The following is a 56,894-nucleotide window of genomic DNA, read 5'->3' on the forward strand; positions in this document are numbered from 1 at the left end:
CTTCTGTCATCTCTAGTATGACAGGAAAAAGCCTGCAGGTCGATCACTTTATTTTCATTCTGTTTGGTGAGGGCGTTAGCCCTCATGGGTGTTTGTCCCACTCTCTTTCTTTTAGCTAGTTAATTTTTTCAATTGGAAGATAAACTGTAAAGGTAGAGCCTAAGCCAAGATGGCTATCTAATGTGATATGTCCGCCTAAAAGTTCTGTGTAATTTTGGACAATAGAAAGACCTAAACCAGTACCACCTGAATGACGACTTCGAGCTTTATCTACTCGATAGAAACGCTCAAAAATTCGTTCTTGATCCTTTTGTGAAATTCCTAAACCATTATCTTGAACACTGAAAGTAAATTCTTTTTCAAGGGCAAAATGAATGGTTATTTCTCCACCATTTGGAGCATATTGAATCGCATTTTCAATTAAATTTTTAATAATAGGATAAAACAATTCGTATTTCGTTAAATAGGTAATTTGCTCATTCCCAGTAACGGCAAGAGATAACTGCTTTTCTTTGATAATTTTACTGTAAGAATGAAGCAACTCTTGTACAAACGGATAGACCTTAATTTGCTGGAAATCATAGGAAATATTTTTTCCATCATGGGATAGTTGTAATATTTCTTGGATTAATTGTTGCAATCGAATCGCATCTTTTTGCATGATTTCAAGAAATTGTTTTAAAGTATCGGGATCATCTTTGGCACCATCTAATAAGGTTTCCGTAAAACCTAGCAGAGAGGTGACAGGTGTTTTTAACTCATGAGAGACATTACTGACGAAATCTTTTTGCATCGCTTCTAATTGTCTGACTCTGGTTAAATCATAGGCGATTCCTAGCACTTGATAGTGATTGCCATCGTCTTCAATAAAACGTAGGCTAGTATCTAAAACAGTCTCATTTGGAAGACTAGAGATTCTTATTTCTTTATGAATAACATTTTTCTCAGCCATTACTTGGTGAATCAAATGAATTAACTGCGGTTCTTTAATCATTTCTAAATAATTTCTTGACTCGCTTGTAGCTCTGTCTGGGATGCCTAAGATAGTTAACATTTTTGGGTTAATTAGTTCAACATTTCCATTCACATCTATAATAAATACACCAATCATTAGTTCATCTAGAAGCGCATGGAATTGTTCCTCCGTTGAGGTGTAGGCTAGATAAGTTTGGCTCACTTGTTGACTTAATAAGTTAACGGTTTGATATAGTTCATTCCACTCAGGAGAGTTTTGAATAATAGATTTATTTTCATCTGGATGCTGTAGTATTTTTTTTAGGACAGGCAAAACAGTAATTAAAGGTTCGTTCTTTTGTCGTAATAGTAAAAAGACAAAAATAGTAATAATTAAAAAGAGTAGGCCAAAAGTGAAAATAATATAACGTCGAAACGACTGAATACTTTGTGAAAATTGTGACGCTTCTTCAGCAATTCTAAGAATCCCTATTAATTGTTTATCTTTTTTTACTGGGATAGCTAAATACAAGAGCTCTCTATTTAATGTGCTACTTTTGCGGATTGCTGAGCCGAAACCAGCTCCAGATAGAATGGCTTTGACTTCTGGACGATTTTGACGAGATTCTGAGATTAATTGACCACTAGAACTATCATAAAAAATAGTTCCATTGGCATCCATCAAGGTTAAACGCTCATTTTCATCTTTAACATAATACTGAACAAATTCTTGTTCTTTTGCGTTAAGTGATTTATCTAAAAACGCTTGGTCAGAGATTTGTTCAGTCACCAGTGTACTTTTCTTCTGTAAGTAATTTTCTTGCTGCTGCATGAGTTCCTTTTTAAAGAAATAATTAGTTAAAAAAATACTACCTAAAAATAAGGCAATCATAATCAAGAAAGCTAGAAAATATTCAAAGCGTTGCCGTTGTTTCATTTTGTTGGCTCCTGAAATTTATAGCCGAAACCTCTTACAGTCACAAGATATTTAGGTCTTTTAGGATCAAGTTCAATTTTATCTCTTAAATGACTCACATGGACGTCAACAATGCGACTCTGTCCAGCAAAATCAAATTTCCAAATTCGATCAAGTAGAGTATCCCTATCGATTACTCGATCTTTTCTTTTCATAAAATAAACGAGAAGTTCAAATTCTTTCGGTGTTAAGTCAATTTTTCTTCTACGTACAGAAACCTCATAATTTTGTTCATCTACAACAATATCTCCTAAAATCAGAGGTTCTTTCGTAGGTTCTATTGCTTCGGATTTAGTGGAATGAGTAGCGGAACGCCGAAAAATAGCCTTCATACGAGCAATCACTTCTCTAGGACTGAAAGGTTTGGTCAAATAGTCATCTGCACCAATCTCCAAGCCAATAATTTTGTCTACTTGGTCATCTTTAGCGGTTAAAATTAATATAGGCGTGTCAATTTTTTCTCTACGTAAGGACTTAGTGATCTCCAAGCCATCCATTTTAGGCAACATAAGATCCAAAATAATGAAATCAAATTGATTGCTTAAAGCCAATTCATATCCAATTTCTCCATCTTCAGCAGTTGTCACTTGATAGCCATCTTTTTCTAAGTTAAAGGTTAGTAAGGTTAAAATAGAAGGTTCGTCGTCAACGACTAAAACTTTTTTCATTTTTATGCTCCTCTGCAGGTAAAAGTGATTATTTTTTAACGAGAAATATATGTCACTTAATGGTTCCAATAGGTCCAATTTAAAATGGACTCACCACTATGTAAGATTATTTTAGCATAATTTGAGACTCTTATCGAAAGTTTTATAGAATATTTCTTAGCTATTTTCATAAAGCAAGACATGGTATAATAAAGAACGTGGAAATGTGTGATTGAAGGAACTGGAATTAGTACTTGTTTAGCTGATATTTGGTTTTGTTGTGATGGGAATTTACAAGATATTTTGGCTTAAAAAGACACATAAAAAAGCGAGCGATTGCGATTTGTCCAGAAGTGTTAGGTCAACGGATAATTCCTCGAGAACCTCTTGAAATAGTGCCTACTAAAGCTGGAGAAAATGTGACACAGCCATTAAATAGGGTACTATTGTAGCTTATGAAAAATTGAACGAAAATAATATTTAATAAGTAGTTATGAGAGCAAACAGTCCATATTGGGGAAAATACGATTCTTTTCAGGAACTAGAAAAAAGGACTAGGCGTTGCAACAGCTTATTTTGAAATGAAAGGAATAACTGTCATGTCAGAAAAAGAGATGATTACTATTTTTAATTCTGAGTATGAATTAATAGGAACTGCGTCAAGAGAAGAAGCCCACAAGAAAGGGCTTTGGCATGAAACATTTCATTGTTGGATGTATGATATAAATGATGACGAGGTATTTCTCTATTTTCAACAAAGGTCAGCGAAGAAAAAAGATTTTCCTAACCAACTAGATATTACTGCTGCAGGACATTTACTTGCTGGTGAGACTGTATTTGATGGGTTTCGAGAAGTAACTGAGGAACTTGGTCTTGAAATTTCACCTAATTCAGCGGATTGCTTAGGTGTGTTTCCTGTACAAATTCATTTAGAAGATTTTTATGACAATGAGTTTACCAATGTCTTCATTGTGAAGAAAAAATTAGAATTAGGTACTTTTGTGCTACAAGAGGAAGAAGTTTCAGCTGTTTATGCTATTCCTTTGAAAAAGTTAAAAGAGTTATTTTCAGACACAAGGAAAGAATTAGCTATATAGGGAATTTTTCAGGAAAATGAAAAGCAAATTAAAAAGCATCGAACGATTGTTTTGCAGGATATTTGCGCACATTCCCATTCTTATTATACTAATTTATTTGACTCTCTGGAAAAAATACTTGAAAATCGGGTCAGAAGTATTGACTAATGCTATTGAAATCGGTAACCTAAAAGGGATTGAAGATAGGAGTAAGACACGATGGAATTAGAGAAAACGAATCGAATGAATGCCTTGTTCGAGTTTTATTCTACTTTGTTGACTGAAAAGCAAATGAATTATATGGAATTGTATTATGCAGATGACTATTCATTAGGAGAAATTGCAGAAGAATATTCTATTAGTCGACAAGCGGTTTATGATAATATCAAACGAACAGAAAAAATACTTGAAGAGTATGAAAAAAAATTACATTTGTTCTCTGACTACATTGTTCGTGGAGAACTATTAGAAAAATTGCGAACTTATACGGAAGAAACCTATCCGAAAGACAACACTATCACAACGTATATTGAAAAAATTCAAGAAATAGAGGAATGATAAAATGGCATTTGAAAGTTTAACAGATCGCTTACAACAGGCAATGAGTAAATTACGTCGCAAAGGTAAAGTATCTGAAGCTGATGTAAAAGAGATGATGAGAGAAATACGCTTAGCGCTACTAGAAGCCGATGTAAACTTACAAGTAGTGAAAGATTTTACTAAGCGAGTACGAGAAAGAGCGGTTGGTGTCGAAGTCTTAGAAAGCCTTTCGCCAGCACAACAAATTGTAAAAATTGTAGATGAAGAACTGACGGCTACTTTAGGTTCTGAAACAGTGGAGTTGAATAAATCCGAAAAAATTCCGACTGTTATCATGATGGCCGGACTACAAGGGGCCGGTAAAACGACCTTTGCAGGAAAACTAGCAAAACACTTAATTAAAAATGAAAAAGCTCGTCCTTTAATGATTGCAGGAGACGTTTACCGTCCAGCTGCGATTGACCAATTGAAAGTACTAGGACAGCAATTAGATGTGCCTGTGTTTGATATGGGGACAGATACTAATCCAGTAGAGATTGTTCGCCAAGGGATGGCATTAGCAAAAGAGCAAAGAAATGACTATGTTTTAATTGATACGGCTGGTCGTTTACATGTTGATGAAGCATTGATGGCAGAATTATCTCAAATTAAAGAATTGGCTCAGCCAGATGAAATTTTGCTAGTTGTGGATGCTATGACTGGACAAGATGCAGTCAATGTTGCCGAAAGTTTCAACCAACAATTAGGGATTACTGGGGTTGTGATTACTAAATTGGATGGCGATACTCGTGGTGGAGCCGCGCTGTCAATTCGTGCTGTAACAGGGGCACCAATCAAATTTATCGGTTCAGGTGAAAAGCTAACTGATTTAGAAATATTCCATCCGGATCGTATGTCTAGCCGTATTTTAGGTATGGGTGACATGTTAACATTAATTGAAAAAGCGCAACAAGATTACGATGAGAAGAAAGCGGAAGAACTAGCTCAAAAAATGAAAGAAAATAGCTTTGATTTCAATGATTTTATTGAACAGCTAGATCAAGTAATGGGAATGGGTCCAATTGAAGACCTTTTGAAAATGATTCCTGGAATGAGCAATATGCCTGGAATTGAGAATGTAAAAGTAGATCCGAAAGAAGTCGAAAGAAAACGCGCAATGATTTTCTCTATGACACCTGCTGAAAGAGAAAATCCAGATTTGTTAAATCCAAGTCGTCGTCGTCGAATTGCCGCAGGGTCTGGTAATAGTGTCGTAGAAGTTAACCGAATGATTAAACAGTTCAAGGAATCTAAAAAAATGATGCAACAAATGTCTAAAGGAAATATGGATATTCCAGGAATGGATCAAATGCTAGGTGGCGGAATCAAAGGGAAATTAGGGAAGATGGCCATGAATCGTATGGTTAAGAAAAACAAGAAGAAGAAAAAGAAGAAAAAATAATCGTTAAACAACTGTAAACATAATAAAAAGCACTTCTTGAGAGAACGAGTTTATCCCAGAAGTGCTTTTTTATTGATATAGAGTTGAAAAACGTGTTGAAATCAAAAATTTCCAGAAATTTTTTTGGAAATCTAGGGAAAAAACGAAACTAGCGTATGCTATGAGCAAGATTTATCGCAACATCTTACATAAGATTCTTGAAAATACTTGTTGTTGCAATTTTTAGATACACCCTAATATAATTTTTTGTTTTTTAAAATAAATTTCTTATAGAGAAAAGAATTTATCTGATTTCTGAAGATAATATAACTACCTATACAAGTAGAAATAATTCCATAAATAAGCAAAGTAGGTATAGCAGAAACTGATTTTTCTGATTCTAAAACATAACTAAACAGTCCGCCAGAGAAAGTAAAGGTAACAGTAGTATAGAATATAAATAACAGTAAGACAGGAATACGTAGGGCATCAAACAATAAATAGTTTCCATTTTTTTCTAAAGATAGCTTCGGATATAAAAATGCACTTACAAAAATAAGCAATAAGGTTACTCCGGACGTCATTGCGACATTTGACCAATTGACTTTATTTTGTCCCAGCTCGTAGAAGAAATCACTTTGATAAAATAGTGCAGCATCAGAATGATTTCCGATAAAATAGTTCCAGCCATTGACAAAACCAGCAATGAACCAGTTCATTGTGACTGTGAAGCCAAGAACAGTAAGAGGAGCCAAGACCAAATTTCCTGTGACTAATCCAATAAAGGAACCAGCAGAGTAGAAGAAGACTAAAGTAATCCAACTTCCAATAATTGAGCTGAGTAGCTCACCACTAGAAATATTGATAAAACGTTCTGGAATATTGGCTAGAATTATACCCGTCAATATAAATTTCCCTACTAAAATACTAAGTAAAAAAGGGACTGAAACTAGTAAATGTTTATACCAGTAAATTTTCTTTTTTGAAGTTCCTAAAGAGAATAAAAATGTATTGAAAGATGTTTTTAAATCAGCAAAAAATAATAAGAAACTTGTAGCGCTGACAAAAATCAACAGAGGAAAAAAGGCTTCTTTATAATAAAAACTGTTGTAAAGTTTTTTATTTGTATATCCGTCAGAAAAATTATTATAAAGAAAAAGATCTAAACTTTCCTTTTGATAAAGAACTAACTTTTCATCAAAAGATAAACCTTGATATTTATCCTCATAAAAAAAATTGTCTTGATCTTTCTTTAGCATATTTACTTGATCCGGAGAATAAATACTTTCATTTGTTGCTTTCCAAGAACTAGCACCATTTATCCCGCTTAGGGTGTAGGTTCCTAGAATAACTACAATGGCCAAAACTAAAAATAAACCATATCTCTTTTTTAAAATAGTCATCAGTTGTTTATCCATCTTTGATCTCCTTGTATAAAATAGTCTGTGGTTTCCTTTGAGAGGTTTACTTCAAATAAGTCTTCTAGTGTCAAAGGTAACTCTTCAAATAAAATTGGCTGCAGTTGCTTGATTGATTCTTCTAAATCAGGCGTATAAGATTCAAAAATGGCTGTGACAACACGCCCTTGGAAGTGTAAAAGTTTGCTATTTTCTTTGACAAGAGTAGGAACTTTTTTTGTTGGGAAGACCATTTGAATTTTTCTAGCTTGTTCTCTCAAGTCCTCAAGATGATAGTCATATTGAATACGATGCTCTTTCAATATTAGTGCACGATCAATAATACTTTCTAATTCATTTAAGTTGTGAGAGGAAATTACATAAGAACGGTTTTTTTCGGCAACATCATCCAGCAGAAGACCGATGACTTTTTTCTTAATGATAATATCTAGACCGTCAAATGGCTCATCTAGTAAGACAAAATCAGCATTTGAACAAACTGCTAAAATCATTTTAAATAGACCTTGCATTCCTTTTGACATCGAACGATATTTATAACGAAGGTCTAGCCCATGTTCCGTTAATAAGGAAATAAACTTATTTTTATCAAATCCCAGATAAGCATTTTCATAAAATAATTGAATCGCCTTTAAAGAATAGCTTGAAAAAAAGTTGTATTGTTCATCAATATAAAAAATATTTTGTTTCAAAAGAAGATGTTTTTGAATATCTAAGTCCTCAACAAAAATTTGGCCAGTATCCAATTCATAGTGGCTGGCAATTGTTCGAAATAGTGTTGTTTTACCAGACCCATTACGCCCAATTAAGCCAGTAATTTCATGTTTATTAAAGGTAATTGATATACTTTCTAGAATAGAATGTTGTTCAATTTTTTTGCTAACATTTTCTAATCGCATCGTGATTCCCCCTTTAAATGATTGTAGATTTCTTCTAACCAAGCGTTCATTTCGGCTTTAGAGATAGTTAAGTAATTTGCCTCAATCACTAAATCATTCAGTTGTTTTTTTAATTTAAGAATTTGGCTCTCATTTCTAAGTTCTTGATCGATTGTTTTTATATATGTTCCTTTTCCTTTGACGGTAATAATGACATCTTGGGACTCCAATAGTTTGTATGCTTTACTGACAGTATTAGGATTCATCATTAATTGACGAGCCATTTCACGGACAGAAGGAAGTTGGTCGCCAGGTTTTAACAAGCCGCTGATTATTTCTTCTTTAATCCCTAGCATTAGCTGTTCGTAATATGGTTTGCTGCTTGTTTTATTAATAAAGACCATAAAAAGAACTCCTTTCTTTTAAGTTTGTTTATGTGTACTAGTTTACATAGTACAGTTAAAACTGTCAATATTTTTTTGAGGGATTTATGTTAAACTAATGAAAAGAAGATATAGGGAGTGAGAAAGGTGAAGGAGCGATGTAACTGGGCAAAAAGCAATAATACAATGATGCATTACCATGATGAGGTATGGGGGGTACCACTTTACGAAGATCAAAAGCTATTTAGAAAAATGATCTTGGATATCAACCAAGCTGGTTTAAGTTGGCAGACTATATTGAATAAAGAAGCTGGGTTTGACCAAGCCTATGATTTTTTTGAGATAGAAAAAGTTGCAACTTTTGATGAGAAGAAAGTTGAAGAGTTAATGAACAATTCAGCAATAATTAGGAATCGCCGGAAAATTGAAGCAGCTATTCATAATGCTAAAAAAGTCATTGAAATTCAAAATGAGTATGGCTCTTTTTCAAAGTATTTATGGTCATTCAATCAATGCCAAGTAATGAACAATGAATATAACGATGAAAGAGAGATTCCTACAACCAATGACTTGTCCGATGCAATTGCAAAAGATCTGAAAAAGAAAGGGTTTAAATTTGTAGGCAGTACGATTATTTATGCTTTTTTGCAAGCGACAGGAATGATAAACGACCACGTAACTAGTTGCTTTAGGCATCAAGAGGTAATGAACTTAACAAAGAAAAAGAGAACGGATTGCAAATGAAAAGAAAAAGAGTAAGAAAGAAAGCCAAAAACTGATTTTCTTTTTACTCTAAAAAGGATTTATTCACTTCTATTATTTTCTAAAAAAGTAATATAAGCAGCGATAATTGTTTTTAAGTACGCAACAGTTGTCGAGAGGAGCTCACCATCTTCATCAATTAATTTCGTTACATTACCAATATAAGCTTCTGGTTGCTGTAAAGTTGGAACATTTAAAAAGACTAAAGATTGCCGTAAATGATGATTTGCACCAAAGCCACTGATTGCACCAGGAGAAACACTGAATACTAATCCAGGCTTGCCATCCCAAACACTTTTTCCATAAGGTCTAGACCCTACATCCAAAGCATTTTTTAAGACAGCAGGTACTGAACGATTGTATTCTGGTGTGACAAAAACGATACCGTAGAAAGGGGCGACAAACTCTCTAAAGATTTTCCATGCTACAGGAGGCCGTTCCTCATCATCAAAATCTTGATTGTAGAGCTCTAATTGACCGATGTCGACAAAAACAGGTTCATATTCCTTAGGGAAAAGAGTAGCAAGTCTTTGAGCTACTTTCTTACTATAGGAATTTTTTCGCAAACTTCCTACAAAAAAACCGATTTTCTTTTTCACGAATAAATCCTCCATTCTTGAAATAATCTTGATGTCTCTTAAGTTCAATGATAGAAGTAGTTATGATAAAATGCAAGCGTTTGAAATGTTGTTCGTTTTATTTAAAATTGCATTGATTTTCTAGGACATCTACCCTATACTTAAAGAAATTTTTAAAGGAGAAAGGAGGTCCAATTTGAGAAAATATTTATCTGTACAAACTAAATTGACAAAAGAAGAGATTACTTCCATTCAACAATTAAAAGAAAAAATGGAGAATAAAGGACTTCGGTACAAAATTGATTTGGCGGTTTTCAACAATATAAGTGGTCAAGTGAAACATTTGTTGTATACAGATGGAGAGAGGCTAAAAGGCTACGCCGTAATGAGTTGTTTTGATCCAACTGAGTTAGAGGTTGCCATTATTATGGAGCAGAAAGCCGAAGTTTTTGAAGCAATTGATGCTACTTTGAGAAATTATGTAAAAGAACATCAAATGAAAACAATGATGATTATTTCCGACAAACAGGATCAGTACATGAAGCAATGTCTTGAAAAAAAGAAGTACACTTATTATTTTTCGGAGTATCGAATGAGCTTAGACTTCAAAAGATTTGTACCATCAAACAAAGAAAAACTTATGATTGAATCTGCGAATTTTGGCGATGCAAAAACTATTTTACAATTAGAAAACTCATTGGCTCAAAGCGAAGACGATCAAACTGTGAGCTTGGAGGATATCCAAAAGACAATCGTTACCAAAGAAAATAACCAAATAGTGGCTTCTATGAGGATTGAAGAAGAGCTGAATTGTTATGCAATTTATGGTTTTGTGGTAAAAGAACAGTTAAGAGGTCAAGGCATCGGCAGACAATTTTTGTCACAAGTCATTCAAGAATTATTAAAAAAAGAGCCTCAAAAAGTATATTTAGAAGTATCAACTGAGAATGAGCCAGCCCTTCATCTCTATCAATCTGTTGGATTTCGAATAGATACTCACTTTAATTACTACTTGGCCCGTCTTTAATTAAGAGAGGACTGGGAAACTTATTTGGCTTCACTGTTTTTTTACAATGCCTTATGATTCATTGGATAAATTGGAAAATGGATGAATAAAAAGGGGAAGAGTATCTTTGAAATAAAGATAACCTTCCCAATTTATCGTATTGCCCCTGCCAAGGATGTTTATTATAGCATAAAACCTGCTCTCTTTTTAATCTTAAATCGCAATTTGAAAGGAATTTAAGGGTGTCAAGAAAAAACTCTTTACAGCTTGTTGTAAATCTGGTAAACTAGCATTTGTGATTAAGTATATGGAGGTGGAATAATAAAATGGCAGTAAAAATCCGTTTGAAACGTATGGGTTCTAAAAAGAGTCCTTTTTACCGTATTGTAGTAGCTGATTCTCGTTCTCCACGTGATGGACGTTTTATCGAAACTGTTGGAACTTACAATCCTTTGAAAGATCCTGCAGAAGTAACGTTAAAAGAAGAGTTAGTTTTGGATTGGTTGTCTAAAGGTGCGCAACCTTCTGACACTGTTCGTAACATCCTTTCAAAAGAAGGCGTTATGAAAAAACACCATGAAGCTAAATTCGAAAAGAAATAAGGTGATTGTTTATGACAGATGTGAAAGAGTTAGTGTTAACTATCGTTCGTCCGTTAGTCAGTCAGCCTGAACAGGTTACATTAGAAATCACGGAATCAGAGGCATTCCTTGAGTATAATTTAACTGTATCGCCAGAGGATATTGGTCGTGTTATTGGAAAACAAGGGCGTGTTGCGAAAGCAATACGGACAATTGTTTACAGTGTGCGGATTAACGGCCCTAAAAAAGTTCGTTTAAATATTGTTGATGGCAAATAGCTTTATTAAAAACACTCAAATTTTTGATTTGAGTGTTTTTTTGTATTGAGAAATACTTTGACCTTTTATTGAAAAGTCTGTCATAATGAAGGAAAACGGATGAGAAGCGGTGTAAAGTTGTATGAATAATAAAATTTATCTAGTTGAGGACGATCAACAAATTGTTAATCTATTAACATCACAATTAGAAAAGTATCAATTTCAAGTAAGAGCAGCGACAGATTTTCAGAATATTGTAAATGACATTGCTGATTTTGAGCCAGATTTAGTATTGCTAGATATTTCTTTGCCTTTCTATAATGGCTATTATTGGTGTGGTGAAATACGCAGAGAATCAAAGTTACCTATTATTTTTATCTCATCTGCAAGTGATAATATGAATATCGTGATGGCAATAAATATGGGCGCTGATGACTTTATTGCAAAACCTTTTGATCTACCTGTCTTTATCGCAAAAATACAAGCGTTACTTAGAAGAACATACGACTTTTCAGACGCTCCTTTTTTGCAGTTCAAAGAATATTGCCTCGACTTGACAGATAACTTATTATTTTTTGAAAAAGAGTCAATATTATTAACAAATATTGAAGTAAAAATTCTTTCCTTACTTTTTCAAGAACCTAATCAACTGATTATGAAGGAAAAAATCATGGAACGATTACGGGAGAATGAAACTTTTGTTGATAGTACCACACTATCTGTTAATATGAATCGATTAAAAAAAAGTCCTGGATTTAGGGTTAGACAGATATATTCAAACAGTCAAGGGGAAAGGGTATTTCTTAGGTGAATCAAATGAGTAAATTATTGAAAATAAGTATTTTCTTTCTGAGCTATATTTATGATAAAAAAGTTTATTATTTAAGCTATCTAGGAATAATAGGCCTTTTTGGAGCAACTTATTTTCTCTATGATATTCCAATTGTTGCTTATTGGGATGCACTTTTATTTTCTTCCGTCTTGTTGTTCTTCATAACCGTCAGAGCTGTTTTCAAAATCTATAAAAAGCACCAGCTGTTAGCAGGCTTTAAACAAAATTGGCCGAATGATTTAAGCTTATTTCCAGAAACTAGTGATTTAGTTCAAAAGGATTACTTTGAACTAATTAAAATCCAGCAAACACATTATTTAGATTTACTAAATCAGCAAGAGCAATTGAACAATCAATTATTAGACTATTATGGAAACTGGAGCCACCAAATAAAAACACCGATGTCAGTTTTAGAGTTAATGTCGCTTGATGAAGATATTCCTAGAGAAATAATGAAACAAGAACTATTTAAAATCAATCAATATTTAGAAATGATGTTGCAGTATATCCGTCTAAATCACAGTGGAACAGATTTTGTATTCGAAGAAATTGCGATAAAAAAATTGGTTTCTGCTGTAGTAAAAAAATATTCTACATTTTTTATTTATCAAAATTTATCGTTGGAATTAGGTGATTTAGATAGCAAAATAATTACAGATGAGAGGTGCTTAGGGTTTATTATTGAACAGGTCTTGTCAAATTCTTTGAAATATACCAAAAAAGGAAAAATTAAGCTCTATTTGAACCCGTCGAATCAGCATCAGTTAGTAATCGAAGACACAGGGATTGGTATTTTACCAGAAGACATTCCTCGCGTTTTTGAAAAAGGTTTCACAGGATTTAATGGTCGGATTTATACAAAAGCTACAGGGTTAGGCTTGTATATGAGTAAAATTATGGCTGAAAAATTAGGCTATAAAATGCGATTGGTTTCTAAAGTTGGTGAAGGAACCAAAGTTACCATTGATTGTAGCCAAAATGTGTATGAATTGGATTGATTTTATTAGCAAAAATAGAAAAAGTGTGTAACGGAAAACTCCTTGAAGTTGTCCTACACACTTTTTTAGCTTAATTAGCTTTTTATTACTATTTTTTTCGGAATACTTTCACATCAAAGGTTGGAGCGTCAAAACTAATTTCGGCTTCATCTATCATCAATCCTAATAAATGATAGTCTTCTTCTTCATGATGGGTAGCACCTAATAATTCATCATAATAGCTTTCAATACTTAAATCTCTAGGAGTGTTAAGTAAGTCTAATAAGTGAAGAACATTTTTAGGTTCTTCTTCGATTTTTCCCTGTATTTCAATATAAAATCCTTCAGGCGTAAAGTCTAACCCAATACGAATATCTTCAATTTCATTAGAAAAGAAATAGGTTAACAACTCATCGATAATCCTTTTTGCTTTATCTCTTTCTTGCACTACGCTTCACCTTTCTGACATGTAAAATATTATCAAGTAATGGTACCATGAAGGCTGCTATAAAACCAGTAGAAAATCCATTATTATAAAGATTTAGACCACCGTGAAGAGAGCCAACATTTGTGACTAATGACATGTGTAAAAAACCAGCTAAAACGCCATAAATGATTCCATAAAAACCAGCAATGGGGGCTAAACTAGTACTGAAAATAGCGGCTAAAATGACTGTTGTTTGGCTAATCGTAAATACTGGGGATAATTGAGAAGCAATAAACACGCCTAGAAGAAGTGGGGTGCTATTCAAAATATGATTCCCAAATGCGCTAAAACCAACAGCAGATAAAATCGCCCCAATAATGGGTCCGTTTAACGTCGTGTGAGTGAGCTGAGTATAGCCAGTTAATAATAAGCCCATTAAAGCCATATTCATCATCGTAGCACCAACACCTGCAATGGAAATGAAATCGGTAATTAATTTACCAGATGTGTGACTAATTTCTTTTAGACCTTTTAAAGTGAAATTATTTATATAAAATCCAATAGAGAACATTAAAATAAATAAAAATAAAAGAAAATAAATAAATTGATGATGGTAAGCAGTGGATATAATCTCATGTCCTTCAATTGTCCAACCGAACATTCGAAATACTCCGGCAAATACCATAGCAATAATACCTGAAGTGAACCCTACATTATATAGAGAAAAACCTTGATGAAAGGTCAATATATGAGAAGCTAACGGTGGCAAAATTAAACCAATAAATATTCCAACGAAATAACTGAGTGGAATAGAAATAGCTAGAGGAAGGGATAAGCCAAAAGTCATATAACTAATAATTGGTGACAAGGCACTACCGAAAAGACTAACCACAATAAATTGAGAAAAAGGTTTTTTAACAATTTTTGCATAACAATAGCCCCCAAGGATTATCGGAATCGAATTATACAAATTTTTACCGAAAAAAGAGCAACCAGAAACAGTAAATAAAGCAGCAATTAAAGGACCATTAATAGGTATATTTTTCTTTTTTGCTAATAAGACACTTATTAAAGTCAATAAACCACTATTAACAAAAGCACTACCAAAACTACCTAGTTTTGTGTAATCAGTCAGCAAGTTGCTAGGGGAAGTTATAATTCTGCTCATCCCCTCATACAAAAGGGTGAGAGGTTCACTAAACAAGCCGATAACAATCAGCAACAGACAATAACCTATCAGAAAAGCATAACTTTGTTGCTTCATTTTCAGTTCTTGGTTTCGTTTCTGTGTATGTAATAGGATTATGGGTTTGGTTTCATCGGGCATTTATCATTCCTCCATATGTAAATATCATACTTTACTATAGCTTGAAAAACTAAGATTGGTCAATAAAATTTGTTCAATAAATAAGAAAAAATACAATAATTATCATTTTTTTTTATCATTTTTAGAATTATTGATAGAAGTAGCGCAAAAAAAGGGGTAAACTAATAAGTGACATAGTTTATGTAGTTTTGTAAACAGATAACTTTCTATAAATATTTAAATAGAAAGTTTTGGAAAAATAGACATATAGAAAAGGGGGAAGAATGGTAAGGAAAAAAGTTTACAAAAGGGAGCATATTTTGAAATCTGCTTTTGAAGTTCTACAAAAAAATGGTTTTTCTGGTTTGACTGCAAGGAATGTTGCTGATCACATGGGAATATCTACTCAGCCAATCTATCTGGAATTTGAAAATATGGAAGATTTAAAAATGACACTTCTAAATTCAATCTATGATGATTTAGCAAGTGGAGTATTTGCATGTAAGACAACTTCAGACGCCGCTTTAAATTTTGGATTCAATTTTATTGATTTTGCCAAAAAAAATACCAATATTTTTATTGCTTTGTACACAGAGCAACATGGATATGGAGATGAAATAAAAGCGCACACTTTTAAGCATTTCTTGAAACATATTAAAAATGATGAACAATATACTGCTCTTTCTGAAAAAGATTGTGAGAAAATTCATAACAGCTTGTTAGTCGTTGCTTCAGGGATTGCTTCTATGAGTTTATCAGGAATTATTGCACCTAGCCAGAAACAGATCAGTGAATTATTAGAAAAAACAATTCAGGCTGTGGGCTGGAGAAACAATTAAGAAGAATAAAAAAGTTGAAGGAACAATTTTAAACTCGTTCACTTCAACTTTTTTATTTATTTAGGTTCTTGAAGAATGTTAATTTTTTCTATTTTGATATCTGTTTTTGGCTTGTCTTTAGATCCGGGCTCAATTGTTTCAACACTAGCGATTTTATCAACAACATCCATACCCTTGATCACTTGACCGAAAACAGTGTGTTTACCATCTAAATGGGGTGTACCGCCTTTTTTATAAGCGTCGATGATTGCGTCAGGATATTCGCTTTTTAATAGCCCATCAGAAATATCGTCTGAATTTTGAACGATAAAGAATTGGCTGCCGTTTGTGCCTGGTCCAGAGTTAGCCATAGACAAAGCACCACGCAAATTATACAATTCATTTGAAATTTCATCTTCAAACGGTTTATCCCAAATGCTTTCACCGCCAGTACCATCACCTTTTGGATCGCCACCTTGGATCATAAAGTTTTTAATAACTCTATGGAAAGTTAAACCATCATAGTAACCATCTTTTGCATGAGTCACAAAATTTTCAACAGTTTTTGGTGCTTGTTTAGGGAAGAGTTTAATTTCAATTGGTCCTTCCGTTGTAGCCATTTCTACTAAATATTCATCTGCACTAACTTCATTAGATAACTGAGGTAAGTCCAATGCATTTAAGTCTACCGATTCAACTGTTTTTTCTTCAGCAGCGGATGAACTAGCTACTGTTTTACTTTCTTTGTTTGAACTACAAGCAGTGAATAGTGCTAAAGAAGTCACTAATGCCGTTGCAGCAAAAAAATGTTTCATTCTCATAAAATAAGAGCCTCCTGTTTAAAATTAATACCTATTAATGATAACAAAACATGTATAAAACTGCTAGTTAAAAATACAAATTAGCAAGGAATGTTTTTTTTCTTATATTTCATCCACAGAAATGCGAAAATTTTGCGTATATTAGGTTTTATCTAAAAATTTGAAAGTGCAATCTATTGAAAGGTGTAGACCATTATTTTTGCTTCTGCTATAATGTAAATGGATACATTATGATAATTAAAAACTCTAGGAGGCACTATTGATGGGAAAATTAGGTATTTCTATTTATCCAGAACGTTCAACATTTGAAAAGGATAAAGCGTATTTAGATTTAGCACATAAATATGGATTTAAAAGAGTTTTTACGAGTTTATTACAAATTACTGAAGATAAAGATAAGGTTTTGGCTGACTTTAAAAAAGTTGTAGACTATGCAAATAGTCTTGATATGGAAGTAATGGTTGACATCAATCCAGCTTTATTTGAACAATTAGGTATTTCTTACGATGATTTGTCGTTCTTCCATGAGATGGGCGCTCATGGTGTCCGTTTAGATATTGGGTTTACTGGACAAGAAGAAGCCAAAATGACTCGTAATCCTTACGGTATCAAAATTGAAATCAATATGAGTACTGGTACAAGTTATGTCGATAACATTATGAGTTATTCTCCTAATACAGATAATCTATTAGGATCACATAACTTTTATCCTCATCGATACTCTGGCTTAAGTTACGATCATTTTGTTTTTTGTTCTGAAAAATTCCGTAAATATAATATTAATACAATGGCGTTTGTCAACTCTCATGACGCAACGTTTGGGCCTTGGCCAACACAAGACGGATTATGTTCGCTAGAAGACCATAGAGAATTAGAAATTGCAACACAAGTGAAACATTTAATGTTAACTGGATTAATTGATGATGTCTCAGTTGCGAATGCCTATGCTTCAGAAGCAGAATTAAAAGCTATGGCAGAAGCCTTCAATGCAGAGTATCCATCGATTAAAGTTGATGTAGCGGAGGATATTACTGAGGATGAAAGAGTCGTTCTTTTTGATAATCTTCATAGCTATCGTGGAGACCGTTCAGAATATATTTTACGTTCAACAATGACTAGAATTTACTACAAGGATCGTCCCTTCCCAGCTCATAACACACGAGACATGTCAAAAGGAGATGTGTTAATAGATAATGTTGGCTACGGTCAATATAAAGGGGAAACGCAAATTGCTCTAAAAGACATGAAGAACGATGGACGTGTAAATGTGGTTGGCCGGATTTCAGCGGATGAACTATTCCTACTAGATTTCTTAAAACCTTGGTCAAGCTTTAAATTGGTAGAGAATAAAAAATAAATATTCATTAACAAATAGATAAACGGAAGAGGATGGAACAAAACTAAAAATCAGTTTTGTTTCATCCTCTAAATCTGAATAAACGGTGGTCAAAAGTCTGGGTGTTCGGAAATTTCCCGCAAAGCACTCAATACATAAAGTGTATTGTGCGCTTTGCGCGCTGATTTCTCGCCCCCAAAACCTCTTCTATTCACATAGGGCACAATAAAATAATTACATAGTGAAAACATCAATTTCTTTAGATAAAAGAAAATCTTGACGATTGCGAAATTCTTTGGAAAACATTATACTATTTTATAGTAAAAAAAGTGAGGTAAATTGATGAAAAGAGTGATTCAAATCTTGATAGGTATACTGATATTATTAATTATAATACTTATAGGTGCAGGCATGTATTTCTATAATTATGCTGTCGTTCCTTCTGAAAAAGATTTTTTAGATGACGATACACCAGGGACTAAGGTAGAAGCAACACCAGAGGAAAAATGGTTTAAGGCTGATGAAAATAGATCATATTGGGAGATCAATTCTAATGATAACTTAAAGCTACAAGCCATCTATTTACCAGCAAGTATCAAAACTGAAAAAACAGCTATCCTAGCACATGGTTATATGGGAAATGCTGAAACAATGTCTAGCTTTGCAAAAATGTACCATGAATGGGGCTATAATGTATTAGTTCCTGATGCTCGCGGTCATGGTAAGAGTGAAGGAAAATATATTGGGTTTGGTTGGCCAGAAAGAAAAGATTATTTACAGTGGATTGATAAAGTGATTGAAGTAAATGGAAAAGAGGCTCCGATTACGCTATATGGCCTTAGTATGGGAGCCGCAACAGTAATGATGACTAGTGGAGAGAAACTTCCAAAAAATGTAAAAGCAATTGTTGAAGACTGTGGTTATTCTTCAGCAGATGCAGAGTTAGCCTATCAGTTGAAGGATATGTTTGGACTTCCGAAATTTCCCCTTGTACAAGTGACAAGCTTGATTACGAAAATTCGTGCAGGGTATTTCTTTGGAGAAGCAAACGCAGTTGCTCAATTGAAAAAAAATAAGACACCCATGCTATTTATTCATGGGGATGCAGATAAATTTGTTCCTTTTTCAATGCTGACAGCAGTTTATGAAGCAACAGATGCTCCAAAGGAAAAATATGTTGTTCCTGGTGCTGGTCATGCAAAAGCTTACTCAAAAGATAAAGAAAAATACAAAGAAAAAGTTGCTAGTTTTTTAGAGAAATACATGGATTAAAATCATTGAAATTGTCACTAGTGAAAAAATAAGCTAGTGATAATTTTTTGACTGTTCCTAGAGACAAGGATGTGCAAAGAAAAGAATTATTTGATATCATATACAAAGGGAATGGGGTAAAACATATGGAAGAACAAGTAATTGACTACCTACATTACTTACAAATTGAACGCGGACTGTCTACTAATACTAGAAAAAGCTATGAACGAGATTTATATAAATATCTTATTTTTTTAAAAGAGCAAAATGTTTCCTCATGGCAAAATGTGGATCGTTTTGTGATCATAGATTTTTTACAAAAGTTACATAGTGAAAACAACTCATCTGCAACCATCATTCGTATGATTTCAAGTTTGAGAGGGTTTCATCAGTTTTTACGACAAGAACGAGTAGTGGATCATGATCCTATGCAACATATTGATTCCCCTAAAAAAGCTCAGAAATTACCTAGTACTTTATCAGTTGAAGAAGTGACCAAACTGATTGAAACACCAGACACCACCAAAGCACTAGGAATTCGCAATCGGACGATTTTAGAAGTTATGTATGCAACTGGACTTCGAGTGACGGAGTTAGTAGAATTAAAAATTGGTGACTTGCATTTGTCTATTGGTTTGTTACAGACGCTAGGGAAAGGTGACAAGGAACGGATTATTCCGTTAGGCGATTACGCGATTCAATGGATTGAGAAATATATGGAAGAAGCTCGACCTGAGTTACTAAAAAAAAATACAAATGAAACGCATCTGTTTGTGAATCATCATGGGCGACCCTTATCTCGTCAGGGAGTTTGGAAGAACCTGAAACAAATTGTAAGAGATGCTGGAATTGATAAGAATATTACACCACATACCTTGCGCCACAGTTTTGCCACACATTTGCTTGAAAATGGGGCAGATCTGCGAATTGTCCAAGAGTTATTAGGACATGCAGATATTTCAACGACACAGATTTATACTCATATCACAAAGCAAAGAATGGCAGATGTTTATAAACAACACTTTCCTAGAGCTTAGTTTAAAAATTGAAACCGAAAAGAAGGTGATGCATATGTTAACGAATTACAGAAAAGAGCAAAGAAAAATCGCTATGGGGTTATTAAGCTTTCATCAAAAATTATCTGTGCATCAGTCATTACTGAAAGAAATCGATACGTATGAGCAAGAGGAAAATTTGAAATTACTTTTTTGGGTACCTGAAGGCGATCGTAATATTCAAGGAATTCTTGGAATAGAAAAGGAGACGCCAGAGGCAATTGTATTGCACGATATTTCTCTAAACCCTTCTTTTCGTGGGGAAGGACTTGGTTTTCAATTGCTTGATGATCTGGTAGAGTTATATCCAGATGCAAAAATTTATGGTACATTAGCTACATCAACCTATTTATCGAAATGGAAAGAATACAAATAAGATTTTTTAGGGTAAACTAGAGAGTCGAAAAAGAAAGTTGGATCGTTTTGCAGGAAATTAATGTGAAATTAGATGTATTTGAAGGTCCATTAGACCTCTTGTTACACTTAATCAAAAAATTAGAAATAGATATCTATGACATTCCGATTGCAGCTGTTACTGAACAATATATGAGTTACATTCACACCATGAAGACTTTAGAATTGGAAGTAGCAGGAGAATATCTTGTGATGGCAGCGACATTAATGGCGATTAAAAGCAAGATGCTTTTACCTAAACAAGAATTGGACATTGTAGAAGAGGATGAAAATCTTGAAGGAGAAGATCCGAGGGATGCTTTAGTTGCTCAATTATTAGAATATCGAAAATTCAAATATGCAGCGAATTTGCTTCATGAAAAAGAATCAGAAAGAAGCTTATATTATACGAAAGAACCAATGGATATCGATGCTTATAAAGAAGATAATCCGTTACTAAGGCCAAATCAGATTAACACGATTGATTTGTTTTTGGCATTCCATTCAATGTTAGAAAAAAGAAAAAGTCTTCAGCCGATAGAAACTACCGTTTCAGGAGACGATGTATCGATTGAAGAAAAGATTGCGGCCATTTCTTTAGAAGTTGGACGTTTAGATCGGAAATCATCTGTAAGATTCGAATCATTCTTTACTTCTTATTCAAAACAAGAAGTAGTGACTACTTTTATGGCTCTTTTAGAGTTGATGAAAAAAGGAATTGTTCATGTTGAGCAAGAAGAAAATTACGGGAGTATTCTTTTATATAATACATTTGAAGAGATTGAGTCAGATATGGAGGAAAAATAGTGACCTTAGTAAGTCAAGTAGAGGCGATTCTTTTTGTTGTTGGGGAAGAAGGAATTGGCTTGGAGGAAATTTCTTATTTACTAGAAGTTTCTCCTCCGCAAACGTATGAAACATTAACTGAATTAAAAATCAAATACGAAGAAGATGCCGGTTCTGCTTTACATATTTTAGAAGTTGGCAACCACTTTGTACTATCTACAAAGAAAAAATTTGCTCCGATTTTAAAAAAATATGCTCAGTCACCGATATCTAATTCTCTTTCTCAGGCTGCGTTAGAAACACTATCGATTATTGCTTATAAGCAGCCACTTTCCAGAATGGAAGTAGATGAAATAAGAGGCGTTCAGTCAGCAGGTTCTATTCAAAAATTGGTTACACGTCAATTGATAGAGGAGAAAGGCCGAGTGGATGGTCCCGGACGAGCGATACTCTATGGGACAACACCATATTTCATGGATTATTTTGGCTTGAAAACATTAGAGGAGTTACCAGATATTCATCAAATGGAAGAAGAGATAGCTGAAGAATTACCGATGGATCTGTTTTTCGATCGCTATAAAGAGTTAAAAGAGGAACCATTAGAAGAAAATGTTTCAGAGGAACACCAGCTAGGAAATGATGAATCGGAGGAAGAAAATTAGATGGAAAGACTTCAGAAAGTGATTGCTCATGCAGGGATTACATCACGTAGAAAAGCAGAAGAATATATTATTAATGGTCGTGTGAAAGTCAACGGCAAAATTGTCCGTGAATTAGGGACACAAGTTGGCAAGCAAGATAAAGTAGAAGTAGATGATGTTCCCATTTATCAAGAAGAATATGGCTATTACCTGTTTTATAAACCAAAAGGAGTTATTTCAGCTGTATCTGATGATAAAGGACGAAAGGTAGTAACGGATTACTTTACGCATGTGAAAGAACGTATCTATCCTGTAGGGCGTTTGGATTACGATACATCAGGATTGTTACTATTGACAAATGATGGTGACTTTTCTCAAAAATTAACCCATCCAAGTCATGAAGTGGATAAAATATATGTTGCCAAAGTTAAAGGATTAGCCAAAAAACATGATTTGGCGCCATTGACTCGTGGGGTAAAAATTGATGGTTACAAGACAGCTCCAGCAGATGTTCAAATAATTTCAGTAGATTTGAAAACAGAAACAAGTATCATTCAATTAACAATCCACGAAGGACGCAATCATCAAGTGAAAAAGATGTTGCAATCTGTTGGGTATCTTGTACAAAAGTTAAAACGTGAAAAATATGGCGATTTAACGTTACAAGGGTTGAGACCAGGAGAGTACCGTAGTTTAAATAAAAAAGAAATTAGCAGTCTGCTAAATCAAGCAAAATAGTTAAATTAAGAAAGAAGTAAGGTAGTTCTTGTCTTTTTACCGAAATTAAGTAATCTTTTTGATAAAGATTGCTTTTTTTCTGTTTCGTTGTATAATAAAAGAGTAACTAAATTTAATAAAGGTTCGTCTTCAGGGGCAGGGTGAAATTCCCGACCGGTGGTATAGTCCACGACCTATTTTGATATGATGTTAAAATAGCTGAATTGGTGAGATTCCAATACCGACAGTAAAGTCTGGATAAAGAAGATAGGGCTTATTTGAAGCAGACTTTTTTCAGATAAGATAACTCTATACTCTATTTTCCCTGTGGAAAATAGAGTATTTTTGTAGTGTAGAGGACTGTTTCTACTAATTTTGTTTGTTATTGAATAAAACAATTACAAGAAAATTTTTTAGAAAATACAGTACCGATAAGAGAGTTCATGTGTATTATCTCACAAAAAAGTTTGTTCAAAAAAGTTCGTTTGAAGATGGGTCCTTAACAGGAGGATTTCATATGCGAAGCAACAAGGTTCAAAAGATGGTTATTGTGGCGATGTTAGCAGCAATAGCAACGGTATTACAGTTTTTTGATATTCCGATTATCCCAGCATTTCCCTTTCTAAAAATCGATTTTAGTGACATTCCAATTATGATAAGTATGTTCATTTTTGGCCCAGCAGCAGGGATTGCAACAGCATTCATCCGCTCAACACTGCACTTAGTCTTAACGGGGTTATCTCCTCAAAATATGGTTGGAGATATCGCAAGCTTTTTTGCAACCTGTATGTTTACCTTGCCGATGTATTATTTCTTTAATAAAGGTAGTGAAAAGCGCTCAAATAAGGTTTTAGGCGTTACAACAGGCATCTTATCATTAACGGTTTTTATGAGTATTGCTAACTATTTTGTTATCACACCTATTTACTTAAATCTATTTGGGGTAAACGCAGATCAATATCTGGGGATGTCACTGGCAAAATATGTCAGCATCGGAATTGTCCCATTTAATTTAATTAAAGGAATCATTATCAGTGGCGTTTTCTTAGTTCTTCATGCGAAACTAGTTCCTTGGTTAATTAGAAAGCAACATACACTGGGTGATAAAAAACCCATGTTAAAATAAAAAAATAGTAAAGCGAAGTACTTTAGGTGAACTCCAAAAATACTTCGCTTTTTTTGATGAGAACGTGAGTTAGTCAACAGGATTTATATCAGATTCAAATTCTTTTTTTAATTCATAATATTCTATAAAAATCATATTATCTGATAAAATAGAGCTTAATAAAGTAAAGGAGATGGCAAATGAGCAAAACAAAAAAATGGAAACGTATTGCCCTTATTTCATTATTAGGATTAATTAGCATTGTAGTTATTGCATTGATTTATTTGAAATCAGTAACCTATACCCCGACAACAGAAGCGCTAAATGCTGCAAAACAAGCGACTTATAAAGGAAATACATTAGTTTTTAAAGGAAATCCTAAAAAAGTCTCCGTCATTTTTTATCAAGGAGCTTTTGTAGATAATGCTAGTTATAGTATTTGGGCAAATAAAGTTGCTGAAGCGGGATTTACAGTTTACTTAACTAAGCAGCCTTTAAACTTAGCTGTATTAGGAGGAAATAAAGCACAAACAATCATAGATTCAGAAAAGCTTTCTAGTTATGTAATTGGTGGACATTCTTTGGGTGGTGTAATGGCTAGTAGATTTGCTGCTGAAAACCAAGAGAGCTCCGCTTTGAAAGGTGTGTTCTTTTTAGCTAGCTATCCAGATGAAAAAGGAAGTCTTAAAGAATTTGGAGGCAGCGTATTATCAATTGTTGGTTCAAAGGATGGGGTTTTAAATTGGGCTGCGTTTGACAAATCAAAACAATATCTGCCAACACAAACTAATTTTCAAACAATCCAAGGTGGAAATCACGCTGGCTTCGGAAGCTATGGAGACCAAAAAGGAGATCAAAAAGCAAAGATTACTAATCAAGAACAGCAAGATGAAGTTGTCAAAATTTTAATCGAGTGGTTGCAGAAGATATAAAAAGTTAGGTTTCTTTAATAAGCTCTATTGCGCGAACTGGACATTTACGATAAGCTATTAGCACATTATCCGTTTCTTCTGATGGAATAATTTGTTGTTGCTTATCGGAATGTTTTTTTAATAGCACAATTCCTTCATCATCATAATCAAAGATTTCTGGTGCATATATTTGACAAAGACCGCAAGCAATACAGTTTTCAGGTATTATATTACAATACATAATCGAACTCCAATCTAGTATTTGAGAGGTAAAAAGATGAATACTGATTTTATTTTAGCCTTATTTCAACATGGATACAAGGCAAGAATTTCTACTTTGTATCATTTATTAAGAGGGAAGCGATCAAGTTCAGTACTATTATACGGTTTTCTTTATAATAATTTAAGATTTATTGAATTTTTTCCCGATTTAAATGAAAAAGAATACAGTGAAATGATTCAAGCCTTATCGCATCAGGAGCTGCTAAAAATAATTCATGCGAATGAAGCGCAAATCACTGAAAAGGGAATGTCAAAGCTAAGAGAAAAAGGGATACCCCTAGAAAGGTATCCTTGGATTGATAATTATCATTTTGGAAAAAAAGATTTTGAAATGTTTCGTGTGCTTCAATTTTCTGTTCAAGTGGTTTCTAATTTATCCTATGAGAACAAGCAGTATGTTCCAATAGAATCATCACCAATTTATCAATGGGCTTTAAAGAAATGGCTAACAACTTTGCCGAAAAAAGAATTGATTCATCAACTTAAAGAAGAGTGGATGATGGTTCTAGAAAGCCTACCAGATGAAGAAGCGGTGTATTTTGTTCAACAATTTTCTGGTTACCAACAGGTAGGGAAAACAGTCCATCAACTGTTAAAAACAAGCGATTCTTGCCTTGAAAAACAGTTGTTGAATAAGAATTACTTACATCACTTATTAGTGACGATTAAACAAAACCATAGACTTCCTTTACTTCAATCCATGATGAATTGGTCTTTTTTTCAAAATGATAATCAAAGCGTTCAAGAAACAAAACGTTATTTAGACATGACGACGAATTTAGAATTGATTGCTAAAAAAAGAAAACTAAAAGTTAGTACAATTAAGGATCATCTAATAGAGCTATCTTTGGTTGATGACTTTCCTTTTGACCTATTTATAGATGAAAAAATAAAGAAGCTTCTAAACGAAATTAAACAAAGACCATTACAAGAATGGTCATATCCGACTGTCAAAAGTCAGATTCCTACTTTAGATTATTTTGAGTTCCGTTTATACCAAGTTCAAAATATTAGAAAAGAGGGCTTCAAATAGAATGGATTTAGAAAAAAATTTAATGACTCATTTTGGCTATTCTTCTTTTAAAGCTGGGCAAAAAGAAGTGATTACTCACTTACTTTCTGGAAAAAGTACCTTAGCTGTTTTACCTACTGGAACCGGCAAATCTTTATGTTATGAATATGTAGGAATGTTGCTGGAGGGTCTAGTTATTATTGTTTCACCTTTGCTTTCATTAATGGAAGATCAAGTAAGACGACTACAAATGAAAAATATTGGCAAGCCAATTGCGATGAATAGCAGCTTAACTTTTTTTGAAAAAGAATATCTATTAGAGAACCTTAATGATTACAAATTCCTATTTCTTAGTCCAGAAATGTTGTTCCAAGAAAAAGTAAGGCAAACATTGACTTCTTATAAGGTAGGGTTATTTGTTGTAGACGAAGCGCATTGTGTATCTCAATGGGGCGTGGATTTTCGTCCGGAGTATAGTAAGCTGTCATTGATCCAAAATGAATTAGGGAATCCCTTAACACTTGCTTTAACAGCAACTGCCACTCCGGAGGTAAGGGAAGAAATTAAACTAAGACTATTTTCCAGTAACAAATGCTACACGGAAGTCATTCATTCCATTAATCGTGAAAACATTGGTTTAATTGTCAACCAAACAATAGAAAAAGATGAACTGCTATTAGAATATATAGAAAAATTGCAAGCTAAAGGAATTATCTATTGTTCTACCAGAAAAAATACAGAAAAAGTACATGAATTTCTAGCGACTCATACAAGTATTAGGACGGCTTTTTATCATGGTGGTATGACTCCCATGGAGCGACTTTTGATTCAACAACAATTTATTTTAAACCAACTAGATGTTCTTTGTGCTACCAATGCATTTGGTATGGGAATCGACAAACCTGATATTCGCTTTGTCATTCATTATGATTGTCCTGATAGTTTGTCAAATTATGTTCAAGAAATTGGACGTGCAGGACGAGATGGGCAGGCAAGCTTGGCCATTTTACTCTACAGAAAAGGTGACGAAAGAATTCATTATTTTTTTCAAACTGAAAGTCAGATTGACCGAGAACTATTAAAGACGATGGTAGAGTCACCCAAAATCAATTTAGAAGAAGCTTTTCCTTTAGTGAATGAGATTCAGCAAAAATGGTTGCAAGGATACCTTGACGAAGAATATTCTTTGGAGGAACTAGAGTTACGATTAGTAGAAAAAGAAGGCACGAGAAAACGTTCATTATATGAAATGATGGCTTACATTCAAGAAGAAACGTGTCGTCGCAATTTCATCCAAAAAGCATTCTCTGAAACAGAGGTTAAGATGCCACAGGGACTTTGTTGTGACTGCTGTGGGTTATCTTTTGACAATTACCAAGCTGAAATAGTACAATCACCAGAAGATGCAACAAAATCTTTTCATTGGAGACAGAGTTTTCTAAGATTATTTAAAGATGAGGAATAATCTTTTTTTTAATAAGCAACAGCTAAAAAGCTGTGGTATAATATCAACGAGAGAAATTTAGGAGGACATATACGTGAGTAAAAAAGATAAAGTTAGAAAGTCAGATGCCCGTGAACCATGGGAACAATCCATTTATGAACCAGAGAGCGATACAAGACATTCACGTGTAGAAAAGCGTCAAGGAAAAAGAGGAAATACGGTTTTTCTGACCCTCTTAGTTTTCTTGCTAGTGATGATTATTGCATTACCAACAGGCACTTATTTTTTTATTACAAGAGACAAATCAAATAGCAATAAGAATGCCAATACAACGCCTTCATCCTCTGTTGTAAAATCAACATCTAAATCCAGTGCTGAAGCTAAATCTTCTGCTATTGATTCAGAGTCTTTACCAGAGTCCACTAATGCGGAAGGAACACCGACTTCATCAGACAATCAACAGCAAGGCGATGGACAACCAGTTTATGATACTGTTCAAAAGGGAGAAGGATTCCAACAAGTTGCTGAGCGCAATGGGATCTCAATTTCTGAATTAGAGAGTCTTAATGGGATGTCGAGTAGTACAATTATTCAACCAGGACAACAATTAAGAGTGAAATAAAGCGAATAAGTAATTATGGCTAGGGTAGAACATGTTCCTAAGTTCTATTCCAGCCAATTTTTACTGTTTAAATGATAGAATTTAAGGAGATTTTCGGATGAAACAATTAAGTATTGCTATTGACGGGCCAGCTTCTTCTGGGAAAAGTACCGTTGCCAAAATTTTAGCTAAAAAATTAGATTTTGTTTATTGTGACACAGGTTCAATGTATCGAGCACTCACTTACTTAGCGATAAAAGAAGGAATTGATTTTCAAGATGAAGCCGGATTAGTAGCGTTGATTTTGAATAATTCGATTTCTTTTAAACAAGCAGAAGAAGGACAATTGGTATTTGTGAACAATGTTGATGTAACAAATGAAATTAGACAACCTGATGTGACAAATGGTGTCTCTTTTGTAGCAATGCATGCCAAAGTCAGAAGTAAGATGGTTGCTTTACAGCAAGAAATCGGTCGTCTCGGCGGTGTTGTGATGGATGGTAGAGATATTGGAACAGCAGTCTTGCCTAATGCAGAAGTTAAAATCTTTTTAGTTGCAAGTGTTCAAGAAAGAGCGGAGCGCCGTTACAAAGAAAATATTGAAAAAGGGATTACAACAGATTTTGACACCTTAAAACAAGAAATTGAGCAAAGAGACCATGTTGATTCTACAAGAGAAGTATCTCCTTTGGTGCAAGCAAAAGATGCCATAAAAATTGATACAACTGGAATGAACATTGAAGAAGTTGTTTTAGCAATTGAAGCAATTATTCATTCAAAAGCAGAATAAAAAATACTTTAAGTTGATTGGTTTCATGAACCACCAACTTTTTTCTATTCAACAGTGATATTTCACTAAAAAGCATACGTTTTCACCATAAAAAACAGAAAATTATCGATTTTTTGGACAAAAACAGAAAAATTAAGAGAAATCGCTTTATTTTTTGATGAAAATCCCTTACTATAAAGGAAGTAGGTTATTTTTTACGAATTTTTGTTGGTAATAGGAGGATAAGTAGACATGACAGATTTTGAAGACAAACAAGTTGAGAAAAATGAAACAATGGAAGATGCAATGAACAGCGTGCAAGAAGTGAGTGTTGGGGACATCGTTAAAGGAGAAGTCCTTGCAATCGAAGACAAGCAAGTTGTTGTTGGGATTGAAGGGGCTGGAGTAGAAGGGGTTGTTCCAGCGAAAGAATTATCCACTTTACAAGTAGAGGATATTAATGAACTTGTTAAAGTAGGAGATATTCTAGATTTGGTTGTCATTACCTCAATCGGAAAAGATAAAGAGAATGGCAGCTACTTGCTTTCTAAACGTCGCTTAGATGCGAAAAAAGTTTGGGAAGAAATTGAACAAGATTTCCAAGCAGGTAAAATTATTGAAGCGCCTGTTACAAATGTCGTTAAGGGCGGTTTAGTAGTAGATGTAGGTGTACGTGGTTTTGTTCCAGCATCTATGGTAGAGGATCATTTTGTTGCTGATTTTTCTGAGTATAAAGGTCAAACTCTGGCATTTAAAATTATCGAAATTGAACCTTCAGAAAATCGTTTAATTTTATCACATAAAGCAGTGGTAGAAACAGAAAAAGAAGCAAAGAAAAAAGAAATTTTATCTCAATTGACTGATGGAGATATCGTTGACGGAAAAGTTGCCCGTCTAACAGATTTCGGAGCGTTTATTGATTTAGGTGGAATTGATGGCTTAGTCCATGTTTCTGAAATTGGACACCAACATGTGGCAAAACCGAGTGATGTATTAACTGTTGGAGAAGATGTGAAAGTAAAAATTCTTTCAATCAATCCTGAAGAAGACCGCATTTCGTTGTCTATTAAAGAAACATTGCCTGGACCTTGGACTGATATTGAGGACAAAGCAGGAGTTGGCGCTGTCTTAGAAGGAAAAGTGAAACGTCTGACTAGTTTTGGGGCATTTGTAGAAGTATTCCCTGGTGTTGAAGGGTTGGTTCATATTTCTCAAATTTCACATAAACATATTGCAACACCTCATGAGGTTTTACATGAAGGCGACGAAGTGAAAGTGAAAGTTTTAGAAGTGAATCCTGATGAGCACCGTATCGCTTTAAGTATTAAAGCATTAGAAGCTAAACCGGAATCACAAGAAGAGCCTAAAGAAGTCGAATCTTATGAATTGCCAGAAGAAAACACTGGTTTTACTATGGGCGATATCTTAGGTGACGCTTTAAAAGGACAAGAATCTGATTCTGAATAATAAATAATCGGGAATGCCTTTCGTTTGTTTGAAAGGCATTCTTGTTGTTTAATAAGAGAATTTTGGTTATCGTGTTGAAACTAAATTAGGATACTTGGATTTTCGTGTTAAAATGAATCACATTTCAAATTCGAGGGAATGAGAACAGATTTCGATGTTCAAACAAAAGGAATTCTTCAAGGAGAAAACTTTTCTTGCATCTTAGGCGAGCTTTAGGTAAACTAGTAAAGATTGAGAACGCTCAAGGAGGAAATAGTAATGGCAAATCCAACGATTGCAATTGTCGGACGCCCTAATGTAGGCAAATCCACAATTTTTAACCGTATAGCTGGGGAACGTATTTCGATTGTCGAAGATACCCCTGGTGTTACAAGAGATAGAATTTATACAACAGGAGAGTGGCTAGGTCGCGAATTTAGTGTTATTGACACTGGAGGAATCGATTTACGCGATGAACCATTTATGGATCAAATTAAACATCAAGCAGAAATTGCGATTGATGAGGCTGATGTCATTTTGTTTGTAGTAAGCGGACGTGAAGGCGTCACAGATGCAGATGAAATGGTGGCAAAAATTTTATATCGTAGCAAAAAACCAGTTATTTTAGTAGTGAATAAAGTTGATAATCCAGAAATGAGAAATGAAATTTATGAATTTTATTCACTAGGTTTAGGCGAGCCTTTTCCAGTTTCAGGAAGTCATGGTTTAGGGATTGGAGATGTCTTAGACGAGGCTGTCAAGCATTTTTCAACGGAGATTGAAGAAGAGGATGAAAGTATCATCAAATTTAGTTTAATTGGCCGTCCTAATGTAGGGAAATCTTCTTTAATTAATGCTATTTTAGGTGAAGACCGTGTGATTGTGTCTGAAATAGAAGGAACGACAAGAGATGCGATTGATACGTATTTTGAATCAGAAGATGGTCAGAAGTTCTTAATGATCGACACTGCCGGAATGCGTAAACGTGGAAAAGTTTATGAAAATACTGAAAAATATAGTGTTATGCGCGCCATGCGTGCTATTGAGCGATCAGATGTTGTTCTAATGGTTTTAAACGCGGAAGAAGGAATTCGTGAGCAAGATAAGAAAGTCGCTGGATACGCTCATGAGGCTGGTAGAGGAATCGTAATTGTTGTAAACAAATGGGATACACTAAAAAAAGAAACGAACACAATGCGTGATTTTGAAGAAAAAATTCGTGATGAGTTCCAATACTTAGATTATGCGCCGATTATCTTTGTTTCAGCATTAACAAAACAACGATTGAACAAGCTTCCGGAATTAATTCAATTAGTGAGTATGAATCAAAATCTACGGATTCCGTCAGCGTTATTAAATGATGTGATTATGGATGCTGTAGCAATTAACCCAACACCAACAGACAAAGGTCGACGTCTGAAAATATTCTATGCAACGCAGGTCGCTGTTAAGCCGCCAGCTTTTGTTATCTTTGTGAATGAAGAAGAGTTAATGCACTTTTCTTATGAAAGATTTTTAGAAAATCAAATTAGAAAAGCTTTTACTTTTGAGGGGACACCAATAAAAATTATTCCTAGAAGAAGAAAATAGAGCATTTTACCATATTCTTTTTAAATGTTCAAATGATTTCTGTCACTTATAATAAAAAACTGAGAATTTCAAAAAAACTGATTAAAAAGCAGTAAAAACCTTGCTATTACAAGCTTCCTATGATATCGTGGTAACAGAATATTGAACCAAATCAATATTTGCTATCAATTTTTGGACCACTCAAAAATTGATAAGAATGGTGTCTTTTAGATAAAGGCATTTTATCCCTTGTGGAGGAGGTGAAATAATCCATGGCAAACAAAGCAGAATTAATCGAAAACGTTGCATCTTCAACTGGCTTGACTAAAAAAGACGCAACTGCAGCTGTAGACGCTGTATTTTCAACAATCCAAGAAACACTTGCTAAAGGTGAAAAAGTTCAATTAATCGGTTTTGGTAACTTTGAAGTTCGCGAACGCGCGGCTCGTAAAGGACGTAACCCACAAACTGGTAAAGAAATTCAAATCGCAGCAAGTAAAGTACCTGCATTTAAACCAGGTAAAGCGTTGAAAGATGCTGTTAAATAAGACAGTTAAGAAACCCTTGAGAAATCAAGGGTTTTTCTTTATGTTTTGAATTTTTAAAATCAAAAGGGGCAGTAAAATGTGGCAATTCGTTTTCAGCTCTCTTTCTTTTTGCTTGTAATAAGTAGATAGAGCCAAAAAAGTCATTGGTAAAGGACTTACTTAATTTATCTGACCGAAAGATAGCCCTAGTATTTGATCAATAAAGACAATTAAAAAGGGAGCGGATGTAGTAAACTCAGATCCATATTGCTGGATTGTTACATTTTCTAAAAAAATAGCTTGGACTTTTAGCTTTTCATCTGGAATGCCTTTATTTCTTTCGGCATTGAATTCTGCAAAAGCATTCATAAAAATTTCAGCTAACTCATTTTCTGCTACATCTGCAATTGCAGTTCCAGCGATTGTTGCATTTTGAGTATGTATAATGATGTCATTATTAGTTGTCTTAGCAAACGCGGATAAATAGAATGTTAAATCTGCTTTATATCCCATTATTTTTTCCATAATTTTGTTCTCCTGTATTTTCTAATGAATTTCGATCAATTGTTTGTCGATACAATAATTATAGGATGGATAAGATTAAAATGAAAATAAAAGCATGACTCAATAAAATTTAGTTATTAAATAGAGGAATTAATCAGCTGGAATTTTGTTGAAATAAATTGATCTGAGTGATTTTAACTTACAAATAAAATTTTTTTAGAAAAAATGCATACTATATAAATTAAAATCATAGTCAATAAAAAAAGGCTTTAAGTGCAAGCCTAATGAAATTTAACACTTTGTTCATTCAATTGTTTGACTAGTTCAGTAACATAAGCAGCTTGGAAATTTGTTCGAAAAGAGTTTGAAAACTGATCTAAAGTACGTTCGAAAACTTCTTGTGAGAAATTCAATACCTCTTCAGGTGTTTCATACTCTGCAATGATGGATGCACTATCAAAAGACTCTGCAACCTCTACAGCAACGGATTTCATGATAGTAGTTATATCGACACTAGTTTTTAGCATATAAAATCACCTCTTAGAATGATTGTAACATACCCAATCGTAAAAGAGCAGAGCTACCTACCAACGCTCTAAGAATATACTAGTTTCACGAAAAATGGTAAAATAAGAGCGGAGGTGTTGTTCATGGAATTGGCTTATGAGAAAAGCGACCAAAAAACGCTTATTACTTATGGAGAAACATTTGCTGCTCAATTAAGAAAAGAATCACTTAGTTCAAAGCACATTGTGTTATTAACGAATCAGCGCTATTATGATTTATTTTCTGATAAACTAATTCAGTTGTTTGAAGGGATGCTAAGTATTGATTGGTATATTTGTAGGAATGACAGTCACTGTAATAATTTTGAGGAGTTACAGGAAGTCTTGGCATTTTTATCAGAGTTAAATCAGCAGCACTCGTTTATTTTTTTAGGAGTAGGAAATGAAGGCGTTGTTCAACTAGCAAACTTTATTAAAAAAAATTGTTTATTTAAAGCTGTTTGCTGGTTGCTGCCGTTGTCGATTCAGTCATTAAGTCAAAGTTTATTAGTGCAATCTGTGATTGAGCTAAATAATAAAGCTGTTTTAGGTAGCAAAGAGTTGCCAGAACGTATTATTTATGACCATACATTGCTTAATGATCGCGGAGATAGTAAGCTGATTGATTTTTTAGTATTTATAAAATGCGGATTAGTTTGTAGCCATGACTTCCTGAGAATGCTTTACCTTAACTACAACGAAGCAAATCACCTAAAGCACACTTCTTTTAATGGAATGTTAAAAGAGCTGATTCACTACTATGAAATTCAAGGGGAAGAAATCAATCGTTTTGGTCAATTGTTTGAAGAAGCCTTTCTGGAAACAGAAAATGGACACTTACTTTCTAGTCATATGAAACGTTTACTAGGATGTTTACTGCAACTGCTTTGGTCTCAAGAAGTGAGTCAATTTGATTTTCATTACAAAAATTTTTTAGTATGGTTGATTCATTTAGGGTATCCGATTGATTTTCCTAAACAAATTCTTGTGAGTGATTACGTAGAAAGTGTTACAAATCAAATGAATCAGTGGCATAAAGCATTGCTTTTAGATGATATTGGTGTTATAAATGACTATCAGGAGCCAGATGTGAATCAATTGTTAATGGTAGTAGAAAAATATAAAGAAATCATAGAGGAAATAAGAGGGTAAATGATGACAACATATAGTGAAAAGGTATTACAAGCGATTCATGAAGAAAACTTAGCGGAAGCACAATTGATGTTAACTAAGGCATTGCACAATGATGATGAGGATATTCTAGCAGATTTAGGAGACGAATTATTGTCTTTAGGTTTTCTAGAAGAAGCACAACGCGTTTTTCAAGAGCTAGTTTCTCTTTTTCCAGAAGTCGATGGGTTAAATATTCCTTTAGCAGAAATTGCAATCGAAGATAATCGGATTGATGACGCGTTTGAGTATTTAGAAAAAATTAGTAAAGATAGTGATAGTTATGTGCAAGGGTTATTAGTAACTGCAGATTTGTATCAAGTACTGGGAATTCCCGAAGTTAGTGAGAGTAAATTAAAAGAGGCGCAACAATTGATGCCAGATGAAACGTTAATTGTTTTTGCTTTAGGTGAGTTGTATTTTACAAATGGGCAGTTTAAAGAAGCAATTGAAGCTTACCAAGAGCTTTTGAATAAAGAAGTAACAACTATCTCTTCCGTGTCTATTAACGAGCGTTTAGGCAGCAGTTTAAGTATGTTAGGTGAATTTGAAGAGTCTATTCCTTATTATGAACATGCGTTGAGAGAAGGGCAAACAGATGACCGTCTGTTCCAGTTAGCATTTACCTACATTCAATTAGAGGATAACCAAAAAGCGATTATTTTGTTACAACAATTACGAATGTTGAATCCTCACTATCATTCGCTATATCTTTTCTTAGCAGAAGCCTTGCAGGAGGAAGAAATGTTGACTGAAGCGAAAGAAGTTTTAGACGAGGGAATCAAAGAAAATCCTTATCAAGTAGAATTGTATCAATTTGCTTCTGAAAATGCTTATCGACTTCATGACGTTCAAAGAGCAGAATCTTTGTTGATAGAAGCTTTGGCTTTAGAAGAGAAAAAAGATGAAACGTTATTAACCTTAAGTAATTTGTATTTAAATGAAGAGCGTTTTGAAGAGGTTATTGAGAGCCTTAAACAAATGGAAGAAACAAGCCATCCCTATGCAGAATGGAATTTAGCTCATGCTAATAATGCGTTAGAGAACTTTGAGTTAGCTAAAAGCCATTACCAAAAAGCGGCTCAAGAATTATCTCATGAACCAGAATTTTTAAAAGAATATGGATTGTTTTTGAGAGAAGAAGGCGAGATAGATTCTTCAAGAGAGTTATTACAACAGTATCTTCATTATGAACCAACAGACAGCGAAGTAATATCGTTTTTAGAAGATACAGACGAGAGATAGGTGGAAAAATGTTTATTGATGTTGCTGATAAAAAAGAATTTTTAGTTTGGCTAGTTCACAATGTTTCATTTAGTCAAAGAGAGATTCTTTGGATTTTGAATTACTTGATTAATCATGAAGCCATTTTAAAAAATGTGCATTTTGTTGAACTGGCAGATAAAGCTACAAGGGGAATCAAAATTCATTCAGTTGAGATGGAACAAGAACCAATTATGCTCTATTTAGAAGGAAAACAATTTAACGATACCGATCAAATATTTCATGAAATACGGATGAATTGGAAAAAACCATTATATTTGGAATGTATCTTTGAAGATGCTTGGCAAAATAGTCGTTATATTGGTATTCTAGAGGATAATCCTTTCGCTAGTTGGAACGAGCAGATTGACGATGAGCTCTTCGAGAGTATCGATGATTATTTAGCTACACAAGAAAAGGAAGCTAAAATGAAGCTTCTTTATGAGCAGATTGATAGTTCTTTAGAAGACGGAAATATTGATGCATTCATAGGATTAACAGCTGAGTTAAATCGTTTGAAAACTTCTTAATCTGGTCTATCTATTCTTTAAAAAGTTTGAGTTCAAAAATGGACTCAAACTTTTTATTTTCCTAATCTAGTATTTTTTTCTTTTTTAATAAGGAAGTTTGGGGTTTTAAATAAGTAAAACCTTCACCGATTGCTTCATGAACGTTAATCACGGAAATAAATGCTCTAGGGTCTAATTCATGGACGATTCGCTTGACTTCCATAATTTCTCTAGGACTAATAACGGCATATACTATTTTTTTCTCTACTTGTGAATAACCTCCCGTACCATCAAGATAGGTAACACCCCGACTTAACATCAGCATGATAACTTCGCCGATGTCTTCAGAACGATCGGAAACAATAAGAATTCCTTTGGCTGCGTATGCGCCATCTAAAACGGAATCAACCACTCTGCTAAATACAAAAGAAACAATTAGTGTATACATCATTCTCTTTACATCTATATATGTTAAAGAAAGAACTAGAACGAGAACATCAAAAAGAAGGATCGAGCGCCCCATACTGATACCAATCTTTTTTTCTAAAATCCGTGCAATAACATCTGTTCCACCTGTCGTTCCGCCCACACGATAGACAAAACCGCTACCGATGCCTCCCGCTAAACCAGCCAGTAGAGAAGCGATTAATAAGTCATTGTCTAAATTGATTTCTACAGGAAATAATTGCCAAATCCATAGAAAAAAAGACAAGGAGAAAGTCCCTAAAATCGTATAATAAAAAGAGTGTTTTCCTAAAATTTTTCCACCAATGATAATTAAAGGAATGTTAATTAACAAAGTAGAATAAGCAGGATTAATATCAAAGAGCGCTCTTAAGATTAACGTGATACCAGTAACGCCACCCTCAGCTAAATTATTAGCAATGTTAAAAGTTACTAAACCAAAAGCGTATAAACAAGTTCCTAACAAAATAAAAATAACATCTTTTAAATAAAATTTCTTTTCTTCCATGCCCACACATCCTTTTTCAATACCCACTTTATCATTCAAAAGATAAATCGACAAGTGCAACCTTTAAAGATAGACAATATTTTGATAATATAAGAGAATAAGAAAGGGTGGGAAAATTGAAAGAGGAAAAACAAACATTACACTCTATGCAAAATCAAGTAGATCAATATATTCAACAATTTAAAACGGGTTACTTTTCACCTTTAGGCCAAATGGCTCGCTTAACGGAAGAAGTTGGAGAATTAGCTAGAGAGATTAATCATTACTATGGAGAGAAACCTAAAAAAAGTAATGAAGAACTTAAAACAGTAACAGAAGAACTAGGAGATGTTCTATTTGTGACGATTAGTATGGCAAACTCTCTTGGGATTGACTTAACAGAAGCGTTTCAAGCCACAATGGATAAGTTTAATCAACGAGACAAATATCGTTTTGAAAGAAAGGATGGGCAAATAAATGATTAGAATTGTAGTAGCAGGATTTAAAGGAAAGATGGGAAGTACGGCTACAAAAATGGTTATTGAAAATGAAAATTTTGAATTAGTAGGTGTTTTAGATCCTTTTGCAAAAGAAGAGAATTTGAAAGAATTACCAGAATATCATGGAGTAGATGTTCCAGTTTTTAAAGACAAAAATGCTGTTTTGTCTGTTTCTCCAGAAGTTTGGATTGATTTTACCATTCCTAAAGTAACTTACGAAAATACGAAATTTGCGATTGAACACCATATTTCTCCCGTAGTTGGAACGACAGGACTGACTGAAGAACAATTAAAAGAACTAATTGATCGGTCTAAAGAGTTACAAGTGGGTGGACTAATTGCGCCTAATTTTGCAATTGGAGCAGTGTTAATGATGCAATTTGCTAAAAAAGCTGCTGAATATTTTCCAGATGTGGAAATTATTGAATTGCACCATGATAATAAATTAGATGCTCCAAGCGGAACTGGGCTTAAAACAGCAGAAATGATGGCAGAAGTTCGTAAACCTAAAAAACAAGGACATCCTGAAGAAGAAGAGCTAATTGCTGGCGCCCGTGGAGCAGATTTTGAGGGAATGAAAATTCATAGTGTTCGACTGCCAGGATTAATTGCCCATCAACAAGTTCAATTTGGTGGTGTAGGTGAAGGCTTAACAATTCGTCATGATTCCTATGATAGAAGCTCTTTCATGAGTGGCGTGGCTTTAGGTTGTGAAAAAGTAGTGGCAATCAAAGAACTTGTTTATGGGTTGGAAAATTTGTTATGAAGCTAAATAAGTTACCAAAAGAATTTATTCATGCAGCAACAGTAATTCGTGAAATTCAGGCAAATGGATATGAAGCTTACTTCGTAGGAGGCTGTGTTCGAGATATTTTTCTGGATAAGCCAATTCATGATGTGGATATTGCTACCAGTGCTTATCCAGAGGAAGTTAAACAAATTTTTAAACGAACAGTGGATGTAGGGATTGAACATGGAACAGTCCTAGTCTTAGTAGATGATGAACAATATGAAATCACAACTTTCAGAACTGAATCGACTTATCAAGACTATCGTAGACCAGATCAAGTGACGTTTGTACGCTCACTAGAAGAAGATTTAAAGAGAAGAGATTTTACAATAAATGCTTTAGCAATGAACGCAGATGCTGAAATCATTGACTTGTTTGACGGAATGGACGATATTCACAATCGAATTATTCGGGCAGTCGGTAATCCAGAAGAACGGTTTTATGAAGATGCTTTAAGGATGATGAGAGGTTTGCGTTTTGCTAGCCAATTAGATTTTTCCATTGAGAACAAAACGTTGGAAGCAATTGAGAAATTTCATTCACTGCTTGAAAAAATTTCAGTAGAACGAATAACAGTCGAATTTATTAAGTTATTGCTAGGAATGAACCGTAAGTCTGGGTTAATCCCTTTTGTAGAAACTAAATGCTATCAATATTGTCCGGGATTAAAAAAATACGGAGAATCGATTTTAAACTTTTCTGATTTACTGGAAAAACAAATTAATTCCGAAAGTCAGGCTTGGACGTTGTTCATACATTCGTTGAATCTTGAGAATTCTGAAATTCGATCATTTTTAAAAGAATGGAAACTTTCAAATCATAGGATGCAAAAAATTCAGCAGTTACATTATGGTTTGAATCAACGTTTGTTGGACACATGGAATTCTTTAGATCTCTATCAACTTGGATTGGAAAAAGCGTTATTAGTTGAAGAATTGTTGCCTTATTTTGGTCAAATCAATTCTAGTGAAGAGACGAAGACTCAATTTGAAGCACTGCCGATTTATGAAAGAAGTCAGTTAGCTGTAACAGGTAATGATTTGCTTGAGTATTTTGATAAAAAACCTGGCAAATGGGTTGGGGAATTGATTGAATATATTGAACGGTCAGTTCTTTATAGACAAGTTGAAAATAATAAAAAAACACTCTTAGTTTTTGCTGAAGAGACGTTTTTTTAAAGGAGTACTTAAGATGGAAAAATACATTAAAACATTTATTGTAAGAGATTGTGATACCGCAAAAATAATGGGTTCTGGAGATTTAGAAGTTTTAGCTACCCCAGCTATGGTTGCAATGATAGAAAACACAGCAAAAGAAGCGATAAGCAGCGATTTAACTGAAAAAGAAAGCAGTGTCGGTTCATTTATTGAAACCAAGCATTTGAAACCATCAAAAGTTGGTGCTGAAATAACCGTTCAGGTGATCATTGACTCTCGTGAAGAAAAAAAGGTTAATTTTTCTTTCGAAGTTTTCGATGGGAACGACTTAATTGGAAATGGAAACCATCAACGAGTTGTTATTTTAACAGAACTATTTTTAAATAGAATGAACAATTTAACATAACTGAAACTAATTTTGTGACCTATGGATTAAGTTATGTTAAACTAAAGAAGTAGAAATTATTTTATGTAAGGAGAATTTACTATGGCTAGAGAAATGACTGGTTTAAAGTTTTATTTTAGAAATGAGGAAACGTGGACTGTTAACCGACGTTTTATTGGAGACTTATGGATTAAACAAGTAACAACAAGTTTTGGTCGTATCCATGGAAGTGATTTTATGGAGATCCATCCTTGTGAAGCATTCAAAATTGAAATTTTCCACGAAGGAGATCATGTTCAAACTCATGATATTAACTTAGGTGGTCTTGAGCTAGGAATGTTTGCTCGTGCTTTAAAATATGAAGACATTGAACGTATGGAAATTTTATACAAAACAGGTACGCCAGATTTAGTGTACTTCCCATATAAAGATAAAACTGATGAAGGATTAGATAACGCCTACCAATCAACAAAAGTAAGCGAAAAAACAAAAAGCTTATACATTGTGATTGATCCTAAACAAACTGTTGAGGAAGTCTATTCAACTGAATTTTAATTAAAAAACAACTTTGACCCAGATGTTTTGGGTCTCTTTTTTTTAAGTTTAAGAGAAAAAGTGTTGACACCGTTTTTTTTGAGAGGTATACTTAGTTCAATTCTTAAATATCAGTTATGGAGTGATTTATTATGACAACGATGAAACAAAGTCAATCACAACTGAATAATTATTACTTTAGCTATTTTAGATAAGTTTGTGTTCATAACATTATGGATGCAGACCTAAACGTTTGTATCTATGATGGCTAGGGGATTTTGGGACGACTTACAGCCGCGTAGATGAAAAATCTATAGTGGCTTTTATTTTACACATTTTTTCTAGGTGTTCACTGTAGATTTTTTGAAAATTTACGTGAACACCTTTTTTCTATTAAAAAATAATAATGGAGGATTACAAATGGAAAATAAGATTACAGGTCATACACGCCTGGCTGCGCTATTTGCAACGCCTATTCGCCACAGTGTTTCACCAATGATTCACAATACAGCTTTCCAGACATTAGGTATCGATGCTGTTTATCTAGCTTTTGAAGTAGGAAATGGTGGACTAAGAGCAGCTGTTGAGTCTATTAGGAATTTAGAAATGATGGGTGCCAACTTATCAATGCCTAATAAAATACAAGCAGTTGATTACATGGATGAATTAAGTGAGGCGGCACGTTTAATTGGGGCAATCAATACAATTACGAACGAAAATGGTAAATTAACAGGGCATAACACTGATGGAATTGGATTTATGAGAAGTTTAGAAGACATAGAAGTAACGCCTCTTGGAAAAAAAATGACAATTCTTGGTGCTGGCGGTGCCGGAACTGCAATTACTGTTCAAGCAGCTCTTGATGGTGTCGAAGAAATTGCAATCTTTAATCGTAAAGAACAATTTTTTCCAAAGCTTCAAGAAAAAATAGCTCGTATTGCTAAAAGTACTGGCTGCAAAATCAAGCTACATGATTTAGCAGATACCGAGCAGTTAGCTTTAGATGTTGCTGAAAGTGAAGTGTTATTAAACGCAACTGGAGTTGGTATGAAACCTCTAGAAAATCAAGCTCCTATTCAAAATTTTTCTATTATTCGTCCGAATATGGCGGTTTGCGATGTCATCTATACACCGAGAGAGACAAAGTTTTTGAAAGAAGCTCGATTAAGAGGCGCAAAAACCAATAACGGATTAGGCATGTTGCTTTATCAAGGGGCAGCCGCTTTTGAAAAATGGACGGGGCAAGAGATGCCAATAGATAAGATAAAACCAATCATTGAATCAATTTAACTAAAAAAAAACTATAAATGGGAGAGAATTAACATGATCGTAATTATGAAATCAGAAGCAACGAAAGCACAAATTAAGTCAGTAATAGAACGTGTGAAAAAAGAAGGAATGGAAGTTCACTTAAGCGAAGGAAAAGAGCAAACAATTATTGGTTTAGTTGGAGATACAAGGAAATTACAAGATGTCGCCTTTACTAGTTATGAAGGAGTAGAAAATGCGGTAAGAATTTCTTTAACATACAAACTGACAAGCCGAGAATTCCATCCAGAAAATACAGTTGTAGATGTTGATGGGGTGAAAATTGGAGATGGAAGTTTAACAACAATGGCAGGACCTTGTTCAATCGAAGGCTTAGAGCAAATTAGAGAATGTGCTAGAATTGCGAAAGCTGGCGGTGCAAGTATTTTAAGAGGTGGTGCATTCAAGCCAAGAACATCTCCATACGCTTTCCAAGGATTAGAAGAAGAAGGTCTTAAGTACATTCGTCAAGCTGCTGACGAGCTTGATATGAAAGTAATTACTGAGGTGATGGATGAAGCCCATATTGACATGGTAGCTGAATATAGTGATATCCTGCAAATTGGTGCTAGAAACATGCAAAATTTCAAGTTATTGGAAGCTGTGGGTAAAACAGGTAAACCTATTGGCTTAAAACGTGGGATTTCTGGTACAATTGATGAGTGGTTAAATGCAGCTGAATACATTGCTGCTCAAGGAAACTTTAATGTAATCTTTATCGAAAGAGGGATCCGTACTTACGAAACAGCAACTAGAAATACACTTGATTTAAGTGCTGTTCCTCTAATTAAAAAATTGAGTCATTTTCCAATTATTGTAGACCCTAGTCACGGCGTTGGAATCTGGGATTTAGTTCCGCCAATGGCAAGAGCTGGTGTCGCTTCAGGCGCAGATGGCTTGATTGTAGAGATTCACCCAGATCCAATTAATGCTTGGTCAGATGGTCCTCAATCATTAAATGAAAAAACATACTTGAGAATGATGCAAGAAGTTAAAATTGTTGAAAAAGCGATGCAAGAAATTAGCAAATTAGATAAATAAATAGGAGTTGAAAAAAATGAAGCTCACAGTGACTTTACCTAACCATTCCTATGATTTGACAATCGAAAAAGGATTGCTTTCGTCAATTGGTGAATGGGCGGAAACTTTATGGAATCCTCAAAAAATAGTCGTAATTACAGATAAAAATGTTGAAAAACTTTATGGTGAAAAAGTATTGGAGAGTTTAAACGCTTCACATTTTGAAGCGACTCTGATTGCCGTTGAGCCTGGTGAACAAAGCAAAAGTCTAATGGTAGCTGCAACACTTTATGATTATTTAGCAGAGCAAGGTTTAACTAGAAGTGATGGAGTTATTGCATTAGGTGGGGGCGTTGTTGGAGATTTAGCTGGATTTGTTGCTTCGACGTATATGCGTGGACTCCATTTTTTACAAGTTCCGACGACCCTTTTAGCACAAGTAGATAGTAGTATTGGTGGGAAAACAGCGGTCAATACTAGTAAAGCGAAAAACTTAGTTGGAACGTTTGCTCAACCGGATGGCGTTTTGATCGATCCCCTAACGTTAAATACTCTTGAAAAAAGAAGAGTTCGTGAAGGAATCGCAGAAATTATTAAATCGGCAGCTATAGCAGATAAGCAACTTTGGAATAGACTTGAAGAGTTAGCGAATGAAAAAGATTTACTCACTCATTCGGAAGACATTATTGCCGCTTGCTGCAGAATTAAGCGAAAAGTAGTAGAAGAAGATGAATTGGATAACGGTGTCCGGTTATTGCTAAACTTTGGTCATACGATTGGACATGCTTTAGAAAATACTGCTGGCTATGGGGTGTTGACCCATGGTGAAGGTGTGGCACTAGGAATGAGTAAAATCAACCAAGTAGCAGAAGAAAAAGGACAAACTAAATCAGGAACAACAGAAGAATTAAATCAAATGATTCAAAAGTTTAATTTGCCAATTACAACCGATCATTGGAAAGAAGATGAAATTTTTGAAGCATTAACACATGATAAAAAAACTAGAGGTGGAAACATTAACATTATTTTGTTGGAAGAAATAGGAACAGCAAAAATTGTTAAAATTCCTATTGAAGAAATGAAAGAATACATTAATTAGGAGGGGATTTTATGCGTTTTATCACCGCAGGAGAGTCACATGGACCAGAATTAACAGCGATTATTGAAGGATTACCAGCAGGAATGCCTTTATCAGCAGACGATATTAACTTAGAACTTGCCCGGAGACAAGGGGGATACGGTCGTGGCGGTAGAATGTTGATCGAAAAAGATCAAGTGAGAATTACTTCTGGGGTTCGTCATGGAAAAACATTAGGATCTCCCGTTACTTTGGTAGTAGAAAATAAGGATTGGAAAAACTGGACTTCTGTAATGTCCGTTGAAGAAGTGAGTGAAAAAGAAAAGAAAATCCGTCGTTTAAATAAACCACGTCCAGGTCATGCTGACTTAGTAGGTGGCATAAAATATAAACATGATGATTTGAGAAATGTTTTAGAGCGGTCTTCAGCCCGGGAAACGACTATGCGAGTGGCTATCGGTGCTATTGCAAAGAAAATGCTTAATGAACTACAAATCGAAGTTGCTGGACACGTGGCAATACTTGGTGGCATAAAAGCAACGATACCTGAGAATCTAACCGTATCAGAAATAAAAGAAATATCAGAAAAATCAGATGTGCGTGTTTTAGATCCGACTGTAGAAGTTGAAATGAGAGCGCTAATTGACCAAACGAAAAAAAATGGCGATACAATTGGTGGTGTTGTAGAAGTTGTCATTGGGGGGGTTCCTATTGGTTTAGGAAGCTACGTACAATGGGATCGTAAGTTAGATGCAAAAATCGCTCAAGCGGTAACAAGTATTAATGCTTTTAAAGGGGTAGAATTTGGTATCGGTTTTGAAATGGGAAACAAACCTGGTAGTCAAGTGATGGATGAAATCGTTTGGTCTAAGGAGACAGGATATACCAGAACTTCTAATAATTTAGGCGGATTTGAAGGCGGTATGACAAATGGAATGCCAATTATTGTTCGTGGCGTAATGAAACCAATCCCAACCTTATATAAGCCGCTACAAAGTGTGAATATCGATACAAAAGAACCTTACAAAGCGAGTGTTGAACGCTCTGACAGTACAGCGGTTCCAGCAGCCAGTGTTGTTTGCGAAGCTGTTGTAGCAACGGAAGTAGCACAAGCCGTATTAGAAAAATTTTCTAGTGATTCTTTTGAACAAATGAAGGAAGAAATAGAACAGTATCGTCGTTATACTCAAACATTTTAATGAATAAATAAATGGAGAGAGGAAACGACATGAGGAATAAAATATTAATTGTAGGGCTTGGATTGATTGGCAGTTCACTTGCTCTTTGCATAAAAAAAGAACATCCAGCAACAACGATAGTAGGGTTAGATTCAAAAAAAGAATCACAAGATTTTGCCTTAAAAAGAGGGATGATTGATGAAATAGCTTCTTCATTAAAAAATAATGCACCTGAAGCTGATATAATATTACTTTGCTCACCAGTCAAGACAATGATGAAACAATTGGAAGAGTTAAGTAAATTGCAGTTAAAAGAAACTACTGTGATTTCTGATGTAGGAAGTACCAAAGCTGTAATTATTGAACATGTTAGGGAACTAAAATTAAATAATTTTGTTGGTGGACATCCAATGGCAGGCTCCCACAAATCAGGTGTGACAGCGGCAGATGAAGATCTATTTGAAAATGCCTATTACATTCTTACACCTGTCGATTCTGCTAACAGATACGCTGAAAAAATAATTCAACAATTATTGATAGGAACAAGAGCAAAATTTGTTACATTAACAGCTAGTGAGCACGATGCAATTACAGGTATGCTTAGTCACTTGCCCCATATTATTGCAGCAGGATTAGTGAATCAAAGTAAAGTCTTTAACTTAGAACATCCTCGGTCAAGACAACTGGCTGCCGGAGGATTTAGAGATATTACACGGATTGCTTCCTCTGACCCGCAAATGTGGACAGATATTTTACTAAGCAATAAAGCTCCTTTGTTGAAACTAATTGATGATTGGCAACAGGAAATGTCAGAAGTGTCAAAATGGATTAGCCAAGATAACAAAGAAGCTATTTTCCAATTTTTTTATGAAGCAAAAGAAACTAGAAATCAAATGCCGGTGCATAAAGAAGGGGCGATACCAGCTTTCCACGATTTGTTCGTGGATGTGCCAGATGTTCCAGGAGTAATCGCTCAAATAACTGGGATTCTTGGAGAAGCAAGATTGTCTTTAATTAATCTTAAGATATTAGAAACAAGAGAAGATATTTATGGTATTCTACAATTGACCTTCAAAAATCAAGGAGATTTACGAAAAGCAAAAGAAATAATTGAAAAACAAACAGACTATCTATGTTATGAAAAATAAGGAGGCAATTCTTTGGAATTAGTAACGAATAGACAGAACTTAAATGGGACAATTACAGTTCCTAGTGACAAATCCATTTCACACAGAAGTGTTATGTTCGGAGCAATAGCGAATGGAAAAACAACTATCAGAAACTTTTTACGTGGTGATGATTGCCTGAGCACGATTGAAGCCTTCAGAAAACTAGGAATTAAAATAGAAGATGATGGTGAAACAATCGTTGTTAACGGAAATGGTTTTGGGGGCTTAAAACAAGCGGCAAGTTCAATTGATGTTGGTAACTCTGGAACAACCATTCGATTGATTATGGGGATTTTAGCAGGACAGCCCTTTACAACTACTTTATTAGGGGATAGTTCGATTGCAAAACGTCCCATGAACCGTGTGATGCTACCTCTTAACGAAATGGGCGCCTCTTGCGCAGGAAAAGATAACAGTGAATATCCTCCTTTAACGATAAAGGGGAGTCAGGATTTGAAACCAATCAATTATCAGATGCCGGTAGCAAGTGCACAAGTAAAATCAGCTATTTTATTTGCAGCTTTACAAGCTAAAGGTGAGTCTGTTATTGTTGAGAAAGAAAAAACAAGAGATCATACTGAAGATATGATTCGTCAATTTGGTGGTCAAATCACTGTCAATGATAGAGAAATTAGAATTATTGGCCCGCAACAGCTAAAAGGTCAAGAGGTTGTTGTTCCAGGCGATATATCTTCTGCAGCCTTTTTCTTAGTTGCTGGATTAATTGTTCCAAATAGTAAGATAAGGTTAGAAAATGTTGGGCTTAACCCAACAAGAACGGGAATTATTGATGTCATTCAGAAAATGGGTGGTCAGATCACCGTGGAAGAAACCGGGGATGATGCGAATAAAGCAGGAACGATTACCGTTGCAACAAGTAATCTAAAAGGAATTGAGATTGGTGGCGAAATAATACCAAGATTAATTGATGAATTGCCAATTATTGCATTGTTGGCTACCCAAGCAGAAGGAACAACTATCATTAAAGATGCCGAAGAATTGAAAGTCAAAGAAACCAACCGAATCGATGCTGTAGCGAACGAACTAACAAAGCTTGGAGCAACGATCGAACCTACAGAAGATGGTTTGATTATTCATGGTAAAACAACATTACATTCTGGAAATGTGACGAGTTATGGCGACCATCGTATCGGAATGATGCTTCAAATTGCTGCGTTGTTAGTCAAAGAGGGGACAGTAGTTCTTGATAAGGCAGAAGCAATTAGCGTTTCCTATCCGAATTTTTTTGTGGATATTGAAAAGTTAAACAATTAAAAGGGAGAAATGATTAATGAAGGGGATTATTCTAATTGGATTTATGGGTGCTGGAAAAACAACTGTTGGGAAGTTGTTGTCGAAAGAAACTGGGCTAGAGCAAGTCGATTTTGACGAAGAAATTGTGAAAGAAATTGGAATGACCATTCAAGACTATTTTGCTTTGCATGGTGAAGAAGCATTTAGAGAGCGAGAAACAGAATTGTTAGGGCGTTACTTAAACCATAATAAAATTGTTTCTACTGGTGGTGGGATTGTCCTGCGCCTCGAAAATCGCGAGCTTTTAAAACAAATGGCTCCAGTGGTTTATCTTAAAACAAAACCAGAAGTATTTATTCCTAGATTGAAACAAGATCAGTCGATGGTTCGTCCACTAGTAGTTTCTAAAACAGCTGAAGAAATTAAAGCTATTTTTAATTCTAGAATCCCATTTTATGAGGAAAGTGCTAGTTTAATAGTAGAAACAGATAATCGTACACCCGAAGAAGTAGTAGAAGAAATTTTAGAAAGCATATAAGTAGGTGGCACAGATGAAAGTTGGATATTTAGGACCAGAAGCTTCCTTCACTCATACAGCAACAAAAATAGCATTTCCAAATGATGAACTTGTTCCTTACCATTCTATTCCTGCATGTATAAAAGGAGTAGATAGCAAAGAAATCGATTTAGCAGTAGTACCCATTGAAAACACAATTGAAGGCTCAGTGAATACAACTGTAGATTATCTTTTTCATCAATCGACAATCCCTGTTATTGGAGAAATTGTTTTACCAATTCATCAGCAATTGATGGTTGCAAAAAAAAATTCCAATGACTGGAAAAAAATAACAAAAATACTATCGCATCCGCAAGCCTTGGCACAATCACAACTTTTTATAAGTGAACATTTTCCTTTAGCCGAATTGGAACCGACGCCTTCAACTGCTTATGCTGCTCATTATGTTTCTTCAAATCCTAAAGAAAAAATAGCTGCAATCGCACCAAGAGTCTCTGCAGAAACCTATGATTTAAAGATTGTCTGCAACGATATTCAAGATATTGCTATTAATCGGACACGTTTCTGGGTTTTGGGCTCAAAAAAAATAAGTCTTTCAATTCCTGTTGAAGAAAAAAAGATGACTATTGCGATTACAATGCCGAACAATATGCCAGGAGCACTTCACAAAGCATTATCCGCATTTAGCTGGAGAGAAATTGATTTAAGTAAAATTGAATCTAGACCATTAAAAACTTCATTAGGTGAATATTTCTTTTTAATTGATATTAATGTTTTAAAACCTAAAGAATTGTTAGAGAATGCGATAACAGAAGTACGATTAATGGGAGGAACAGTAAAAATCTTTGGCAGTTATGAAGTCCACTCTATTCATGGTATGTAGAAAGATCTGAAAAGGTCTTTTTATTTTTTATTAAATTTATTTTATGTATTAGGAATTTTTTATAAAATAAGGTATGCTTAAAGATGACTGAAAAGAAGTGAAATGAGGTGGAATAATGAGCCGAATGGATCGTTATAAACAAATACACGATAACGCAAAACCGATAGAAGATAAAAAGGGATTCAATCCTCGTAAAGAGAAAGTGAGACAGCAAGAAGAAACTTTTCAACAACAAAATCAATCAAATAGTCACATTGAAGGTCCAAACTACAGCAATTCCAAAGATAAGAAACCAAAGAAACCTAGAAAAAAGAAACGTTTTAGTTGGCCGAAGCGGATTGCATTATTGCTATTATTTATTATTGGATTATCTGTAGTATTCTTTTTTAAAGGAAAAACATACGCTGAAAATGATACATCTTTGCCTAAAGAATCAGTTGAAACATTTAATGGGGTCAAAAGTGCTAATGGTGCAAAAAACATTCTAATTGTAGGAAGCGATACTAGAGGAGAAGATGCTGGGCGTGCGGATACAATTATGGTCTTACAACTGAATGGACCATCAAAGAAACCTAAGCTAATTTCTTTTATGCGAGACACTTTTGTTGATATTCCTGGTGTCGGAGCGAATAAAATCAATGCTGCCTATGCATATGGTGGTGCAGATTTAGTGCGTCAAACATTGGCTGAAAATTTCAATTTAGACTGTAAATACTATGCAAAGGTTGATTTCCAATCTTTTGAAAGAATAGTTGACTCGCTATTTCCAAGTGGTGTAAAAATTGATGCTGAAAAAGATATTAACTTAGATGGTGTAGATATCGCCAAAGGAGAACAAAAAATGGATGGCCATACTTTGCTTCAATACGCTCGTTTTAGAATGGATGAAGAAGGCGATTTTGGACGTGTTCGTAGACAACAACAAGTGATGTCAGCAGTGATGGGACAATTAAAAAATCCTTTAACGGTAGTTCGCATGCCAGAATCTTTAGGAAGGCTAGTTGGTTATATGTCAACAGATGTTCCTACGAGTTTCATGGTAATGAATGGTCCATCATTACTTCTTAAAGGCAGTGGGGGTGTTGAACGTTTAGCGATTCCGGTTGAAGATTCTTGGAGTTATGGGGAATCAGATTATGCTGGAAGTGTTCTACAAATTGACCTAGAAATGAACCGCTCAGCTATCCAAAATTTTCTTAATCAATAGATGAAAATATTTCAAAGAAGCTCTATTTATGCTATATTAATTATACTGCGGAAAATTATTGAAATGAGGTTACCCTATGAAGATTGCTATTGTAACAGATAGTACGGCTTATTTACCAGATAGAATAAAGAATCATCCTAATTTGTTTGTTATCCCAATTCCAGTGATTTTAGATGGTAAAGTTTACAATGAAGGAATTGATATTGAGGCAGATGAATATTATGATCTGCTTAATAATAGTAATGAATTTCCTACAACATCTCAACCAGCATTAGGAGAAGTTATAGAGTTGTACGAATCAATTGTCTCTAAAGGATATGATACAATTATAAGTATTCATCTTTCTTCTGGGATTTCAGGATTCGTTAATACCTTATCAACGATAAAAGAGTCAATTGAAGGAGCAACAATATATCCTTATGATTCCCGAATAACGAGTTTACCTATGGGGCATATGGTAGAAGTTGCTCTAGATTTAAGCGGAAATAATATCGATTTGCAAAAAATATTTGAAAAACTAGATATCATACGTGATAATACCTATGCCTATTTGGTGGTTGATGATTTAAATAATTTAGTTAGAGGAGGACGCTTGACCAACGGAGCAGCCTTGATTGGTGGGCTTTTAAAAATTAAACCTATTTTGACTTTTGAAGAAGGAAAAATCGTTTTATTTGAGAAGATACGCTCCACTAAAAGAGCTTTTTCTCGTTCAGAAGAAGTTATTGGCAAGCTAAACCAAAGCATTGCGCATCCAGTGAAACTGTATGTTATTCATGCTAATAATTTAGAAGTTGCGGAAGAAGAAAAATTGAAACTTCAGGAACAATATCCTGAGGCAGAAATTGAGATTGGTCATTTTGGTCCAGTGATTGGGACACATTTAGGTGAAAAAGCAATTGGTTTAGCTATTTCAGCCCAATAGATTAAAAGGAACTGTACTAAAAGGAAGAAAAAATTATTTTCCTTTATACAGTTTTCTTTTTTGAAAGAACCACTATTAAATGTTTACTTTAATGTAATTTTCTATTATTTTGTGAAAAAGAGTAGATCTTTACCCAAATCCTTTTGAAAGTAAGGTATACTTAATTACAGGAGGCGGGTAGATGAGAAAAACTGTTGAGACATTGCAAAAAGAAAAATTGAAACAAGTTCAGCTGCTCGCAACATACTATCAGCTTTCAGATGGTTTGCCAGCTGGCAAAAAACGCGATCAGGTGATTCGAGATATCTTGGCCTGTAAGCATAAAATTAAAAAAATTAATGAAAAATTAACAGCGTTAAATACGTCGACTGAAGACTAGTCAAGGGTTTCTCTACTTTACGAGAAAAACAATTTTATCAAGTAAAATGAATACTGGTTTTTTTGTAAAAGGAGGAGCATGTGAGTTTAGATTTTTTAACTGTACTACTAATTGTTTTTGTATTTTTAATGTATATTTATTTGTATTTAGTTCGCTCCAGTGTGTTGATAAAAGGAAAAAAGAATAGGTTGGTAAGAGTAGGAGCCTCTATTTTAGCACTACTAATGTTTTTTATTGCTTTTACAACAGATGGAACAACGAATCAACTAATAAGAAATATTCTATCTGCTCTTATGTTACTTAGTTTTAATCTTGATTCTAAAGGTTTAACGGAGGATCGTATTATTACCACGCCTTTTGATAAATCCGGAACGTTATATACCGATATTGAAAAGATTGTCCTGTTAAAAAAAGCAGATGAGATTCGAATGAATTATTTCAAAAATGGCCATCGAGGTCCATTGATGACATTTATTATTCCTTTAGAAGAGATGATTCCTTTTTTAGCTAAACGATTGAATGAAGAAACGGAATTAAGTATTATTATTGATGAAGAAAATGGGTAATAGAATACTGATGTTGAGATTATCTACATCTCGATATCAGTTTTTTGATTTTGGTCACCAGCAGAAGTTGTTTTAGTAGGTACTTAATTCATGTTTTGTTATAATGGTCAATAGATTATTTCGAGAGGAAGTTTATACTTTGGATAAAGAGTTTGAGCAACGCTTAGCAGATTTGAAAGAAAAATATTGTGAGTTGCCATCAGAAAAAAAAGCAGAAATTGAGCGCCATATAAAAAAGAAGAATTTTTTGAATTATAAAAAAATAGAGTTAATTAAAAAGGATCTTTTGCGCTTAGAAGCTAAAAGAGCACAGTTAGAATTATGCGATCGTAATAAAGAACGAAACCAAGTGGAAGAAAAAATTCGTTTAAAAAAGGAAAAACTACTAAAATGTATTACAAAACAAATAGAATGATGCAAGATAAAAGGAGCTAGGCGATGGATTTTATATATTTAATTATTGTATTTGTATTTGCAATCACTTTTTCCAATGTCTTTAATAGAATCATACCCATCATCCCTTTGCCAATTGTGCAGATTATATTTGGTGTAATTATAGGGTTGACTAGTATAGGAAAGGAAATTGTTTTTGAACCAGAAATGTTTCTAATTATGATAATCGCTCCTTTACTTTTTAGAGAAGGCAAACTAGCAAATACTCGTTCACTTATGAGAAATTTCGATACTATTCTCTTTCTGGCATTTGCAGGAGTCATTATTACCTTATTCAGTGTCGGTTGGGTATTACATTTAATTATTCCAGCATTGCCGATTGCAGCTTGTTTTGCATTTGGGGCAGCTCTAGGCCCAACAGATGCGGTTGCAGTGAATACATTATCTGAAAAAATAAATGTCCCTGAAAAAGTTATGGATATTTTGGCAGGAGAAGGACTAATCAACGATGCATCAGGAGTTACAGCCTTTCAATTCGCTTTAGCGGCATTACTGACAGGTAGCTTTTCCATCGCTAATGCCACCGTTACGCTGTTTGTTTCCAGTATCGGAGGCGCAGTTGTGGGTGCAGTCTTAGTAATGTTCAAACGACAAGTAGTTCAAGTTTTAGAAAAAGTTTCAGCTAAGGACGTTACAGGTTATTTGTTGTTAGAATTGCTATTACCCTTTCTAGCTTACGCTTTAGCAGAACATTTCGGTGTTTCAGGAATTATTGCAGCAGTGATTGCAGGAGTAATGCAATCAGCTGGATTTAAAAAACTTTCTCTTTTTGAAGCAGAGCTTGCAAGTGTGTCTGAAAGCACATGGGGAACAATTAGTTTTTCTCTTAATGCGCTAGTTTTCCTTTTTCTAGGAATAGAACTGTCTCAAGTCTTTTCTCCGATTTGGAATAGTGAAGCTTATTCAAATAGCTTTATGCTACTAGTTATTTTACTGATTGCAATCACGTTGTTTCTTGTTCGATTTCTCTCAATTATTGTTATTTATACCATAAAAAATGGATTTAAAAAGATGAAAACAATGATGAATGAAATCTTGATTTTGACTTTCGGAGGAGTAAAAGGTACGGTTAGTTTAGCGACTGTTTTTATTTTACCTTTAACGATCAATGGGCAAAGTTTTCCTGAAAGAGCCTTGCTTCTTTTTATTACTGCTTGTGTTATTTTAGTTACCTTAGTTGGTGGCATGGTTGCTCTTCCATTTTTAACAGAGTCAGATGAACCTGAAGATACTAATGATGCTGAAATTGATCTACTAAAAGCGGTAATTGAAGAATTAATTATTGAGAACGAAAAAAATCCGCAAGTAGAAATGAATGTAGTAATTGAAAATTATCAAGATCGGATTAAAGAACTCTATACGAAACAGCTTTCTTCTGAAAAAAGACAAGATGTGCAAGAGCTTCGAGCACTAATTGTTTCAATTGAACGCGATGGACTAGAAGAAAGTTTTCGTCAAAAAGAAATTGGAGTTGAAGGCTATCGTATTTATCAACGATTAATTTCTCGAATGGAACGCTCGATTGCTCGTCAATTGTTGTCAATCATTGGCTTTTGGTTGTTATTTGTAAGACAAGTAATTACTTTTTTCATTCATCCTAAACTATTTTGGGTAAACAAGAATGAAGCAAATCGTAGAGAATACCATAAAGAAGAGCTAGAAAATGTGCGAGAAGTGTTCTTACAAAATACAGAAGTTATACTGAAAAGTTTAGATAACTTGAATGGTGTTTATGACGATGATTTGATCCGTTTTTTCATCAATGGACGATTACAGTTGGTTCGAAGATTGGAAGATGGTACGCTAATTGACTCATTTATTGTAAAATCACAATCAAACTATATTAAAGAAATGCTAATTGGGTATCATGAAGAACGAAAAATGATTGATCTTTTTGAACTTAATGGGACGATTTTATATTTTGCTGCAAACGAATATCGAAAAAATGTGAATTTATTAGAATCATATTCGATTAATGATTTTCATTCATCTAGCATACCGTTGCCAATTAAAAGAGAATTAGATCGATTAACAATAAAATAAATGTAAAGTAAATTTTATCCATAGACAACAAAGTTAATTTAGTGGTCATTATTCATCATTTAAGGGAATAATGGCTAACAATCAATTTTTGTTGTCTTTGGAAAGTGTCTAAACTTCGAATGAATCAAAATAACCAATAAAATAGATTGACAGCTAAATCAGTAATCGCTATAATTTAGCTATATTCATATTTGAACGTTTAAGTGGATTAGTAGAGACCAACCTTATTACCAATAGAGAGAAAATTATTTGCTGAAAGATTTTCATGTAATAAAGTCCTTGAACCTACCAACTAAAGTTGCCTGTTTGCACGGTTAATGACCGTTATCCATTAGAGTTGTAAAGCAATGCTTTAAATTAGGGTGGTACCGCCATATTATATGGTCCCTGAATTAGAGGAATTGCTATTTTTTTTGCAAATAATTTAACTAAGGTAGGGATACTTAAATGAAGTAGTCAATAAAATTTCTGTTGAAACAACTATTCATTCAGAGATGTTTGTGAATAAAAATGAGGAAAAAATATTTCTTAGAAATACGATGACGAGGTGGAAAGAATGAGTCAAGATTTTGTAAAAGATATTACGAAAAGGGATGTCGATTTCGCTCAATGGTATACAGATATTGTTAGAAAAGCGGAATTGGCTGATTATTCAAGTGTTAAAGGCTGTATGGTTTTACGTCCAGCGGGCTATTCGCTTTGGGAAAATATCCAACGTTATGTAGATGATCGATTAAAAGAAATGCGCCATGAAAATGTTGCAATGCCAATGCTAATTCCAGAACACATGCTACTTAAAGAAGCAGAACATGTGGAGGGATTTGCACCTGAAGTCGCTTGGGTAACACATGGTGGAGATAGTGAATTAGCGGAACGTTTAGCAATACGACCTACTTCAGAAGTTTTATTTGCAGAGCATTTCCGTAACATTATCCATTCATATCGTGACTTACCAAAATTATACAATCAATGGGTAAGTGTTGTACGCTGGGAAAAAACCACACGTCCATTTTTAAGAACAACTGAATTTTTCTGGCAAGAGGGACATACATGCCATGTAGATCATGATGATGCGGATAGAGAAGCGTTATTGATTTTAGATTTATACAAAGAAGTATGTGAAGAAGTCCTAGCGATTCCAGTTGTTGGAGGAAGAAAAACTGAAAGCGAACGTTTCGCAGGTGCTATTGAAACTTATACAAATGAAACACTAATGTATGATGGAAAAGCTTTACAAATCACAACTTCTCATCATTTGGGAGACAACTTTGGGAAAGCTTTTGATATTAAATACACTGCAAAAGATGGCAAAGAAAAATTTGTTCATCAAACCTCTTGGGCGATTACTACTAGGTCCATTGGAGCGCTAATCATGGTTCATGGAGATGACCGTGGAATGGTTATGCCACCAAGAATTGCTCCTGTTCAGGTAATGATTGTTCCAATTGCGCAAAATAAAGCTGGTGTTTTAGAAAATGCTAAAGCACTTGAAGATAAATTACATTCAGAAAAAATTCGTGTTCGTTTGGATGATAGCGACAAAAATCCTGGTTGGAAATTCAATGAAACCGAAATGAAAGGTATTCCAGTGCGAATCGAAATGGGACCTAGAGATATTGAAAACCAGCAAGTGATCGTTGTTCGTCGTGATACTGGCGAAAAAATTGCGATGCCAATGGAAGGTCTAACAGAAAATATCGTTAAATTATTAGATGAAATTCAAAAAAATCTTTTTGAAAGTGCTAAAAAACGCGCCGATGAAAAGACTGAATACATGGAAGACCGTGAAACATTTAATGCACGAATTGAAAAAGGTGGATTTGCTGTAACTCCTTGGTGTGGCGACGCATCTTGTGAGGAAAAAGTAAAAGAAGAAACTACGGCAACTTCGAGATGTATGACATTTGAAGACAATGAAGAACCGATTGTTGGAAAAACCTGTCCACATTGCGGTAAAGAAGCGAAGCATATTGTTCACTGGGCGAAAGCTTATTAATTACTAATTAAAAAAGAGAGTGGGACAATAAACTACTATTTATAGAAAACAGAGACGATTTTGACTATTATTATCAAAATCGTCTCTGTTTTTTCTTTTGAAAGAGCTTT

The 56,894-nt window shown here is 34.3% G+C and carries 62 protein-coding genes and 1 riboswitch; of the genes, 49 read left to right on the forward strand and 13 right to left on the reverse strand.

The annotated features are described in order from the left end of the window. Window positions 1-115 precede the first annotated feature (115 nt). Window positions 116-1,891: a two-component system histidine kinase PnpS gene (gene pnpS, locus BCR26_RS07200; protein ID WP_069698307.1), complete on the reverse strand. Its 1,776-nt coding sequence runs from the start codon at window positions 1,889-1,891 to the stop codon at window positions 116-118. Then, on the reverse strand, window positions 1,888-2,598 hold the full coding sequence (locus tag BCR26_RS07205; protein ID WP_069698308.1) for a response regulator transcription factor: 711 nt from the start codon (window positions 2,596-2,598) through the stop codon (window positions 1,888-1,890). The genes pnpS and BCR26_RS07205 overlap by 4 nt, the downstream gene beginning before the upstream one ends. Window positions 2,599-3,158: 560 nt before the next feature. Here BCR26_RS07205 and BCR26_RS07210 point away from each other — a divergent pair. The 3 genes from BCR26_RS07210 (at window position 3,159) to ffh (ending at window position 5,634) form a co-directional block, all read left to right on the forward strand. Continuing rightward, complete coding sequence (locus BCR26_RS07210; protein WP_084387056.1) at window positions 3,159-3,674, forward strand: NUDIX hydrolase; 516 nt, start codon at window positions 3,159-3,161, stop codon at window positions 3,672-3,674. A 198-nt stretch (window positions 3,675-3,872) separates the two neighbouring features. Beyond that, window positions 3,873-4,211 (forward strand): putative DNA-binding protein, encoded by a 339-nt coding sequence (locus tag BCR26_RS07215; RefSeq protein ID WP_069698309.1) that lies wholly within the window; start codon window positions 3,873-3,875, stop codon window positions 4,209-4,211. Between the two features lie 4 nt (window positions 4,212-4,215). Next, window positions 4,216-5,634 carry a signal recognition particle protein gene (gene ffh / locus BCR26_RS07220; protein WP_069698310.1) on the forward strand — a complete coding sequence of 473 codons (1,419 nt, stop codon included), beginning with the start codon at window positions 4,216-4,218 and terminating at the stop codon, window positions 5,632-5,634. Between the two features lie 233 nt (window positions 5,635-5,867). Here the strand turns inward: ffh and BCR26_RS07225 are convergent, their stop codons facing one another. From BCR26_RS07225 to BCR26_RS07235, 3 genes are read right to left on the reverse strand one after another with little or no spacing between them, the layout of a single operon-like run. After that, window positions 5,868-7,031 carry a hypothetical protein gene (locus BCR26_RS07225; protein WP_069698311.1) on the reverse strand — a complete coding sequence of 388 codons (1,164 nt, stop codon included), beginning with the start codon at window positions 7,029-7,031 and terminating at the stop codon, window positions 5,868-5,870. Beyond that, window positions 7,016-7,927 (reverse strand): ATP-binding cassette domain-containing protein, encoded by a 912-nt coding sequence (locus BCR26_RS07230; RefSeq protein ID WP_069698312.1) that lies wholly within the window; start codon window positions 7,925-7,927, stop codon window positions 7,016-7,018. Before BCR26_RS07230 ends, BCR26_RS07225 begins: the two co-directional genes overlap by 16 nt. Then, the gene (locus BCR26_RS07235; RefSeq protein ID WP_069698313.1) at window positions 7,918-8,310 is read right to left on the reverse strand and encodes a GntR family transcriptional regulator; all 393 of its coding nucleotides are present in this window, start codon (window positions 8,308-8,310) and stop codon (window positions 7,918-7,920) included. Before BCR26_RS07235 ends, BCR26_RS07230 begins: the two co-directional genes overlap by 10 nt. Before the next feature lie 126 nt (window positions 8,311-8,436). Between BCR26_RS07235 and BCR26_RS07240 the strand changes: the two genes are divergently transcribed. Further along, window positions 8,437-9,033, forward strand: coding sequence for a DNA-3-methyladenine glycosylase I (locus tag BCR26_RS07240; protein ID WP_084387057.1), 597 nt, complete (start codon window positions 8,437-8,439; stop codon window positions 9,031-9,033). Between the two features lie 59 nt (window positions 9,034-9,092). Here BCR26_RS07240 and BCR26_RS07245 read toward each other — a convergent pair whose 3' ends face one another. Then, window positions 9,093-9,650, reverse strand: a complete 558-nt coding sequence (locus BCR26_RS07245; protein ID WP_069698315.1) for an NADPH-dependent FMN reductase — start codon at window positions 9,648-9,650, stop codon at window positions 9,093-9,095. A 175-nt stretch (window positions 9,651-9,825) separates the two neighbouring features. On the opposite strand from BCR26_RS07245, the gene BCR26_RS07250 reads away from it, so the two are divergent. The 5 genes from BCR26_RS07250 to BCR26_RS07270 all read left to right on the forward strand — a co-directional run bounded on the left by BCR26_RS07250 (window position 9,826) and on the right by BCR26_RS07270 (window position 13,303). Then, window positions 9,826-10,656: a GNAT family N-acetyltransferase gene (locus BCR26_RS07250; RefSeq protein ID WP_069698316.1), complete on the forward strand. Its 831-nt coding sequence runs from the start codon at window positions 9,826-9,828 to the stop codon at window positions 10,654-10,656. A gap of 305 nt (window positions 10,657-10,961) precedes the next feature. Continuing rightward, window positions 10,962-11,237: a 30S ribosomal protein S16 gene (rpsP, locus tag BCR26_RS07255; protein WP_069698317.1), complete on the forward strand. Its 276-nt coding sequence runs from the start codon at window positions 10,962-10,964 to the stop codon at window positions 11,235-11,237. A gap of 11 nt (window positions 11,238-11,248) precedes the next feature. After that, complete coding sequence (locus BCR26_RS07260; protein WP_069698318.1) at window positions 11,249-11,494, forward strand: KH domain-containing protein; 246 nt, start codon at window positions 11,249-11,251, stop codon at window positions 11,492-11,494. Between the two features lie 121 nt (window positions 11,495-11,615). Further along, window positions 11,616-12,284 (forward strand): response regulator transcription factor, encoded by a 669-nt coding sequence (locus BCR26_RS07265; protein WP_245341926.1) that lies wholly within the window; start codon window positions 11,616-11,618, stop codon window positions 12,282-12,284. Between the two features lie 5 nt (window positions 12,285-12,289). Beyond that, complete coding sequence (locus BCR26_RS07270) at window positions 12,290-13,303, forward strand: sensor histidine kinase (RefSeq protein ID WP_069698319.1); 1,014 nt, start codon at window positions 12,290-12,292, stop codon at window positions 13,301-13,303. An 88-nt stretch (window positions 13,304-13,391) separates the two neighbouring features. Here BCR26_RS07270 and BCR26_RS07275 read toward each other — a convergent pair whose 3' ends face one another. Both BCR26_RS07275 and BCR26_RS07280 read right to left on the reverse strand, forming a co-directional pair. Beyond that, window positions 13,392-13,730, reverse strand: a complete 339-nt coding sequence (locus BCR26_RS07275; RefSeq protein WP_069698320.1) for a hypothetical protein — start codon at window positions 13,728-13,730, stop codon at window positions 13,392-13,394. Further along, window positions 13,714-15,036, reverse strand: a complete 1,323-nt coding sequence (locus BCR26_RS07280) for a DUF1576 domain-containing protein (RefSeq protein WP_069698321.1) — start codon at window positions 15,034-15,036, stop codon at window positions 13,714-13,716. The genes BCR26_RS07275 and BCR26_RS07280 overlap by 17 nt, the downstream gene beginning before the upstream one ends. 263 nt (window positions 15,037-15,299) lie before the next feature. Between BCR26_RS07280 and BCR26_RS07285 the strand changes: the two genes are divergently transcribed. Next, window positions 15,300-15,854: a TetR/AcrR family transcriptional regulator gene (locus BCR26_RS07285; RefSeq protein WP_069698322.1), complete on the forward strand. Its 555-nt coding sequence runs from the start codon at window positions 15,300-15,302 to the stop codon at window positions 15,852-15,854. 56 nt (window positions 15,855-15,910) lie between these two features. On the opposite strand, the gene BCR26_RS07290 is transcribed toward BCR26_RS07285, so the two are convergent. Further along, on the reverse strand, window positions 15,911-16,654 hold the full coding sequence (locus BCR26_RS07290; protein ID WP_069698323.1) for a peptidylprolyl isomerase: 744 nt from the start codon (window positions 16,652-16,654) through the stop codon (window positions 15,911-15,913). A 262-nt stretch (window positions 16,655-16,916) separates the two neighbouring features. Between BCR26_RS07290 and BCR26_RS07295 the strand changes: the two genes are divergently transcribed. The 9 genes from BCR26_RS07295 to BCR26_RS07335 all read left to right on the forward strand — a co-directional run bounded on the left by BCR26_RS07295 (window position 16,917) and on the right by BCR26_RS07335 (window position 24,870). Continuing rightward, window positions 16,917-18,011 carry a DUF871 domain-containing protein gene (locus BCR26_RS07295; protein ID WP_069698324.1) on the forward strand — a complete coding sequence of 365 codons (1,095 nt, stop codon included), beginning with the start codon at window positions 16,917-16,919 and terminating at the stop codon, window positions 18,009-18,011. Between the two features lie 321 nt (window positions 18,012-18,332). Continuing rightward, window positions 18,333-19,262 (forward strand): alpha/beta hydrolase, encoded by a 930-nt coding sequence (locus BCR26_RS07300; RefSeq protein ID WP_069698325.1) that lies wholly within the window; start codon window positions 18,333-18,335, stop codon window positions 19,260-19,262. A 125-nt stretch (window positions 19,263-19,387) separates the two neighbouring features. Beyond that, window positions 19,388-20,278 carry a site-specific tyrosine recombinase XerD gene (gene xerD, locus BCR26_RS07305; RefSeq protein WP_069698364.1) on the forward strand — a complete coding sequence of 297 codons (891 nt, stop codon included), beginning with the start codon at window positions 19,388-19,390 and terminating at the stop codon, window positions 20,276-20,278. Window positions 20,279-20,312: 34 nt separating this feature from the next. Then, on the forward strand, window positions 20,313-20,672 hold the full coding sequence (locus tag BCR26_RS07310) for a GNAT family N-acetyltransferase (RefSeq protein ID WP_069698326.1): 360 nt from the start codon (window positions 20,313-20,315) through the stop codon (window positions 20,670-20,672). A gap of 47 nt (window positions 20,673-20,719) precedes the next feature. Next, window positions 20,720-21,496 (forward strand): segregation/condensation protein A, encoded by a 777-nt coding sequence (locus tag BCR26_RS07315; RefSeq protein ID WP_069698327.1) that lies wholly within the window; start codon window positions 20,720-20,722, stop codon window positions 21,494-21,496. Beyond that, entirely contained in the window at window positions 21,496-22,137 is a 642-nt protein-coding gene (gene scpB, locus BCR26_RS07320; protein WP_069698328.1) for an SMC-Scp complex subunit ScpB, read from the forward strand. The genes BCR26_RS07315 and scpB overlap by 1 nt, the downstream gene beginning before the upstream one ends. Beyond that, window positions 22,138-22,854 carry a pseudouridine synthase gene (locus BCR26_RS07325; RefSeq protein ID WP_069698329.1) on the forward strand — a complete coding sequence of 239 codons (717 nt, stop codon included), beginning with the start codon at window positions 22,138-22,140 and terminating at the stop codon, window positions 22,852-22,854. Between the two features lie 121 nt (window positions 22,855-22,975). Then, window positions 22,976-23,106: riboswitch (FMN riboswitch) on the forward strand. A 244-nt stretch (window positions 23,107-23,350) separates the two neighbouring features. Next, window positions 23,351-23,959 (forward strand): ECF transporter S component, encoded by a 609-nt coding sequence (locus tag BCR26_RS07330; protein ID WP_069698330.1) that lies wholly within the window; start codon window positions 23,351-23,353, stop codon window positions 23,957-23,959. A 179-nt stretch (window positions 23,960-24,138) separates the two neighbouring features. Then, entirely contained in the window at window positions 24,139-24,870 is a 732-nt protein-coding gene (locus BCR26_RS07335; RefSeq protein ID WP_069698331.1) for an alpha/beta hydrolase, read from the forward strand. 4 nt (window positions 24,871-24,874) lie between these two features. Here the strand turns inward: BCR26_RS07335 and BCR26_RS07340 are convergent, their stop codons facing one another. After that, on the reverse strand, window positions 24,875-25,090 hold the full coding sequence (locus BCR26_RS07340) for a ferredoxin (protein ID WP_069698332.1): 216 nt from the start codon (window positions 25,088-25,090) through the stop codon (window positions 24,875-24,877). A gap of 36 nt (window positions 25,091-25,126) precedes the next feature. Between BCR26_RS07340 and BCR26_RS07345 the strand changes: the two genes are divergently transcribed. The 7 genes from BCR26_RS07345 to BCR26_RS07375 all read left to right on the forward strand — a co-directional run bounded on the left by BCR26_RS07345 (window position 25,127) and on the right by BCR26_RS07375 (window position 32,520). Then, entirely contained in the window at window positions 25,127-26,164 is a 1,038-nt protein-coding gene (locus BCR26_RS07345) for a YpbB family protein (protein WP_069698333.1), read from the forward strand. 1 nt (window position 26,165) lies between these two features. After that, the gene (locus BCR26_RS07350; protein WP_069698334.1) at window positions 26,166-27,608 is read left to right on the forward strand and encodes a RecQ family ATP-dependent DNA helicase; all 1,443 of its coding nucleotides are present in this window, start codon (window positions 26,166-26,168) and stop codon (window positions 27,606-27,608) included. A gap of 73 nt (window positions 27,609-27,681) precedes the next feature. Next, complete coding sequence (locus BCR26_RS07355) at window positions 27,682-28,209, forward strand: SAG1386/EF1546 family surface-associated protein (RefSeq protein WP_069698335.1); 528 nt, start codon at window positions 27,682-27,684, stop codon at window positions 28,207-28,209. A gap of 97 nt (window positions 28,210-28,306) precedes the next feature. Continuing rightward, window positions 28,307-28,978 carry a (d)CMP kinase gene (gene cmk, locus BCR26_RS07360; protein WP_069698336.1) on the forward strand — a complete coding sequence of 224 codons (672 nt, stop codon included), beginning with the start codon at window positions 28,307-28,309 and terminating at the stop codon, window positions 28,976-28,978. A 231-nt stretch (window positions 28,979-29,209) separates the two neighbouring features. Continuing rightward, window positions 29,210-30,424, forward strand: coding sequence for a 30S ribosomal protein S1 (rpsA, locus tag BCR26_RS07365; RefSeq protein WP_069698337.1), 1,215 nt, complete (start codon window positions 29,210-29,212; stop codon window positions 30,422-30,424). 258 nt (window positions 30,425-30,682) lie between these two features. After that, window positions 30,683-31,993 carry a ribosome biogenesis GTPase Der gene (der, locus tag BCR26_RS07370; RefSeq protein ID WP_069698338.1) on the forward strand — a complete coding sequence of 437 codons (1,311 nt, stop codon included), beginning with the start codon at window positions 30,683-30,685 and terminating at the stop codon, window positions 31,991-31,993. A 251-nt stretch (window positions 31,994-32,244) separates the two neighbouring features. Then, a complete protein-coding gene (locus BCR26_RS07375) occupies window positions 32,245-32,520 on the forward strand; it encodes an HU family DNA-binding protein (protein ID WP_069698339.1) in 276 nt (91 codons plus the stop codon). A 159-nt stretch (window positions 32,521-32,679) separates the two neighbouring features. On the opposite strand, the gene BCR26_RS07380 is transcribed toward BCR26_RS07375, so the two are convergent. Both BCR26_RS07380 and BCR26_RS07385 read right to left on the reverse strand, forming a co-directional pair. After that, a complete protein-coding gene (locus tag BCR26_RS07380; RefSeq protein WP_069698340.1) occupies window positions 32,680-33,024 on the reverse strand; it encodes a hypothetical protein in 345 nt (114 codons plus the stop codon). Window positions 33,025-33,284: 260 nt separating this feature from the next. Beyond that, on the reverse strand, window positions 33,285-33,530 hold the full coding sequence (locus BCR26_RS07385) for a toxin-antitoxin system, toxin component (protein WP_069698341.1): 246 nt from the start codon (window positions 33,528-33,530) through the stop codon (window positions 33,285-33,287). A gap of 123 nt (window positions 33,531-33,653) precedes the next feature. Between BCR26_RS07385 and BCR26_RS07390 the strand changes: the two genes are divergently transcribed. The 3 genes from BCR26_RS07390 to BCR26_RS07400 are packed head-to-tail and all read left to right on the forward strand — an operon-like array spanning window position 33,654 to window position 36,511. Beyond that, complete coding sequence (locus BCR26_RS07390; protein WP_069698342.1) at window positions 33,654-34,700, forward strand: hypothetical protein; 1,047 nt, start codon at window positions 33,654-33,656, stop codon at window positions 34,698-34,700. A 3-nt stretch (window positions 34,701-34,703) separates the two neighbouring features. Beyond that, the gene (locus BCR26_RS07395; protein WP_069698343.1) at window positions 34,704-35,963 is read left to right on the forward strand and encodes a tetratricopeptide repeat protein; all 1,260 of its coding nucleotides are present in this window, start codon (window positions 34,704-34,706) and stop codon (window positions 35,961-35,963) included. A gap of 8 nt (window positions 35,964-35,971) precedes the next feature. After that, complete coding sequence (locus tag BCR26_RS07400) at window positions 35,972-36,511, forward strand: YpiB family protein (RefSeq protein WP_069698344.1); 540 nt, start codon at window positions 35,972-35,974, stop codon at window positions 36,509-36,511. Between the two features lie 61 nt (window positions 36,512-36,572). On the opposite strand, the gene BCR26_RS07405 is transcribed toward BCR26_RS07400, so the two are convergent. Further along, window positions 36,573-37,463, reverse strand: a complete 891-nt coding sequence (locus tag BCR26_RS07405; protein WP_069698345.1) for a YitT family protein — start codon at window positions 37,461-37,463, stop codon at window positions 36,573-36,575. A gap of 146 nt (window positions 37,464-37,609) precedes the next feature. Here BCR26_RS07405 and BCR26_RS07410 point away from each other — a divergent pair, with 146 nt between their 5' ends. The 20 genes from BCR26_RS07410 to proS all read left to right on the forward strand — a co-directional run bounded on the left by BCR26_RS07410 (window position 37,610) and on the right by proS (window position 56,784). Continuing rightward, window positions 37,610-37,927: a nucleotide pyrophosphohydrolase gene (locus BCR26_RS07410; protein ID WP_069698365.1), complete on the forward strand. Its 318-nt coding sequence runs from the start codon at window positions 37,610-37,612 to the stop codon at window positions 37,925-37,927. After that, entirely contained in the window at window positions 37,920-38,708 is a 789-nt protein-coding gene (gene dapB, locus BCR26_RS07415) for a 4-hydroxy-tetrahydrodipicolinate reductase (RefSeq protein WP_069698346.1), read from the forward strand. Before BCR26_RS07410 ends, dapB begins: the two co-directional genes overlap by 8 nt. After that, window positions 38,705-39,910 carry a CCA tRNA nucleotidyltransferase gene (locus tag BCR26_RS07420; RefSeq protein WP_069698347.1) on the forward strand — a complete coding sequence of 402 codons (1,206 nt, stop codon included), beginning with the start codon at window positions 38,705-38,707 and terminating at the stop codon, window positions 39,908-39,910. Before dapB ends, BCR26_RS07420 begins: the two co-directional genes overlap by 4 nt. Window positions 39,911-39,923: 13 nt before the next feature. Continuing rightward, window positions 39,924-40,295, forward strand: a complete 372-nt coding sequence (locus BCR26_RS07425) for a thioesterase family protein (protein ID WP_069698348.1) — start codon at window positions 39,924-39,926, stop codon at window positions 40,293-40,295. Window positions 40,296-40,376: 81 nt separating this feature from the next. Continuing rightward, window positions 40,377-40,829, forward strand: coding sequence for a hypothetical protein (locus BCR26_RS07430; protein WP_069698349.1), 453 nt, complete (start codon window positions 40,377-40,379; stop codon window positions 40,827-40,829). A 399-nt stretch (window positions 40,830-41,228) separates the two neighbouring features. Further along, window positions 41,229-42,098 (forward strand): shikimate dehydrogenase, encoded by an 870-nt coding sequence (gene aroE / locus BCR26_RS07435; RefSeq protein WP_069698350.1) that lies wholly within the window; start codon window positions 41,229-41,231, stop codon window positions 42,096-42,098. 33 nt (window positions 42,099-42,131) lie between these two features. Further along, complete coding sequence (gene aroF, locus BCR26_RS07440; protein ID WP_069698351.1) at window positions 42,132-43,157, forward strand: 3-deoxy-7-phosphoheptulonate synthase; 1,026 nt, start codon at window positions 42,132-42,134, stop codon at window positions 43,155-43,157. 16 nt (window positions 43,158-43,173) lie between these two features. Continuing rightward, the gene (gene aroB, locus BCR26_RS07445) at window positions 43,174-44,235 is read left to right on the forward strand and encodes a 3-dehydroquinate synthase (protein ID WP_069698352.1); all 1,062 of its coding nucleotides are present in this window, start codon (window positions 43,174-43,176) and stop codon (window positions 44,233-44,235) included. Between the two features lie 11 nt (window positions 44,236-44,246). Beyond that, window positions 44,247-45,413 (forward strand): chorismate synthase, encoded by a 1,167-nt coding sequence (aroC, locus tag BCR26_RS07450; RefSeq protein ID WP_069698353.1) that lies wholly within the window; start codon window positions 44,247-44,249, stop codon window positions 45,411-45,413. A gap of 29 nt (window positions 45,414-45,442) precedes the next feature. Beyond that, window positions 45,443-46,540, forward strand: coding sequence for a prephenate dehydrogenase (locus BCR26_RS07455; protein ID WP_069698354.1), 1,098 nt, complete (start codon window positions 45,443-45,445; stop codon window positions 46,538-46,540). 12 nt (window positions 46,541-46,552) lie between these two features. Next, window positions 46,553-47,836 carry a 3-phosphoshikimate 1-carboxyvinyltransferase gene (gene aroA, locus BCR26_RS07460; RefSeq protein ID WP_069698355.1) on the forward strand — a complete coding sequence of 428 codons (1,284 nt, stop codon included), beginning with the start codon at window positions 46,553-46,555 and terminating at the stop codon, window positions 47,834-47,836. 16 nt (window positions 47,837-47,852) lie between these two features. Further along, window positions 47,853-48,353 (forward strand): shikimate kinase, encoded by a 501-nt coding sequence (locus BCR26_RS07465; protein WP_069698356.1) that lies wholly within the window; start codon window positions 47,853-47,855, stop codon window positions 48,351-48,353. A 13-nt stretch (window positions 48,354-48,366) separates the two neighbouring features. Continuing rightward, window positions 48,367-49,215: a prephenate dehydratase gene (gene pheA / locus BCR26_RS07470; protein ID WP_069698357.1), complete on the forward strand. Its 849-nt coding sequence runs from the start codon at window positions 48,367-48,369 to the stop codon at window positions 49,213-49,215. 115 nt (window positions 49,216-49,330) lie between these two features. Beyond that, window positions 49,331-50,422: an LCP family protein gene (locus BCR26_RS07475; protein ID WP_069698358.1), complete on the forward strand. Its 1,092-nt coding sequence runs from the start codon at window positions 49,331-49,333 to the stop codon at window positions 50,420-50,422. A 76-nt stretch (window positions 50,423-50,498) separates the two neighbouring features. After that, window positions 50,499-51,347 (forward strand): DegV family protein, encoded by an 849-nt coding sequence (locus tag BCR26_RS07480; RefSeq protein ID WP_069698359.1) that lies wholly within the window; start codon window positions 50,499-50,501, stop codon window positions 51,345-51,347. Between the two features lie 181 nt (window positions 51,348-51,528). Then, window positions 51,529-51,726, forward strand: coding sequence for a hypothetical protein (locus tag BCR26_RS07485; protein ID WP_069698360.1), 198 nt, complete (start codon window positions 51,529-51,531; stop codon window positions 51,724-51,726). A gap of 80 nt (window positions 51,727-51,806) precedes the next feature. Beyond that, complete coding sequence (locus BCR26_RS07490; RefSeq protein ID WP_084387058.1) at window positions 51,807-52,292, forward strand: hypothetical protein; 486 nt, start codon at window positions 51,807-51,809, stop codon at window positions 52,290-52,292. A 103-nt stretch (window positions 52,293-52,395) separates the two neighbouring features. Continuing rightward, the gene (locus BCR26_RS07495; protein ID WP_084387059.1) at window positions 52,396-52,707 is read left to right on the forward strand and encodes a hypothetical protein; all 312 of its coding nucleotides are present in this window, start codon (window positions 52,396-52,398) and stop codon (window positions 52,705-52,707) included. Between the two features lie 23 nt (window positions 52,708-52,730). Continuing rightward, window positions 52,731-54,788, forward strand: coding sequence for a cation:proton antiporter (locus BCR26_RS07500; RefSeq protein WP_069698362.1), 2,058 nt, complete (start codon window positions 52,731-52,733; stop codon window positions 54,786-54,788). 556 nt (window positions 54,789-55,344) lie between these two features. Continuing rightward, on the forward strand, window positions 55,345-56,784 hold the full coding sequence (gene proS / locus BCR26_RS07505; RefSeq protein WP_069698363.1) for a proline--tRNA ligase: 1,440 nt from the start codon (window positions 55,345-55,347) through the stop codon (window positions 56,782-56,784). Window positions 56,785-56,894: the final 110 nt, after the last annotated feature.

Source organism: Enterococcus rivorum (assembly GCF_001742285.1).
In the GTDB taxonomy this organism is placed as follows: Bacteria; Bacillota; Bacilli; order Lactobacillales; family Enterococcaceae; genus Enterococcus_L; species Enterococcus_L rivorum.

Bases quoted from the DNA above. Each gene is read 5' to 3' on its own strand.
- pnpS (WP_069698307.1), bottom strand. From the start codon at position 1,891: ATGAAACAACGGCAACGCTTTGAATATTTTCTAGCTTTCTTGATTATG.
- BCR26_RS07205 (WP_069698308.1), bottom strand. From the start codon at position 2,598: ATGAAAAAAGTTTTAGTCGTTGACGACGAACCTTCTATTTTAACCTTA.
- BCR26_RS07210 (WP_084387056.1), top strand. From the start codon at position 3,159: ATGAAAGGAATAACTGTCATGTCAGAAAAAGAGATGATTACTATTTTT.
- BCR26_RS07215 (WP_069698309.1), top strand. From the start codon at position 3,873: ATGGAATTAGAGAAAACGAATCGAATGAATGCCTTGTTCGAGTTTTAT.
- ffh (WP_069698310.1), top strand. From the start codon at position 4,216: ATGGCATTTGAAAGTTTAACAGATCGCTTACAACAGGCAATGAGTAAA.
- BCR26_RS07225 (WP_069698311.1), bottom strand. From the start codon at position 7,031: ATGGATAAACAACTGATGACTATTTTAAAAAAGAGATATGGTTTATTT.
- BCR26_RS07230 (WP_069698312.1), bottom strand. From the start codon at position 7,927: ATGCGATTAGAAAATGTTAGCAAAAAAATTGAACAACATTCTATTCTA.
- BCR26_RS07235 (WP_069698313.1), bottom strand. From the start codon at position 8,310: ATGGTCTTTATTAATAAAACAAGCAGCAAACCATATTACGAACAGCTA.
- rpsP (WP_069698317.1), top strand. From the start codon at position 10,962: ATGGCAGTAAAAATCCGTTTGAAACGTATGGGTTCTAAAAAGAGTCCT.
- BCR26_RS07260 (WP_069698318.1), top strand. From the start codon at position 11,249: ATGACAGATGTGAAAGAGTTAGTGTTAACTATCGTTCGTCCGTTAGTC.
- BCR26_RS07265 (WP_245341926.1), top strand. From the start codon at position 11,616: ATGAATAATAAAATTTATCTAGTTGAGGACGATCAACAAATTGTTAAT.
- BCR26_RS07270 (WP_069698319.1), top strand. From the start codon at position 12,290: ATGAGTAAATTATTGAAAATAAGTATTTTCTTTCTGAGCTATATTTAT.
- BCR26_RS07280 (WP_069698321.1), bottom strand. From the start codon at position 15,036: ATGCCCGATGAAACCAAACCCATAATCCTATTACATACACAGAAACGA.
- BCR26_RS07285 (WP_069698322.1), top strand. From the start codon at position 15,300: ATGGTAAGGAAAAAAGTTTACAAAAGGGAGCATATTTTGAAATCTGCT.
- BCR26_RS07290 (WP_069698323.1), bottom strand. From the start codon at position 16,654: ATGAGAATGAAACATTTTTTTGCTGCAACGGCATTAGTGACTTCTTTA.
- BCR26_RS07295 (WP_069698324.1), top strand. From the start codon at position 16,917: ATGGGAAAATTAGGTATTTCTATTTATCCAGAACGTTCAACATTTGAA.
- BCR26_RS07300 (WP_069698325.1), top strand. From the start codon at position 18,333: ATGAAAAGAGTGATTCAAATCTTGATAGGTATACTGATATTATTAATT.
- xerD (WP_069698364.1), top strand. From the start codon at position 19,388: ATGGAAGAACAAGTAATTGACTACCTACATTACTTACAAATTGAACGC.
- BCR26_RS07310 (WP_069698326.1), top strand. From the start codon at position 20,313: ATGTTAACGAATTACAGAAAAGAGCAAAGAAAAATCGCTATGGGGTTA.
- BCR26_RS07325 (WP_069698329.1), top strand. From the start codon at position 22,138: ATGGAAAGACTTCAGAAAGTGATTGCTCATGCAGGGATTACATCACGT.
- BCR26_RS07330 (WP_069698330.1), top strand. From the start codon at position 23,351: ATGCGAAGCAACAAGGTTCAAAAGATGGTTATTGTGGCGATGTTAGCA.
- BCR26_RS07335 (WP_069698331.1), top strand. From the start codon at position 24,139: ATGAGCAAAACAAAAAAATGGAAACGTATTGCCCTTATTTCATTATTA.
- BCR26_RS07340 (WP_069698332.1), bottom strand. From the start codon at position 25,090: ATGTATTGTAATATAATACCTGAAAACTGTATTGCTTGCGGTCTTTGT.
- BCR26_RS07345 (WP_069698333.1), top strand. From the start codon at position 25,127: ATGAATACTGATTTTATTTTAGCCTTATTTCAACATGGATACAAGGCA.
- BCR26_RS07350 (WP_069698334.1), top strand. From the start codon at position 26,166: ATGGATTTAGAAAAAAATTTAATGACTCATTTTGGCTATTCTTCTTTT.
- cmk (WP_069698336.1), top strand. From the start codon at position 28,307: ATGAAACAATTAAGTATTGCTATTGACGGGCCAGCTTCTTCTGGGAAA.
- rpsA (WP_069698337.1), top strand. From the start codon at position 29,210: ATGACAGATTTTGAAGACAAACAAGTTGAGAAAAATGAAACAATGGAA.
- der (WP_069698338.1), top strand. From the start codon at position 30,683: ATGGCAAATCCAACGATTGCAATTGTCGGACGCCCTAATGTAGGCAAA.
- BCR26_RS07375 (WP_069698339.1), top strand. From the start codon at position 32,245: ATGGCAAACAAAGCAGAATTAATCGAAAACGTTGCATCTTCAACTGGC.
- BCR26_RS07380 (WP_069698340.1), bottom strand. From the start codon at position 33,024: ATGGAAAAAATAATGGGATATAAAGCAGATTTAACATTCTATTTATCC.
- BCR26_RS07385 (WP_069698341.1), bottom strand. From the start codon at position 33,530: ATGCTAAAAACTAGTGTCGATATAACTACTATCATGAAATCCGTTGCT.
- BCR26_RS07390 (WP_069698342.1), top strand. From the start codon at position 33,654: ATGGAATTGGCTTATGAGAAAAGCGACCAAAAAACGCTTATTACTTAT.
- BCR26_RS07395 (WP_069698343.1), top strand. From the start codon at position 34,704: ATGACAACATATAGTGAAAAGGTATTACAAGCGATTCATGAAGAAAAC.
- BCR26_RS07400 (WP_069698344.1), top strand. From the start codon at position 35,972: ATGTTTATTGATGTTGCTGATAAAAAAGAATTTTTAGTTTGGCTAGTT.
- BCR26_RS07405 (WP_069698345.1), bottom strand. From the start codon at position 37,463: ATGGAAGAAAAGAAATTTTATTTAAAAGATGTTATTTTTATTTTGTTA.
- BCR26_RS07410 (WP_069698365.1), top strand. From the start codon at position 37,610: ATGCAAAATCAAGTAGATCAATATATTCAACAATTTAAAACGGGTTAC.
- dapB (WP_069698346.1), top strand. From the start codon at position 37,920: ATGATTAGAATTGTAGTAGCAGGATTTAAAGGAAAGATGGGAAGTACG.
- BCR26_RS07420 (WP_069698347.1), top strand. From the start codon at position 38,705: ATGAAGCTAAATAAGTTACCAAAAGAATTTATTCATGCAGCAACAGTA.
- BCR26_RS07425 (WP_069698348.1), top strand. From the start codon at position 39,924: ATGGAAAAATACATTAAAACATTTATTGTAAGAGATTGTGATACCGCA.
- BCR26_RS07430 (WP_069698349.1), top strand. From the start codon at position 40,377: ATGGCTAGAGAAATGACTGGTTTAAAGTTTTATTTTAGAAATGAGGAA.
- aroE (WP_069698350.1), top strand. From the start codon at position 41,229: ATGGAAAATAAGATTACAGGTCATACACGCCTGGCTGCGCTATTTGCA.
- aroF (WP_069698351.1), top strand. From the start codon at position 42,132: ATGATCGTAATTATGAAATCAGAAGCAACGAAAGCACAAATTAAGTCA.
- aroB (WP_069698352.1), top strand. From the start codon at position 43,174: ATGAAGCTCACAGTGACTTTACCTAACCATTCCTATGATTTGACAATC.
- aroC (WP_069698353.1), top strand. From the start codon at position 44,247: ATGCGTTTTATCACCGCAGGAGAGTCACATGGACCAGAATTAACAGCG.
- BCR26_RS07455 (WP_069698354.1), top strand. From the start codon at position 45,443: ATGAGGAATAAAATATTAATTGTAGGGCTTGGATTGATTGGCAGTTCA.
- BCR26_RS07465 (WP_069698356.1), top strand. From the start codon at position 47,853: ATGAAGGGGATTATTCTAATTGGATTTATGGGTGCTGGAAAAACAACT.
- pheA (WP_069698357.1), top strand. From the start codon at position 48,367: ATGAAAGTTGGATATTTAGGACCAGAAGCTTCCTTCACTCATACAGCA.
- BCR26_RS07475 (WP_069698358.1), top strand. From the start codon at position 49,331: ATGAGCCGAATGGATCGTTATAAACAAATACACGATAACGCAAAACCG.
- BCR26_RS07480 (WP_069698359.1), top strand. From the start codon at position 50,499: ATGAAGATTGCTATTGTAACAGATAGTACGGCTTATTTACCAGATAGA.
- BCR26_RS07485 (WP_069698360.1), top strand. From the start codon at position 51,529: ATGAGAAAAACTGTTGAGACATTGCAAAAAGAAAAATTGAAACAAGTT.
- BCR26_RS07495 (WP_084387059.1), top strand. From the start codon at position 52,396: ATGGTCAATAGATTATTTCGAGAGGAAGTTTATACTTTGGATAAAGAG.
- BCR26_RS07500 (WP_069698362.1), top strand. From the start codon at position 52,731: ATGGATTTTATATATTTAATTATTGTATTTGTATTTGCAATCACTTTT.
- proS (WP_069698363.1), top strand. From the start codon at position 55,345: ATGAGTCAAGATTTTGTAAAAGATATTACGAAAAGGGATGTCGATTTC.